Consider the following 57,671-nt stretch of genomic DNA (forward strand, 5'->3'; position numbering starts at 1 on the left):
GTAGAAGCCGCTGTTCCGAGTCTGCGGGATGGCAAATGTGACCTGCCCGGACCGCATATTAAGAGTCTTGGGTTTGAAACCGTTCGCGTAATCCAAACGATTTTTGGAGCGTTCGTAAGCCCCTGCATTTAGGAAGTTCTCCCGTTCCAATTTCATGGCCTCGTTCATGGCGAGTCTGAAAAGATCCATCAGAAAGTCGGGTCCCTGCTCGATTAGGGCTTTCAAAATTGTCGGGTCGAAACTATATTTGTTTTCGGAGTTTTCCATAATTGATTCCTTTTTGATTTGTCGCAAAACCAAAAATAGGATGTGGAAACTCCACTTTTTGTTTATAGGGCCCTAAACGGGCCTTTTTTCATGAATTATTGATTTTACAGAAAGAAAATTACATCTTCCCATGCAGACCTGACCGCCGATGTTCATCTCAAAAGACTTGGACTTGGAATCATAGAGTTTTTTCAACAACTCTTGCTTTTCGGACCCGCTGAATTCTTCGTCCAGGTAGTTCTTACCCTTCTCTGAGGTATCGGGGTGGGCCACCACAAGGCCGGAATGGTTAAACACCATCATGGAACCAATATTGCCATCCACATTGACATCGTTCACCATCTTCTGGGCGATATCCAGCATGATATCAAAGGACACCACGCTCTTCTTATCAGAAAGCATCTGACTTACGGAAATAATAATCTTGCGTTCCTTGGCATCAAAGTATGGAGGAACCAGGGCCACGTTACCGTTGGCTGCAATGGCGTCCTTATACCAGGGTCGACTTTCGGGAACATAGTCCGAGTCCGGAACCCAGCCGGAGCCATCCAGGTAGACCCCGTTGAACAAGCCATAGACGCCCGTAAAGCTACTGTCCAGGAATTGGATGTAACGGCGGTTTTCATCAACCAGCAGGCGTTCTAGTTCCTGGGAAGAGGTTCCGTTTTCCATCATGTAGTCCACAATCTGGGACGTAACGATGAGAACATCCATACTCTTCAACAGGAAGTTATTCAAGTTGGCAGCACTCTCGGATACGGAGTTTTCGCCAATGGTAACCACATTTTCCTTGGTCACCTTGAAGAAGGAGTTGAAGGTAAGATAAACAATCACTATGAGAGCAGTCAATGTCAGTAGCAGGGTCAGGATATACTGCCACAGATACTTGCTCTGCTGATTTGTGGATTCATTTTTCGGCATACGCCCTAAAGTAATAAAATTCTAACAATTATGAAAGCACGCTCTTTCGAACGTCCTTCATATTCGTTAAAATTCCCACTTTGCACCTATTTTCATTTTCGCCGTGGTGTTATACCGAGAATAAACCTTCTCATAAATTTCAGGAAGACTATAGAATCTAAAGACGTCTTCCAGCCCAAGGTAAAGTTCAGTACATCCCAGATTCCAGAGGAACGTTCCATTCCACACGCTGGTAAACTTGGAGATCTTTTCATATTGAGCATCCGCACCGTCCAGCACAAAACTGTAGAACAGGTTCAGCTTGGTCTCTAGGGAAATTCCATTCTTAAACTTGTACTGGGCTCTTGCCCTGATAGAAGGACCAAGCCACTTTGTCCAATAACGGGTGGGCTTTACGTTTATTTCGGACAGGAGCTTTTCATATTGGGCGACCCAGTTAAGAGAGTCCATGGTAGCGATTTCCCACTGGAAACATTCCTCACCATAAGTTGCTAGACATTGTTCGAAAGGATTTCCCTCGCTACTGTAATTGTTCATTTCTGCTTCCACCTGATCCAAGGCGGCATCGAAACGTTCCTTATAGCTAATGTAATCGAAAGTGGAATCCACTTCCAGCCTAGGGCCAGCCATGATGGAATAGCTGAAGCCATAGGTATTGCTCCGGCGCCAAATACCATAGAGCGCTAGAGACATCGGCCCCATTAAATCATCGTAGGCCCAAAGGGCTGCACCGAACTGATGTTTCCCCATTTTCGGGAAGTCGAATTCCATCCATGCATAAAAGGAGGGCGACACACTTTCCTGCTGATAAATATTCAGGTCCACCCCAACATCCAAGAGCAACGATCCCGTTACCAAGGTATATTCCAGCCCTACAACGCCTTTCCAGTCATTGGTATCCAGGGCGGGCATGTCTTCGTTATAGAAGTTGAAATCACCCAGAAGATTCAAGCCGAAGGAGTGAATCAAGTCTCCGGAGGAGTAGTCCAGAAACGCAGAAACGCCCCCCTGTAGGGAGGAGCCGTAATCAACGTCTTCACCGGACGCAGAGTAGTAAAGTCCCACCGCACTCAAGTCCACCAGAAAACGATAGGACAGGGAACGTTCTTCTTCGGGATCACCCAGGACTTTTTTTCGGAGAAGTTTATGGCGCTTACTTGCAGGGATTCCCAGGGCGTCATAATAGTCGTTTAGAATTTCCCTGATTTCGTCGGTGTATTCACCACTAATGGACAGGGCATCTTCAAACGCCTTGATGGCCGAAGGTATATCTCCGGCCTCTTCCGCCTGCATAGCACGGAAATATGCGGCTTCCTGAGTCTCAGCAAAGAGAGTCGCGGAAAGCAATAGAAGAACTATCGCAATCCGACGCATTAATGATAGTGATCGCCCCAGCCCGGATTAGGTACAGGTCCCGGATTCCACTGATGGGGAGGAGGGGGACCAAACTGTCCGTGAGGATCCTGCCATTCATTAACGGTAGTTTCACGATCGCGAGGCTGCATTTTTTCAGAGAATTCCCCTTGGACGCGAGCCTTTTCGTTACGAGTTTCCGCAACGTTCTGGCGAATGGACTGCTTTTCCGCAGCGGAACTGTTGCGCAGATCGGAAAGGATCTGGCGACGAGCTTCACGACGTTCAGCACGCATTTTCTGCCATTCTTCGCTATCCTTTGCACTCAAGTTCGGAGTTTCCCTGGAAACTTCGGACTTTTCAGCAGGGGTCGGGACAGAGGACTCCGGACGCAAAGAAGACTGGTCTGCAAAAGCCATTGCAGCTACCAGCATCACCAATGTGAAAATACTCTTCTTCATACAAAACCTAATTAACACCATGTGCTAAATCTTTTGCAATATCCGTGCCAAACTATCCTTTTAGGCCGTTTATCGTCTAAATTAGGCGATTACCTCATAAATATAACTAAAAGCCGGCCTTTTCCCTTGTAAAAAATCGGGAAGATATCTCCCACTTGAGGGAAAAATCCCGAAATTTCACTAACTCTTAAAATCTTCCTTCTTCATTCCCAGACGTTCCATAATTTCGCGGAGGACCTTACGGTCGATTCCCAAAATAGAGGAAGCTAGCGTCATGTTGGCGTTACTGTCCCTCATGGCTCTGGAAATCACATCACGATCCACCGCCTCACGAGCTTCCTTCAAGGTGCGTGGAGATTCCTTGGCCTGAGTCTGCATGTCGTCCAGTCCCAAGTCCTTGGGCTGAATCACGCCATGCACCGCCTGGACCAGAGCCTTCTGGATCTTGTTTTCCAGCTCGCGGACGTTGCCCGGCCAGTAATAGCCCAACAGGGCCTTTTCCGCATTGCGGCTCATGCGATACTTGCCACGTCCATACTCTGCACCATAACGCTTGATGAATTCTTCTGCCAGGAGCACCACGTCCTGACCGCGTTCACGGAGAGGGGGCATGTACAGAGGCATGACCTGAATTCTAAAGTACAAGTCCTCACGGAACTTCTTTTCCTTGACCGCGTCTTCCAGATTTACATGGGTTGCACTAATGACGCGAACATTCACGGGAATCTCGCGGTTGTCACCTACGCGGGTAATATGCTTTTCCTGAAGGACACGAAGGAGCTTCACCTGCATGTTCATGGGAAGTTCACCAATTTCGTCCAGGAATATGGTTCCGCCATCGGCTTCCTCGAAGAAGCCCTTGCGGTTTTCAATAGCGCCTGTAAAAGAACCCTTGGCATGACCAAACAGCAGGGACTCCATCAGGTGTTCGGGAATGGCACCGCAGTTCACCGCCACAAAGGGTTTATCGGCGCGGGGGCTATTCTTATGAATATACTTTGCCACCACTTCCTTGCCGGATCCCGTCTCGCCGCGGATAATCACGGGAAGAGGCAGAGGGGCAAGCTTGTCAGCCAGGGCGGTCAAGTCCGCCATGACCTTGCTGGAATAAACGATATTGTCCTTACGAACAACATTTTTCAGCACATCCAGAGATTCCTTGTCGCTCAAGCGATCGAATACGGCAAAAGCCACCTTTTCGCAAACAGCGACAAAGTTATCGAACAGACTGCTGTCTTCTTCCGTAAAGGGTTCCACTCGAGCGGCACGCTGAAGGTAGAGATAGCCCTCTTCGGATTCCTTCGTACGGAAGGGGGAAACCATAATGCTGGTCAGCTGATTTTGAACGATAGACTTGGACAAGTCGGCAGAATCATCATCCAGCTGATTCCACACCACAGCGCGCTTTTCGGACTTTGCCATACGAACTGCAGAGATGGAGATAGAAACGTTTTCGGGCTGGCTAAAATGCATGGGAGAATCGCCGCCAATATCCAGGACGGCAGCATCCGCATGAAGAACATCCTTGGCCACTTCCAGGATTTTCGTGAAAAGGGATTCCGGCTGGTCTTCATCCAGAAGGATCTTGACCACGTCCAACATTTTTTCTGTGGCGAGCATGGATTCCGATTTCATAATCACTCCTTTGACGGTGTTGGCAAATCATTAAGCAGATCGTGAACTGGGGCACTATCCTGATGGCCTACATTCGCAGGAACCGTTTCCTCGTAGTCCATATCCAGACTTCTGGAATTTTTCAGAATCATATTGCCAGTTTCGTCTACATCGGGAGTTTCCGTTCCAGCAGCAAAGACAAGCGCGATTACCAAAACCAAAATCCCTACAACACATAAAATTGCAATTTTTAAGGGATTTCGGCTCTTTTTTTGAGATATTTTTTTGAAGGGGAACTGAGGTTCCGAGACACTTTCCAGGTCCTTTGAGACATTTTGCCCCACTTTTCCAATCATCGGGACGAGAATACCCAGGTATTTGTTAATACCGCCGGAGAGAGCAACCTCTCCCCCGCCAATTTCATCAAGGGCGATTTCCAGAATTTCATCCAGTTCGTCAAAATCGTAGGCCCGATCCTCGGGAGAATTCTGGAGGGTAGCAGTCCAGATGGGATCCAACGCGGAAATGACTTCCGGGGAGACTTTTCCCGATAGGAATAGTTTTTCGGAAATCTTTGCGGGATCCAGCGTGGAGTTGTCCGCGGCGAATCCATCGAAGCTGGAGGCTTCCACCAGGTTTTCGCCGGTGATCCAGCGGAACAACAGCATTCCCAAACTGAAGAGGTCGCTCTTTTCGTCGGGAGCCTTACCCTGGAATCTTTCGGGGGCGGCGTAAGCTAGAGCGCCTGGGCCTGCAATCCCCCAGTCGATCAAAACCGTCTGAAACTGGGAACCGTCCTTCTGGTTGGCTGTAAAAATCACGTTGGCGGGATTTAAATCCCCGTGAGATACGCCCGCCTTGCTCGCCTTCTGCAAGGAGGAAACTACCTGACGCAAGGCGTACAGAGCGACAGTTACCGGCATGTCCGTTAAGCAATCGGAAGACACTCCTTCCACGAAATCATACAGCTGGTATGGAGTGTTTTCATAAATACCGACTTCTCGGATCCTGCAGATTCCATCGTCCTTGATTCTCAGGACGTTCTCTACCAGTTCTGTATTGAAAGCCTGGTGATACCACTTCAAGATAAGTCGTTCACCGTTGTCCAGGCAAAGTAGGTATACGTCGGCTTCGCCTCCCTGATGCAGGCGAATACAGTTCCTGGCAGAACTTAACAGCGAGGCTCTTTCGGGAGAACTCATAGCTTACCCGACTGGACCAAGACTTTCAGAGAATCTTCTGCCACCTGGGTCCAGTGAGCAAGAACCCGATCTTCGGGCAAGGCTTCGTGGCCCATGGACCAAATGTCCCAAGCGGATTCCACATCCCCTTCGTTCCAATAGGTGTTTCCCAGGTTCACGTATGCCGAGGAGAATTTCGGTTCCTTGGCCAGGATATAGACAAAGATTTTCCGAGCATCTTCCGTCTGTCCGCGATGGTCCAGCAGAAGGGCTTTCAAGTTCATGCTAAAGAAATTCAGGCTATCCAGCTGGATAGAACGATCCAACAAGGGGACGACATCGGTGCGACCATTCTTTGACAGGGTGGCGCGGGCTAAATAAAACAAGCTGTTGGAATAGTTGCCATTAAAGGAACCGCTTTCGTCCACTCGGGCGAGAATTTCAAATTCCTGAACGGCACGTTCCCAGAATTCCAAAGTGGGGCTTTTTAACTTTTCATGATTTTCCGCCACCGCATAATAGGCAAGAGCAAGTCCGTAGCGAGCATCCCTATGGCCAGGATCCTGGTCTAAAGCCTTGGAGTAGTTGGAAATAGCTCGATCGTAATCCCCGATGCGCAATGCCACATTACCTCTGCTGACGTCTTCGTCAACACAGGCACATAGGCAAAAGGCCATGCAAAGAAACAGAGCATTCCATACACTCTTCATGCCCCACAAAATAATTAAAAATTTGACATTTTTGCGATAAATTACGATAACAATATGGACTAACTTGTAGCTCATGCACATTTGAGCAAAACATTACTATATTTGCGCCCGATGAATTTTGGAAACTACGGTACTACCTGGTGGGGGAAAAAATGGCTGGAAAGTCTGCTGTCTGCAGTGGACCCCAAGGTCATATCCACCGCCCTGCGTTACGCCCAGAAAGGTCAACTGACCAAGCTCGACGTCATGGACAACAAGATCATGTCCGAAGTGTTGGGACCTGCCGGCGGAACCCACTCCAACTACCTGGTTTTCCCCAAGTTTGAAAGCGAAAAATCCGACCTTTTCGTAAGCCTCCTGAAGCAGCAGCCCTCTGACCTGCTGGCCCTTTCCAATGGAGCCATGAACCCGTCCATCGAACTCCTGCTGGACAAGAGTGGCCTGAGCCTGTTCCATGGCATCGAAAGCGTCAACCAGAATTGCGACTGTAAGGATCCCCTCCCCTGCAAGTACGTCGTTACCACCCTGCTGAAGCTTTCAGAAAAGATTGACGAGAATCCGTTCCAGATTTTTAAGATTCACGGTCTGGACATCGAGTACCTGAAGGACTATAAGCCGGAACAGATCGAGATTGAAGTTCCCAAGGAAAGCGCCTTGGTAAGGTGCAAGACGCCCGTGGTGAACAGCAACCTGAATGTTCCCCAGCGGACACCGGAGCTTGATTTCGAACACTGGAACGATTATTCCAGAATTTTACCCGCCATGTTGCAGAACTTCCCTAAGTTTTGCCCCACGGGAAACTTCCGCAAGAGTTTTGCCGACGAACTGGAACGCTGCCGTCAGTTCTATCTGGAATTCAAGGACTTTGACGAATTCTCCGACAACTTCAAGGTCTATAATGCCAATACCTTCCTAGTGGAAGGAGATATCCTGTGGGCCGTCCATAAGCGCAACTGGAACTGGACCATCGTTCAAGGCGATAAGAACGGCAATCCACAAAGCGAGCTGCCCATCCGCAGTGCCATGGGCGCCCTCTGTACCTTAAGTGCGGGGAACTTCTCCTGGCACCATCAGAACGTCCGCTACCTGCAGCGCCTCATGATGGCGGCCTTCTACATGATCCGCACCGGAGCCGTATATCCCCAGGTGTTCTGGCTTGGGCAGGAAACTGCACAAATGCGCTGGCTCCCGGCGGAGATGCTGCCGGATGTTCTGGCCATCGTTTCTGACTTGGAAAAGCAGGCTCCCAAGAATATTGTGCAGTCCGCTCGTGAAGAAGAATTCCTGGAAGTGCTGAATCCGGCAGAACACATTCTGTCCCTCTTTATCGGCCAGCTGTTGAACTTCTTCCGTAAGTATCATCCCGCCACAAAGCGTTCTCCCCACGAGAACTTGCTGGCCTTCTTCTTTGACTGCAAATCCGGACGTTTGGCCAACAATGCACGGACCATTCCTAGCAAGATCCAGCAATGGTTTTCCGTCTACAGCACCTTGGATTTCAAGACACCCCTGCTGTTCTCCTGCTCCGACTCCGGTGACGAAATTGCCCTGGAAATTTTTGTTCTGGAAAACAATGGACGGACTCCCCTGTCCAAGCTTTTCCAGGAAAATGACGCCCGTCTCCTTTCCGTCATTAGCATACTGAACGGAATCGGCGAGACGCTTAAGCCCATGAGCGCCTATATCGAGGCCAAGGCGGAACGTCCCATTCTGATGCACGGAAGCGACCTGCTGGACTTTTTGCAGGACAGCCTGAAGAAGTTGGAAATCTTCGGCATCAAGACGGAACTGCCCCAGTCCCTGCTGCATATTGAAAAACCCAAGGCCTTGATGCGCCTGCAGGGTTCCATCAGTTTCGGCGCCTTCAATGCGGAAGACCTGCTGGACTTTGACTGGGAAGTGGCTCTAGGCGACGACAAGATTTCTGCGGAAGAATTCCTGGAATTGGCGGAACAGGCCGACGGCCTCTTGAAGTACAAGGACACCTTTGTCCAGGTCGGTCCCGATGTGATTGAGGACCTGAAGAAAAAACTGGAGAATAAGAATCTGCAGGATGAAGACCTCCAGTTATTCAACGAGAAGCCCGAAACCGCAGGCGAAGGCAATGCAGAAAATCCGGATGGTTCCGAAGGTGAATCTGCGGAGGAAGTGGATCCTAGCATCGCCAAGCAGCAGGTATCCCGCGAGGCCATGGTTCAGCAGGCAAAGCTCATCCAGGCTTGCCTCACGGGACAGTGCGACAATATTCCCGTGGAGCTGAATGACGACGTGCGAAAGCAGGTGGAAAACTGGCGTAGCGAATCGGAAGTGGAGCTGCCCCAGGAATTGAACGCCACCCTCCGTCCCTATCAGCATCGCGGCTACTCCTGGATGTATAAGAACCTGCAGATGGGCTTTGGATGTATCCTTGCCGACGATATGGGCATGGGCAAGACATTGCAGGTCATTACCTTCCTTTTAAAGATGAAGCAGGAAGGAAAGTTTGAAACCAGCAAGGGTCTGGTGGTCATGCCCGCAGGCTTGCTGTGTAACTGGCAGGTGGAAATCAAGAAATTCGCTCCCCAGCTGGATTTCTTCGCCTATCACGGCGGCTCCCGCAAGCTGGAAAAGTTTGACGCAGATTTGCTGCTGACCACTTACGCCACCTTCCGTAAGGACTACAAGAAGCTGAAAGATCTGAAGTGGCAGGCCATTGTCATTGACGAAGCCCAGAACATCAAGAACGCCGATAGCGATCAAAGCAAGCTGTTGCGTTCCATGGAAGCACCCATCAAGATCGCCATGAGCGGTACTCCGGTGGAAAACCGCCTCATGGAATTCTGGACCATCATGGACTTCGCCAACCGCGGGCTATTCCCCAGCGCAGCGGAATTCAGAAACAGATTCGAAATTCCTATCCAGAAGAACAACGACATCCACCAGGCGGAAGTTTTCAAGACCATTACCGCCCCCTTCATGCTGCGCCGCCTCAAGACGGACAAGAACGTCATTAGCGATTTGCCCGACAAGATCATTCAGGACGAGTACGCCGAACTGACCCGCTCCCAGGCGGCTCTGTACCAGAAGACCCTCCAGAAGTTTATGGAACAGCTGGAAGAAGAACAAATGCTCAGTGAAATCGCCAAGGATTCCAAGGCACTGTTCAAGCGCAAGGGAATTATCCTCCAGATGATTCTAGCCCTCAAGCAAATCTGTAACCATCCCGCTACCTTCCTGAAGGGGCTGCCTACAGATGATGCAGAAAATTCTGCAGCAAAGAACACTGCGGAATCCGGCAAGATGGAAATGCTCATAGACCTGCTGGAATCCATCCAGGAAACCGGCGAGAAAACTTTGATCTTTACCCAGTTCGCCGAAATGGGTCACCTGCTGGAAACTTCCATCCAGGAAAAGCTGAATCTCCGTTGCCATTTCTATCACGGTGGCTGCACCCAGACACAGCGCTCCACCATGATCGAGGACTTCCAGCAGAATCCGGATTGCAAGGTGCTGATTCTGTCCCTGAAGGCTGGTGGTACAGGCTTAAATCTGACCGCAGCTTCCCAGGTCATTCATTATGACTTGTGGTGGAATCCCGCCATTGAAGCCCAGGCTACCGACCGCGCCTTCCGTATTGGCCAGACCAAGAACGTCCAGGTCCATCGCTTTATAACCAAGGGTACCTTCGAGGAAAAAATCAATGCCCTCCTGGAATCCAAGAAGGCAATTGCAAATATGACCGTCAGCGCCGGCGAAACCTGGCTTACGGATATGGATGACAAGCAGTTGACAGAGGTCTTCTCTCTGGACAACAAAATGCTTTAACGGGAATACTAGCCTTTATTCCGCCCAATGATTTCCGTTATAATTTCGGGCAGTATTGGCATCCATGCCAATCTGGCGAACCAGATCATCCAGGCTTCCGAATTTCTGCTCAGGACGTAAATAGCCCATCAGGTCAAGCACCAGGTGCTGGCCGTAAATATCTTCGCTAAAGTCCAGCAAGTAAGCTTCGATGGCCATATGGTGTGTACCCGGCGTAGAAGGCTGGATACCAATATTCAAGACGCAACGGAAAATGCGACCATCTGCCAGTCGGGCGTTGGCCACGTACACGCCTCCCTTGGGCAGGAACTTGTACTGTTCCACCTGGAGGTTTGCCGTAGGAAAGCCTAAGGTTCTTCCCAGGCGCTTGCCTTCCACCACCGTTCCCGTCAAGCGGTAAGGGCGGCCCAGATAAGTCTGCGCACGTTCCACGTCCCCATTTTCAAGGGCAGTACGTACCGCAGAAGAGCTCACTCGTTCACCCTTATGCAACACAATGGAAAGCATCTGGGTGGACAGTTCCGGGAAGGCGGCAGTAATGGTTTCGTAATTGCCTTTACCGCCGGCACCAAAGCAATGATCGTGTCCAAAAAACATGGAGCACACATCCAACTTTTCGATCAGCTCCGTGCGGATGAATTCATCGAAAGGCTGGTGCATCATTTCCTGGGTAAAGGGAAGGACCACAAAGTCCAAACCCAAGCTGGTGATGAAATCCCTTTTTTCTTCCGTGGTGGTCAAGAGCAAGGGATTCCCCGGACCGCGAAGGACGTAGTTGGAATGAGGTTCAAAGCTGATGACCGTGGGACAAAGACCGTTGACTTCCGCCACCGCTTTCAAGGAACGGAACAAGGCCTGATGACCTAAATGACAGCCATCGAAATTGCCCATGGTTACAGCACGTTTTACACTCATTCTCTATTCATCCTCAGCCAGGTATATCTTAGGTCTGATTCTGCCCGGTTCATAATGGCAGAAACTCAAAACCTCACCTTGCAGGTTTGCCACGAAGACATTTCCTTCCGCGTCCACACCTTCAATGGGAGTTTTCCAGGGAAGATAATTTCCCTGACGGATCACGGCCACCTGGGAATCATCCAGGCGAACTACGGGAAAATCCAGGACCTTGTCTACAGGCAGCAAATGTTCACGGGTCAGGTCATCCCCACGGACAGCCTTGTCCAGGGTCACTTCCCCAATACGGTGGCGACGAATTCCGGAAACGCAACCACAAGTTCCAAGAGCGCGGGCGATATCACGGCCCAATGCGCGGATATAAGTCCCCTTGGAACATTCACAAATCAAGTCGAAAGTCGCAATGGATTTTCCAGAGCAGCCTTCTGTAGCCTCATTAGAAACCACATCGGTCACCTTCAGGGACGCAATATGAATCTTGCGAGGTTTCAGTTCGATGTCGCGACCACGTTCCATCAAATCACTGGCGCGAACACCGTTAATCTTTACAGCACAATACTTAGGCGGAATCTGATCAATGTCGCCAGTGAACTGAGGCAGCACAGCTTCCAGGGCGACACGGTCAATCGTCGCGACGGAGCCAGCAGTTCCAACAGCGCGGCTATCCTGTTCCACCACTTCCCCGTCCCATTCCAGGGTATCGGTCTGGTAGCCCAGATGAAGTCTAAAGCTGTAGCACTTGTCCTTCGCTTCCACAAAGGGCAACAGGCGGGTGCATCGCCCGGTAGCGGCAATGATCAAGCCGGATGCGCGCAAGTCCAACGTACCGGCATGCCCCACACGCTTCGTAGAAAAGACCCTTTTCAGAGGGAAAAGGGCCTTAAAAGAAGTTTCACCAGCAATCTTGTCTAATAAGACGAAGCCAGAATTGGACAATTAAAGTTCCCCTTTCTGCTTGAGATCAGCAAGAATGCTTTCGATATGCATGGCATGTTCCAAGTTTTCGTCCAGCACGAAGTTCATTTCAGGAATCTTGCGGATCTTCAGGGCCTTGCCAAGAACGGTGCGGATAAAGCCAGCGGAGTTCTTAAGGCCAATGAGAGTGTCGCGCTTTTCCTTGTCGGAACCCATGACGGAAACCATGATCTTCGCATAGCTCAGGTCATCGGTGATTTCCACGCGGGTAATGCTGGTAAGAGAACTTACACGGGGATCCTTCAGGCCCTTCTGCAGGAGCTTGGAGATTTCCTCGCGGAACTGTTCATCCAGTCTGTCGGTTCTACGACTCATTTACTTTCCTTATAAAAGCGCCCTTTCAGAGAAGGGCGCGATATGCGCCGGAGACCTCCCGAAAGAAGTTCACGGCGCGGTTATTTATTCCTAGGAAGCAGATTCTTCGGACTGCTTCTTTGCCTTTTCTTCGGCTTCTTCGCGGGCAACGTCCTTCAAGGTACGTGCGACAGAAACTTCCTTGAAGAAGATCAAGCTATCGCCTTCCCTAATATCGTCGTAACCCTTAAGGCCGATACCGCATTCAAAGCCGCGAGCAACGGACTTCACGTCGTCCTTCACGCGCTTCAGGGACTGAACAACGGTGGTACCCAGTTCTACGCCATTGCGGTATACGCGGACGTGGCTTTCGCGGTCCACAGTACCGTCGGTAACCATACAGCCGGCGATGAGACCAACCTTGGGAACCTTGAACACCTGACGAATTTCTGCTTCGCCGCAGAGTTCTTCGCGGAGAGTAGGCTTCAGGAGGCCTTCCACAGCGTTGGTGATATCTTCGATACAGTCATAAATCACGCGGTAGTTGCGGATTTCGATGCCTTCCTTCTGGGCCATTTCACGAACTGCGAGAGACGGCATCAAGTGGAAGGAAACGATGATAGCCTGAGCGGTAGTAGCCAGCAAGATATCAGATTCAGTAATGGTGCCCACACCCTTACGGATGATGTTCACACGAACTTCCTTGTTGGTGAGCTTTTCCAGAGAAGCTGCAAGAGCTTCGGCAGAACCACCCACGTCAGCCTTGACGATGAGGTTGAGTTCAGAGAGCTTACCATCCTTCTTTTCATTGAAGGTGTTTTCAAGGGAGACAGTCTTACGAGCGCGGAGATCGCGTTCACGAGCAGCCATACGGCGCTTGGAAGCAATTTCACGAGCAGCCTTTTCGTCGTCCACCACGATAAGATCGTCACCAGCCTGGGGGGTACCATCGAAACCGAGGACCTGGCAAGGTGCGGAAGGCGGGACTTCCTTAAGCTGTTCGCCACGTTCATTAAACATTGCACGGACACGACCTGCGTAGATACCGCAGACGAACGGGTCACCCACATGGAGAGTACCGTTCTGCACGAGGATCGTAGCCATGGAACCCTTACCCACGTCAAGCTTGGATTCAACGACGGCGCCACGAGCGTGAGCATCCGGATTAGCCTTCAGTTCCAGAACTTCGGCTTCGAGAGCCAGAGTTTCCAGGAGTTCTTCCATACCCTGACCGGTACGGGCAGAAACTTCGATACAGCTGGTGTTACCACCCCACTGTTCCACTTCAACGCCGCGTTCGGCCAGCTGGGCACGAATCTTGTCCGGATTTGCAGTGGGAAGGTCAATCTTGGTAATTGCAACCACCATCGGAACCTTTTCGCGCTTGGCTAGTTCGATGGATTCAACAGTCTGGGGCATGACCATGGAGTCAGCAGCCACAACCAGCACGATAACGTCGGTCACCTGAGAACCGCGAGCACGCATTGCGGAGAATGCTTCATGGCCCGGGGTATCCAGGAAGGTAACCTTACCCTGGCTGGTGGTAACTTCGTATGCACCAATATGCTGAGTAATGCCGCCAGATTCGCCAGCCACAACGTGAGTCTTACGAATCCAGTCAAGCAGAGAAGTCTTACCGTGGTCAACGTGCCCCATAACGGTAACCACCGGATGACGGGGCTGCAGGTTTTCTTCCTGTTCCTCTTCAACACCCAGTGCTTCTTCTTCATATTCTTCCATCAGCTGGGCTTCGAAACCGAATTCGTCGGCCAGGAGCTGGATGGTTTCAAAGTCAAGGCGAGCATTGATGGTCACCATCATGCCCATTTCCATGCACTTTGCAATAACGCGAGCAGGCATCTGTTCCATCAGGCCGGCAAGTTCGCCGACGGTAATGAAGTCAGAAGTCTTCAGGATCTTCTTTTCGTCACCAGTTTCGCCTTCGGACTTTTCCTTACGGTAAACCTTCTTCACAGGCTTCTTGGAAAGGTCAGCCATCACGCGAGAAACGTTCTGACGTACGGCTTCCTGCTGTTGTTCCTTCTGCTGGTCGCGATCCTTACCGTTGTTGTTGCGACGGTTCTTGTCGTTCTGACCATGACGACCATTCTGCTGGCCACCCTTGCCGTTGCCCTTGCCGTTCTGACCACCGCCGAAACCACCCTGGCCACCAAAGCCCTGGTTGTTGTTGCTGGCGTTGAATGCATCCTGCATGGAGGAACCGGTGAAGCCACCAGTGCGACCGGTAAAGGTACGACCACCATTATTGTTGTTACGGTCACCACCCGGACCACCCTGCCCCGGACGGCGGTTACCGCCATTGCGGTTATCCTGACCGTTATTATTGTTCAGACGGCCAAAAGTGCCTGTATAGCCCTGGGCGTTACCATTGCCGCGAGGGCCACCGGGACCACGATGAGGGCCACGGTTCTGCTGAGCCATCTGACGAGACTTTTCGATTCGAGCAAGGATTGCTGCATCCGGCTTGAAGACCTGAGCCTTCATGGGAGGCTGTTTCAGTTCCATGCCCGGAGTAACCATGGACGGTGCGGTGTCTGCAGGAGCGGCAGGCTTGGCAGCAGCGGGAGCTTCTGCCTTGGGAGCAGGTGCTGCAGGCTTGGCAGCGGGAGCTTCAGCCTTAGCCACAGCGGGAGCCTCAACCTTGGAAGCAGCAGGTGCTTCGGCCTTAGGAGCTGCAGGAGCTGCGGGCTTAACAGTTTCAGCCTTAGGTGCTTCCGCCTTGGGAGCAGCAGGCTTAACCTCAGCCTTAGCGACTGCGGGAGCTTCAACCTTGGGTGCTGCGACAGGAGTTTCTGCCTTAGGTGCTGCGGGAGCATCCACCTTGGCGGGAGCAGCCGGCTTGACAGCTTCAACCTTAGGTGCTTCAGCCTTAGGAGCTTCAACAGGAGTTTCAGCCTTCGGAGCGGCAGGAGCAGCGGCAGCCTTTGCGGCGCCCTTCTTGACGGTAACAGTAGCACCCTTGATGAGGGTAGCCTTCAAGGTACGGCCACCAGCAGCGGGAGCTGCCTTTGCCTTGCTTGCTGTCGCACTAGGAGCAGGGTCAGAAGGGGCCTTCTTCAGGTTCTTGTTGCGGGCTTCGGCCTTAGCACGTTCAGCTTCAGCAGCAGCTTCGATCTTAGCATAGTCCGCGGCATCTACCTTGGACATGTGGGTACGCACGGTCACACCGGCGTCACGAAGCAGCTTCATCACCAAATCGACTTTTACGCCGTGAGATTCAGCCCAATCTGTAGGTTTAATTTGATTTTCAATTGCCATGAATTAGCCTATTCCAATATCCTTGTCTAAAACCGCTTTTGCTTAGTGAGCCCTACGAGCGTTGTTAGCGTGACCGAGGTCTGCTGCAGAGGGAGCCATCACCTTAGCCTTGGCTTCGTCATCCTTTTCGGACCATTCCTTTTCACCGAAGACGTCCAGGTTGCGCTTAACGAGTTCAGCAGCAAGCTTCACGTTCTGGCCATTCTTACCGATGGCAAGAGCCAGGTTTTCGTCGCTGATGATCACAACAGTACGCAGGGTTTCGGGAACGTGCATGAGCTTCACCACATTTGCCGGAGCGAGAGCACGCTGGATGAACACATCCAGATCCGGATTCCACTGAACGATATCAATACGTTCGTTGCCCAGTTCGCGGACGATGGTCTGAACACGAGCACCCTTCATACCGACGCATGCGCCAACGGGGTCGATCTTTTCGTCACGAGAGTAAACGGCAATCTTAGCGCGGAAGCCGGGTTCGCGAGCGACGCCCTTGATTTCCACGGTGTTTTCATAAATTTCGGGAACTTCCTGACGGAACAGTTCCTTGAGGAAGTCGCCATTAGCACGAGACAGGATCACCTGAGCGCCATTCTTGGAAGATTCTTCCACGCGGGCAATCACAGCCTTGATGGAGTTGCCCTGAGCCCAACGTTCACGGCTAATCTGTTCACGGGGCGGAATCATGGCTTCGGTCTTGCCGAGGCGAACGATAATGTTACGTTGTTCCAAACGAATCACTTCGCCGCTCACCATAGAACCGATACGGCTGCGGTAAGTGTCCATAATCTTCTGACGTTCTGCGTCGCGGATCTGCTGGTTCAGCAGCTGCTTTGCAGTCTGGATTGCCTGACGGCCGAATGCTGCAATAGGAATTTCCATTTCCAGCTGGTCACCGGGCTGAGCATCTTCGTTGAATTCGCGAGCTTCATCAACCAGCATGTAACCCTTGTCCAGTTCTTCCACTTCGTCAGCGGTCATGTTCAGATCGTAATCCGGATAATCATCCACGACAGCCACACGCAGATAGACGTGGACTTCGTTGGATTCCATATCGAAATCAACTTCGATCTTCTTTTCGATGTGCAGGTACTTGCGAGCAGCGGTAATCAGCGCTTCCTTGAGAGCGTCGATCACTGCGGAGTCTTCCATATCCTTAGCTTCGACAACGCCCTTCAGCACTTCGAGCAAATTAACTTTCGGTTCGTTTTTCATACCATGACCTTCTTTTAGATTTGTACATCCACTTTCGCTACCAGCACTTCAGCACGAGGAACAACGGTGTCCTCCTTAGCGCCCTTTACGGTAAGCGTCAAATTTTCTTCATCTGCACTAACCAGCTTACCAACCACGGGCTTACCGGTGCTGCGGGTCACGCGAATAAAACGACCCACATTGCGAGTAAAATCGGCAACCGACTTCAGGGGGCGGTCCAACCCCGGGGAAGACACTTCCAGAGTGTAAGCCCCTTCAATAATTTCAGGATCCAGGTCCAAGGCGTCAGACAAATGGCGGCTCACGGCGGAGCAGTCATCGATAGATACACCTTCGGGCTTGTCGATGTAGAGACGGAGCGTCTTACGCTTTCCAGCGCGGAACATGTCCTGTTCCACCAAGGTGACGCCCACAGCTTCGCAAGCCTGAGCAATCAGCGAATCCAACTTTTCGTTAGCCAAATAGACCTCTTATATAAAAATTGCCGTCCGCTAACGGATGCCGCTAGCCAGGTTCTTGGCGGAGCGATATCCACGGACAGTCTTAAACCGGGTACAAATAGAGAAAAAAAAAGGAGCGCGGGCAACACACTCCAGTATTTTTGAGACCATTTAGAGGGTAAAAATCCTATTTGTTCACGGGATTCACCCTGTTGTGGACGAGAATCCAGTCATTCAAAGCGGTCAAGGTGTCAGCCAAAGCCTTCATGGACCAAGCCTTCTGAAGGATTTCTTTATGGGACATGGCGAACTGTTCACGAACATAGCTATCATCCTTCTGAGTCAAGTCCTCCAATTCCTCAAAATCAAATCCAGAAAAAAGCATGGGGGAAGATTCACCGGAAGCGTCCCCGATGACCCTGAAGAAAAAATCATTCATGGCCACCTTTCCCGAGTGAGCGCCAATAGCAAAACAACCATGCCATGGATCTAAATCACCAGGCTCAAACATTTCCGGGGGATTGTCAAAACCTATTCTGAACAAGTTATGACCAAGGAACGAATTAGGCCCATTGACCCGAGCAAGAGAAAGGATGGTGGGAGCCACATCAGATTGGCTAGCCGAAGCCCAGAAAGAAAATGGTTCAATACCCGGACCATTTATCACAAGGGGAATCCTGGTCACATTGGAATAGGCATCGCTACCGATGGCGGAAACCCCATGTTCCCCCTGAGGGAAACCATGATCTCCAAGAACAATCACGTAAGTATTCTTGAACCAGGGCTCACTAGATACTTTGTTCAAAAAACGTCCCAGCTGGGCGTCTGCCCAATGCATGGTCCAGCGCATACGTTCCGCCTGAGGCAAAGCTTTTGCAGAATCAGGCATTCCCGGAACAAGGTTGAAAGGATAATGATTGCTACGGGTAATCATGGAAGCAATGAAAGGTTTATTCTCGCTAGCAGCAACGGGAGCAAGACTATCCTTGATGAAGGCTGCAGTAGCATCAAAGAACGTGGAATCGTCTTCGTACTGACGGTCATAATGAGTACGGTCGTACCACTTCTGGAACCACACGGAAAGATTATCCCAGGCAGGGTCCGCAGCCGCAAAGAACTGAGCCTTGTAACCCGCATCTCGCAAAATGGACGCGAAGCTGGGAACGTCCACATAAGTCAATTCCGATGCCGTAGATTTAAAACGATGGGGCGGGAAACCGAAGTGAGTAGAAAGAACGCCTCCTACCGTAGGTATTCCGCTGGCGAAAAAATTAGTCCAGGCAGAACCTGCTCGAGCAAGGGAATCTAGCACAGGTGTTGCGCTGGGGCGACCCTTACGCCCCATGAAGTCATCCAATCGAGCTTTGCTGTCCATGTAGCCAACGTCCAGACCCCGCTGGGATTCCATAAAGATCACCAGGAAGTTAGGACGTATCGTATCTCCACTGGCAGAATCCACAATGGCAGGAATATAAATTCGGTAAGGATCTTCAGCCGAAGATTTCCGCACGCGGTACAACGGATATTTTTCGTCGGGATATTCATACTGATCGGCATTATCCCCTTCCACTTCCGCCCAGACTCTGCGGGCGGTTGCCGTAGCCGCCTTCAAATACGTGGGGTCCATCTCCCCCTCGCCCACGATAATATTCTTGATATCGCGAGTAAAAATGCTTACCACAGGTTCCAGCTTACGCATGCGGTTTCCGCCCGTCCAGATGACCTTCAGGAATAATTCGGAGGCGCCAAAAAATACAAGACAGCCAATCAGGACGGCCTTCAAAAGGGAGCCTCTATAATTGCATTTCTTAAAGCGGCTCAGAATAAACTTCCCCAAGAATATAGCCGCAGGCACCATGGTCAAAAGTACGAACCACTGCAGGTAAGGTACGGACTGGTCCGCCGCCACGTAGTCAAACAGCATGGTGATGGAGGATGCATCCTTGTAAGTGTCCAACAGGGATATGGAAAAGTGGGTTCCCAGGAATCTGCAGAATTCATGGTCCAGCAAGGTAAAGGGAAGTAGGATTCCCTGAAGGGTCGTAAATACAGGACTTAAGAACCTGCGGGCCTTTGAATCCGGCGAAAGCAAAAAAGCCAGGAGAACAAAGGGCAGGGCCATTTCCACAAGCCAGATAAAGTCAATGCAGATGGCATGGAAAATGTACCAGTCCGGCTTGGACACAAAGGGAATGCCGTAAGGATTATTCCTGAAAAGCAGCAACACTCGGAGGATGGCATGAACTCCCCAGAAGGCAAATACCGTAGAGAGGATCCTAAAAACATCCTTAAACCGCTTTTGTGACGCAAACAAGTTTTCCATGGAGCGAAAAATAGTTATCTTATGGGTCGATATGACATACGTACTTCTAATTCTCGCAACTTTAATCGGTCTCGCTGCCTGCGCCTACTTCTGCCGCAAGAATGTTCTTGCCATCCGCGAAAAGAACAAGAACGAGCCCAAGGCCTATAAGAGAGGATTAAACTACGTCCTGACGGGAATCTGGTATGGATACCTGGCCGTCTTTTTCGTCGGCCTTACCGTCAACAACATCTGGGGCTAAACAGTCCCCTTTTCTTTTTAGAGGGAACGTCCCTGAGCCTTGAGCCAGCGTTCATAGAGGAACATGGCAATCAAGTTCTTTCCATCGACAAACTGGTGTCCCGCTTCTTCGTAAGGAAGAACTTCCGTACGAATCCATTCGATTTCTTCGGTGTACTGCTGGTCCTTACCATCCATGGCCTTCAGCTGTTCGGGAGTCACCTCACGTTCAATGGCGTAAAGACGGATGCGTTCATCCAGCAAGCCACAGCTTGCGGCAAAGCCCGGAGTGGAACCGTTATACCAGAAGTCCATCAAGTCGATCAGTTCAGAATCTTCAGCCTTGATCTGGGCTTCTTCTTCCAGTTCAGAAAGAGCCACCTTGCGGTAGTCTCCGGTCCAGTCCAGAATACCTGCGGGAATTTCCAGAGAAGACTGTTCCGTAATGGCAAAGCGGGGCTGGCGCACCAGCAGTAAGTAAGGCTTGCCTTCACAGCGCAACACCACCAGAATACCTACGGCGTTACCGCGAACAAGAACAATCCCGTGAACAGGACGACCATCGGGAAGATTTGCAGTAGCCTGCAGCTTGATAAACAAGGGCTGGCGGCCCTTCATCAAAAAATCTGCTGAAGCGAAATGAACCTTGGAGACCTTAAACTTCTTTTCGGCGGCGGCAAGCCATTCCGTATAAATTCGAGAGTTCAGAAGGATTTCACGATCTGCTTCAGCAATTTCCGCAGCGTAGGTATATTCAATCATGACTACTCCTTTACAATCAAGGATTCCGGCGCCACTTCCGCATTTTCCCAATGAGCAAAAATGGTATCCACGGGAACGGTAGAATCTGTATCCACCACCAATTTGTTGGTGGACAAATCATAAATAATCCAATCCTCTGTTGAAGAGGGTCCGCAATGACTTTCATTTTCTGCAGGAACTAAAAGTTCACGTTCCACACGAAGCTTGGAACCAATGGAATAGCTTCTGACGGAGAATTCGTTATAAGTACCACACTTCACCACCTTTTCCATGTAGTAAGTGCTGTAATGCCAAATGGTATCCGGACGTTCCTGCAATTTACCTAGAGCGGTGGAATCATTCTCCCACTTGGAATTGATGCAGTAAACAGAATCGGAATCGGCGCAGGCATAATGGACAGGAACTAAGGTGGTATCGTTAACGTTCCAGCTGGTGGGATACAGCGTATCGGGAACCACAGACTTGCACATATCCACTCGATGGGTGCAGGAGGATTCCATGGTCTTCCAGTAGAACACTCGAGGCGTGAGAGAATCCAGCATGCGAAGAACCGTAGGCTTCTCTACGGAACCGCTTTTATCGCTTGTCCGAACAGGATAAAGATGGGCATCCGCAAAAATGGAGTCCAGATAGATTTCAAACGTATCCCTCTGGAACTTTCCTCGACGCACCAAAATGGAATCCAGGATGGAATCCTGATCGTTCTTGATCTTGATTTGAGAAACCTCATCCTTCAGACGATTTTCCAGATTGAGTTTCAACAGCGTGTCCGGCCTGTAATAGGGAGCAGCGCAGTCTTCCCCATCGGACTGAATATCAATTACAGGAGCAATCCACAGAACGGAGTCTTCCTGGGTGTAGTTCAGTTCAATATCGCGGAGAGCGCAATTGGAAAAGGACCAGATTTTCCCCATATTGAGATAGAGGGTATCCCCAGCAAGATGGATGGTCGATCCAGAATCTAGACTGGCAGAAAGAAAAAATCCTTTCCCTTCAAACTTGGCGTTTTCATCGGAAACAGAAAGTGGACCATCGGAACTTTTCTCGCAACCAAGGAACAGAGTTGCCAGCATAAAGCAGGCAACCGCCGCGAAAGCCATTCTAAATCCAATCACTTTCTGAAACATCTTACGGCTTCCTTTCCACGGTCTTTGAGAGTGCGCCTTCAAAGGCTGCAATCTCCTTGTCGGTAAAAGGATATGCTTCCGCATAAAAATCCTTCCAGCGGACAAAGTGACCATTCTCCCGAACGGAGAGATAGAATACAGAGCTGTCCATAGGGGCTAGTCTGCCGATGGGCATGTCCACCTTAACCACATCCCCAACCTTCAGGGAATCATTTCCAAGTCCCATCCCGGAAGTCTTGCTGGAGATATTATTTCCGTGATCCAATTCCACGAAGTATCCCAGGGAATCCTTCCCCAGGTCAAGAACGCGACCCGGCAGGACAGCATAAATGGGAGCCTCCCCTGCACCGCGGAAAACATCCATAGCGATCAGGGATTCCTGGCCTTCAAAGTCAAAGCCCTCGGTAATAGCCAAGGCGGACCATTCCAAAGGCATATGCGGACAAACCCCAGGGAAACGGCAACCATCACTGGGAGAGTTCCCCTTGCGGATCCAGACATAGCTGGAATCCTGTTTCATCACATGATAGAAGTATTCCCTTTGGGCATCCTGGAAAAGAACAACGAGAGGATTGGAAAAATCCTTGACCTTGGCTACCCAGAAAATTTCGGGAGACTGGACCTTCCTGATGGAGGAAAGATAACGAAGGAAGGGGTCCGGAAGAATCAGGGAATCAGGATCCTGCAACAACCAGTGACACTGGCCCAGGCTGTCGTTAACCGCGGTGGGAGTTCCGCCAGTAGCTACACAGCGACTATCCCAGGTTTCTACGACCACTTCAGGTTCGTTTCCCGGCAGTGGAAGCGCATTGGCAATTTTAGTAGGAAGACCAGACCAATATACGGCAAAAGCGGCTATGGCAACAATCAGCAGCCTAAGCAAAGGGAACTTATGTTGAGGATTAATGGGCTTACGCTTGCCCTTATATTCCTTAAATTCAACAGCCATCGATTACTTGATGTAGAAGAAGGCCAGCGTTGCACCTACAGCAATCAACAGGAGAAGAACAACCACAATGACCGTTTTTGCCGAAGAAGGTTCTTCGTCGAACGGGACGTCCAGGCCCTTCTTCTGCTGCTTATCCTCTTCCTTGGGGATTGCGTTAAAGCTCTTGGTAAATCTGCGGTGACTACCGGTGGGGCGAGATGTGGGCGGAACGATTCTGGTTTCTTCCAGGGAACCTGCGGCATTCTGAGAAGAGACGCTTTGGGTCGGTTCGTTCTGAATGGAAACGTTCTGAGAGGCAACCGCGGCTACAGGAGCAGCATCTTCCTCTGCTACAGCAGGCTGTTCGGAAGGATTCTGGACCTGGAGAGAGTAAGACATCATGTCTTCTTCGGAGGCGAGAATCTGGAAGCGCTTATCCAAGCCCGCTTTCTTGAGGCCATCGATAATAATCTTGTTGCTGGTAAGAAGAGCGAACTGACCGCCACGGCTTTCCATTTCTTCCTGGAACTGGATGAAGGCGTTATAGGCGTCGCTGTAGACGAAATCCAGGCCAGAAAGATCTACGGCGAGGAACTTTTCGTCAGATTTTTCGCTGAGAAGTTCTAGAACATCCTTTTTGAATTGTTCAGCATCAAAGGCCCCAATCGGATTCAACGGGGCACACAACAAGTCAAAAATTCCAACTTCTCTATAATTCTTAACAGCCATACGTCAAATATAACTTAAAAAAGGGTCAAACGAAACGGACTTACTCCAAAACCTCGTCATCAGACTCGATGATTACCGGCTTATTTACCGATTCTTCCGGTTCTTCTAGAACAACCCCCTGACTTGCATCCGATTCAGAAGCCATTTCCTGAACTGACTCCGTTTCCTGGATTTCCACCCCAGATTCCTCCATAGAATCATTTTCTTCCGGTTCTTCCGTCAGGCGAGTGCGCTTGGGAACGTAAGCCTCGGGAGTACCAGCCTTGGGCTTGTTGGAGAACAAGTAGGGACTGATACTTACGCTAACGCGATGTACGGGAGAAAGGGTGGGATGAGACTCGAATGCATAATCAATCTTCAGGAACTTAGCAATGGTAAGACCTGCACCTGCAGTCACGCTCTGGAAGGTAGTAAAGCTGCTCAAGCCCGCACGAAGGGAGAGCCCGAAGTCAAAATTGAATTCAATACCGCCCTTACCGCCGGAAAGCCAGTCCAGAGGATCTTCCCAAAGTCTGGCACCCACGTCTTCATCCGTCTCGAAAGTCATTGCTCTGGATTCTTCGTGGAACAATCCCGCACCTTGCCAATAAAACGCTAGCTTACCGTACAGGTAGGGTACCGGAACAGAATAAGTGGCAGCCAGGTAAACTTCGGGAGAAGTGTATTCAAACTCGCCAGATTCCCAGGTGGTGGCAGAAGAGGTCCACCCCTTCAGAAGTCCGGACACATAAAGGCGTTCAATGACCTTGTAACGGAGGCCAGCGTCACCACGGAAGCCCCAGCCACTCTGGTCCATATCACGATAAATACCGTGGAAGGAAACGCCCAAATCGATACGGTCCGTCAGGCGGCGGCCCCAGGAAACGGAGAATACATAATCCGCAATGGACAGCGTGTTATAGATATCGCCTTCGGGAAGAGGCTCCCCTTCCTTGATGTAGGGAATGTCATTTGCGCCATAGCGGCCGAAGGACACGCCCAGGCCCTGACCTTCACCCAGAGGCATAACCCCGGAAGCGAAATCATAGCGAGTATCTTCGTAGTATTCCGTATGGGACAGGCTAGCCCAGCCATAATTCACGTTGGCCAGCTGGTAGGGATTGGACAAAAGCCCCAGGTAATCCCCGTCAATTGCCATAGTGGCAGAGCCAAGAGCCGCAGAACGTGCACCCGGTTCAATATTGAAAGTTTCGTTGGCACCAGACACTCTGTCCAAGGCAAAAGCATGGGCAACAACAAGCAGTACGCTAGAAAAAATAACGCTGGAAAGTCTAGATGTCATATCTTGGCAAACAAGATAGATTATTTTTGTTTTTAAAACCTGGGGATGGCCCTGTAAAATGATTCTTTCAGAATATATCCAGCAATTTCTTACGTATTTGACGTCCCAACGTCGTTTTTCCGTACGTACGGAAGATACTTACAGAAAGTCCCTGACGAAGTTCATGGAACATCTGGGAGATGAAAACGCCCCGCTGGAAAGCTTTACGGAAGCAAACGTAAAAGGCTTCGTGTGGGACTTGAAAATCAAGCAGCAGCTTGCTCCCACCAGCATTTGCGAACACCTGGCCGCCTTAAAAAGTTTCGGCAAGTACCTGGTACGAAGCCTGGTCCTGAAGAGTAATCCCGCGGGAAACGTTCCCATGCCCAAGCGCCCCAAAAGGTTGGTATCCTTCTTGAGCCAGAAGGACTTAGGCGAAGAGAAGTTCCCCGAAATCGAGAACCCCACGTTGCCGCAAGCCCGCGCTCGCCTTCTGCTGGAGCTGATTTATGGTTCCGGCCTGCGAATTTCCGAATGCCAGAGCTTGCACTGGAACCAGATTCAGGCCAGCCAGCACCTAGTGCGAGTGATTGGTAAAGGCAACAAGGAACGAATCGTCCCCGTTACAGACGCACTCCTGAACCGCATTGAAGAATTCAGGCAGTTGCAGACAAAAGCGGGACACCCCATGACAGCTACAGGACTTGTGTTCTTGAGCGGGGACGGAAAGCCCTTCGGCCTCCGGACTTTACGGGACGACATCCACAATCTCCTGCGGGAAATCGGCTGGGAAGGAAAGGCAAGCCCCCACGTACTCCGCCATAGTTTCGCCACCCACCTGCTGGAAAACGGCGCAGAAATCATGAGCGTCAAGGAAATGCTGGGCCACGAAAATATTTCCACCACCCAAGTCTACACCCACGTCAGCGCAGAACGCCTGCGGGAAGCCTTCAAGAAGACGCACCCAAGAGCTTAGTATGAGTTATGAGTTATGAGTTACGAGTTTTGAATTATGAGGATGATGGACGAAGGGTGAACATATTTCTACATTCGCATTATGGCTGAAAAAACCTTACTTTTGCTTGACTCCTACGCATTAGCGTTCCGCATGTTCTATGCCTACTCCCAGAACCCGCTGAAAAACAGCGCGGGCGAAGACGTGTCCATGATGCACGGCTACTGGGGCGCCGTCCTGAGGATTCTCGCCAAGCATCAGCCTACTCATTTTGCAATCGCCCGAGACGTGGCCCACACCAAGACTTTCCGCCACGAATTGTATCCGGATTACAAGGCCAATCGCGGCCCCATGCCCGAAGAAATGGCAGCCCAGATGCCTCTCCTTGGCGAATCCCTTGCCGCCAGCGGAATCCCGCTCTTGTCGGAACCGGGATACGAAGCAGACGACGTCATGGCAAGTACTGCCGTAGCCGCCGCAGAAGCAGGCTTCGACCGCATTCTGATTATCAGTAAAGACAAGGACATGAGCCAGATCGTGAACGACAAGATTCACCTGTTCCATCTGGAAAAAGGCGCCGACGGCATTGACTTCGGCCCGGATCAGGTTCTTGAAAAGTACGGCTTGCCGCCGGAAAAAATCCGTGACTATTTGGCCCTGATGGGAGACGCCAGCGATAACGTTCCTGGCGTACCGAAGGTTGGTCCCAAGACCGCCATTACGCTGTTGGAAGAATACGGCGACATGGACAACATCTACGCCAACATCGATAACATCAAGAAGAAAGGCCTTCACGACAATCTGGCCAACAATAAGGAACAGGCATTCCTCAGCCGCGAACTGGTCACCCTCCAGACCAAGCGTGCCTTCAACGGCAGCCTGGACGCCCTGGAATACACAGGCATTCATGTAGACACCTTGGCCGACATGTTCAAGGAACACGAGATCAACAGCCTGCTGAGACTATTGGAAAAGATACCCAGCAAGACCGGTTTCGTTAAGGGTTCTGAAAATGAATCTGGCACAGAGAGCGCAGGCGAATCCGGTTCGGAAAGCGTCCAAGGCGCAGGCGTGACCCGTGCAGATTTTGACATGCCCAAGGACGTCTTGCCCACCTACATTTGCGTGGATTCCGCTGAAGTCTTTGAACAGATGAAAGCAGAGTTTGCAGCGGCTCCCCTCATTGGAGTGGACACGGAAACCGACGGATTGGATCCTATGCAGTGCGGCCTTGTGGGACTGTGCATTGCCGCCGTTGACGCAAGCGAGAGCGTCGTCGACGCTGAAAGCAAGCGCACCGACTATACGGTTAGCAAGGGTTATTACATTCCCCTGAACCATCGGGATGAAATCGGATTCCCGCAGCCCGTAGCAAAGGGCGGAAACTTCGATATCAACCTGGTGAAGGAATGGTTCGTTGATTTTTTCAGCAAGGTCCCCGAGCCTGCCGAGGGTCCGACGCGCGCCTTCGTTTTCCATAACGCAAAGTTCGACTTGCACGTTCTGGCTCGAGCATTCGGTCTGACACAGCAGCAGATTGATAACGCCAACATCATCGACACCCTCATTGCCGCATGGATGTTAAGCCCCGGCGAAAACGGCCTCGGTTTGGACAATCAAGTGATGCAAAAGCTGCAGCACGAAATGATTCCCATCGAGAATCTTATTGGCCGCGGCAAGAGCCAGATTACTTTCGACCGCACACCGATTGCAGCCGCCACCGAGTATGGTGCAGAAGATGCAGTTTATACCTTACGCCTGTGGGCACCCCTACAGAAGCAGTTACAGAAATACGACTACGAGAAGTATTTCTACCAGCAGGAAATGCCTTTGCTGAAGGTGCTATACCAGATGGAATCCGTAGGCATCGCGGTCAACGTTCCCAGCTTGAAAACTCTGGAATTTGAACTGCAGCGTCGCATTGAAAATCTTGAAAAAGACATTTGTGACATGGCGGGAACGGAATTCAACATCGGAAGCCCCAAGCAATTGGCCGAGGTCATGTTCGACACCCTAGGTTTGCGTGAAGTGAAAAAACGTAGTACCGACGCAACCGTCCTGGAAGAACTGTTCTATGAGACTGCAAGTCCCTTCGTAGCCTCCGTCATTGAATATCGCGAATTGAAGAAGATGCAGAGTACCTACGTGAGCGTTTTGCCCACTCTGGTCAATCCCGAGACCAAGCGTATTCATACCAGCTTTATCCAGTGGGGTACAGCAACAGGCCGCCTCTCCAGCCGTGATCCCAACCTGCAGAACATTCCCGTTCGTAGCGACTTGGGCAAGAAAATTCGCGCAGCCTTCGTCCCGCAGAATCCGGACAACGTGATTCTCGCCGTAGACTACTCTCAGATTGAATTGAGAATGCTGGCTCACTTGAGTGGTGACGAAGCCCTCATCGATTCTTACCGCAACAACATTGATATTCATGCCCGTACCGCGGCGGCTATTTACGGTGTACCGCTGGAAAACGTCACCAGCGATATGCGTCGCGACGCCAAGGTAGTGAACTTCGGCGTTCTTTACGGTATGACCGCCTTCCGCCTCTCTCGCGACTTGAAAATTCCCATGGGTCAGGCCAAGGATTTTATTACGGGCTACTTCGATATGTTCCAGGGCGTTCAGATGTTCATCGAAAGCACCAAGGCCAACGCCCATCGCGACGGTTACGTGGAGACCCTCTCAGGACGCCGCCGCTACATCGCAGGTATCGACAGCTCCGACCGCATGGAATCCCAGATGGCAGAACGTATGGCAGTAAACACTCCCGTGCAGGGCAGTGCCGCGGACCTCATCAAGATTGCCATGATCCGCATCCAGAAGAGAATCAACGACGAAGCCCTGCCTCTGAAGATGATGCTCCAGGTTCACGACGAACTGGTCTTCGAATGTCCCCGCGACCGCGTTGAAGAACTCTCCGCCATGGTAAAGTCCGAAATGGAAAACGCCATGAAGTTGCAAGTTCCTTTAGTAGCCAGCGTCGGCTTCGGCGAAAACTGGCTGATTGCCCATTAAACCATCCAAATGATTTTTTAAACACAAGAGGAAACCTATGGCAGATCAAAATCCTAAGAAAATGTCTCCCAAAGTGGCAATTGCATTGATTATCGGCATAATCATCGTTTGCAACGCCATTGTGATTATCGGTAGCCAGCTGAGCCACTAACAAGTCCCGTTTCAGCACAAATCATTGTAATTTCTTCAAATCTTTTTTCAAGAGCAGACGTTTCATAAGAACGTTTGCTCCATTTTTTATATAGATTACACATCGGTGATTTGGTCCTTCGTATTGGTGGTACGAGGGGTGTTTAGGAAAAATTTAGAGGACCATTATGAAAAAACTGCTTTTGGGCGCAGCTTTCGCATGCGCATTCGGCTTGTTAAACGCAGCCACACTCCCCAAGGCAACTGAAATTTACCCCAACATGGGTCTGGGCTGGAACCTGGGCAACACCATGGAAGTTCCCAAGGATCCTACCGCCTGGGGTAACGTTGTTCCGTCTGCAGACGTCATCAAGGCGGTGAAGCTGGCGGGTTTCAATACCATCCGCATTCCCTGCGCCTGGAATTCCCACGCAAGCAACGGCACCATTGACGCAACCTGGCTCGCAACCGTAAAGGGAGTGGTGGACGCCGCCATTTCTTACGGTATGTATGTCTTGCTAAACAGCCATTGGGACGAAGGCTGGCTGGAAGACCACGTATTCGATGGCCAGGGCTACGACAAGACGGGCCTCGTCAGCAATTCCGCCACACAGTTGGCCGCTAAACAGAGCAGCTACTGGAAGCAGATTGCAGACTACTTCAAGGACTACGACGAACACCTGATTTTCGCCAGCGCCAACGAGCCCGGCGTCAACGATCCCTGGCAAGCAAACGGACAGTGGGCTTTTACCAATGAAAGAATGCAGGTTCTCAAGTCCTATCACGAAGCCTGCATCAAGGCGGTCCGTAACAGCGGCGGAAACAACGCCACCCGCACCATCATCGTACAGATGCCCCGCACCGAAATTGAAAACAGCGACATGCTGGCTAACAGCTACCCCACGGACCCGGCAGGCTCTGGATACACCATGGCCGAGGCTCACTTTTACCCCTACCAGTTCGCCTTTATGGAAAAAGACGAAAGCTGGGGCAAGGTTTACTATTACTGGGAAAGCGAAACCACTGGCGATGCAAACCGCACCTGCAGCGGCAACGCCACTGGTTCCAAGAACTTTATCGAATCCCAGTTCAGCAAGCTGGAAAACACCTTCGTGAAGAAGGGCATTCCCGTGGTCATCGGTGAAATGGGCATCAACAAGCGCTACAGCCGCGTAGGTCAATCCGACTTCAATCTGGATAAGCACCTGAGGGCAGTTGCCGCCTGGTACGGCTATACCGTGGGTTCCGCGAAAAAGCACGGCCTGGTACCCTGCGTGTGGGACACGGGCTACGAACGTAAAACCGGTGGCGACGGCGATGGGGACATGACCATTATCCGTCGCCAGGCAAAGTACGGTAGCGACCTGGGTGCCATCGTGGACACCGCCACCATGAACGCCATGAAGCGCAGTTTTGGTGTAGGCGAAGTAGTGTTACCCCCCATCGTGCAGACCACCGTTTCCAGCAGCTCCGTGCAGCCGGCAGCCTCTAGCTCCAGCAACCAACAGGTTCCACCGATGGTCCTCGACGCCACAACGCAATCCCCCAGGGCCTCCCTCACCCGTCAGGGCAACCTGCTGGTGGCACAGGGTAACCGCGCTGAAATCCGCCTCTTCGACATGAACGGCAACCTGATTCGCGCAGTTCGCTCCACCTCCAATGCAACCCTCAGCCTCACCGGCCTGAGCAACGGAATGTATATCGCCAAGAGCGGTTCCACCACTCTAAAGGTCAAAATCAAGTAAATTCGCCATTTTTTAAAAGAAACCGCAAATTTACATCTGTTGAAAGTTCCGCACCACTTATCCGTGGGGCGGACTTTTTTTGTGAACGTTCCACATTCCACGCCTTTATATTTATGTTCGGTGATTTGGAAAAACATAAGGGATGATATGAAAAAATTGATGTTTGGCGCCGCACTGGCTTGCGCATTCGGCCTCGCTCAGGCAGAACTCCCCTCCGCAGCAAGTATTCAAAAGAATATGGGCATGGGTTACAATATCGGAAACTCCATGGAAGTGCCCAACGATCCCACCGGATGGGGCAATCCCTATCCCACCCAGGCCCTGCTGGATTCCATCAAGGCAGCTGGTTTCAACACCGTCCGTATCCCCTGCGCCTGGGATTCCCATACACAGAACGGCAAGATTACCGAAACTTGGCTGGACTCCGTGAAGACGGTGGTGGATTACGCCATGCGTAATGGCCTCTACACCATCCTGAACATCCATCACGAAGGTCAAGGCGGTTGGTTCCAGACCCATATGTCCACCTACAAGGACAACACTCTTGACACCAAGATGAAGAACTATTGGACCCAGATTGCAGACAAGTTCAAGAATTACGACGAACATCTGATTTTTGCAGGCGCCAACGAACCGGGCGAAGGCCAGGAAGGTCTTACCTGGACAAGCCAGCACGCCCAGGTTTTGATGGGCTACTATCAGACATTTATTGATGCCGTCCGCGCTACAGGCGGAAATAACGGCACCCGCACCTTGATTATTCAGGGTCTCCAGACCGATATCGACAAGTCCGACAGCCTCGCACCCGTCAGCATTTTCCCCAAGGACAAGGTATCCGGCCGCCTCATGTTCGAGGTACATTTTTACGGTCCCTATCAGTATGTGCTCATGACTAGTAAACAGACCTGGGGAGACAAGGAAATCTTGCCCCAATATTACTACGGAGACTACCAGAAGGCTAGCGAGCCCAAGCGCAACTGCGGTTACAACGCTTGGGCAAACGCCGTCGATTCTGAACAGGCAGGGATCGGCTTTCCTAACAAGCAATTCGCAAAAATGAAAGCCCATTATGTGGACAAGGGCTACCCCGTCATTATCGGCGAATTCGGCTCCCTGTACCGTTCTCCGGAATTGAGTGGTTCCGACCTGGAACTCCATAAGAAAGGACGAATCCAGTGGCATAAGGATGTGGTTACCGCCGCCAAGAACAATGGTGTCACCCCCATTCTCTGGGACATGGGCAACGAGGCTGCCGAATACGACAACATGGCCTACATCCGCCGCCAGACAAACAAGTTCGGCGGCCAGATGGGCAACGTAATCGAACCGGAAATCATCAACGCCATGCGCGGCGTTTACGGTATGGGAACCTACAATAATACCGGCGTTACCCATACGGAAGCCTTTATTCCCGGCAGCGGCGTGCCGGTTATTGGCGGTTCAGCAACACCGGATATTTCCAGCAGTTCCGTCACCATATCCTCTAGCTCCGTGCAGCCAGTCGTTTCAAGTTCTAGCATCGCTGTTTCCAGCAGTTCTGTGCAGCCGGTTGTTTCTAGCAGTTCTGTTGCACCCGTGGTTACCAGTTCCAGCAGCGAGGCTATCCTGGGAATCCTTGCCCCGCAGGTGGCAAACGCAACCCTTACCCGCCAGGGCAATATGCTGGTAGCACAGGACAATCGCGCTTCCATCCGTCTCTTCGACATGAACGGCAATCTGATTCGTGAAGTTCGCGCCCTCTCCAACAAGGCAATCTTGAGCCTTGCAGGTCTCCGCAAGGGATCCTACATCGCCAAGAGCGGAAATCAGGTCCTGAAGGTTTCCGTGAAGTAAATTTTCAACGCGCTAAAAAAAAGATACTCTCATCCAGACAAACCAGAAATCCGGGCGGCAACGTCCGGATTTCTTCTTTTTCGTCAAAAAACACAAGTTTTATTATCTCAGCGGGGTATCAAAAGCCTCCTCTTTCGATGTAAATTTTCATTAACATCCGTTGAACATATTGCACCGCTATTTTACAACATCACGTTTAATTTGATCCTAAACAAGGCTTTCCTATTTAACTTTATTAACGGTTGTTTGGTTCCTTTGGGTTGGAAACGGGAATTTTCCCGTCAAAGGAGCAATATGAATTATTCTAGACTTTTGGGCCTTACTGCAGGTCTCAGCCTCATGGCTGGCGTTTCCGCCTTTGCCGCTTTCCCCAAATCCGCCGATCTCGTCACAAAGATGGGTTTTGGTTTTAACATCGGCAACTCCATGGAAGTGCCTAATGACCCCACCGGTTGGGGCAACCCCTTCCCCACCAAGGATTTGATGGATTCCATCAAGGCAGCAGGTTTCTCCACCGTTCGTATTCCCTGCGCATGGGATTCCCACGCACCGGGCGGCGTCATTACCGAAACCTGGCTGGACTCCGTAAAGACCGTTGTGGATTACGCCATCGCTAACCAGCTTTATGTCGTTTTGAACATCCATCACGAAGGTGAAGGCGGCTGGTTCCAGACTCACATCGACGAAACCGTGGACAACACCGTCGATACCAAGATGAAGAATTACTGGACCCAGATTGCAACGAAGTTCGCTGCTTACGACGAACACCTGATTTTCGCAGGCGCCAACGAACCGGGTTCCAACCTGGGCGACAAGTGGACCGCAAACCATGTGTCCACCTTGATGCACTACTACCAGACTTTCATCAACGCAGTTCGTGCCGTTCCCGGTAACGAAACCCGCACCTTGATCATTCAGGGTTTGAACACAGACATCGACAAGTCCGTAAAGAGCGCTCCGGTGACCGTATTCCCCACCGACACCCAGACCGGCTACCTGATGTTCGAAGTGCATTACTATGATCCGTACCAGTACACCCTCATGTACGAAGAACAGGATTGGGGCGCACCGAACAACGAAAAGATTATTCCCCAGTACTTCTATGGTGCAGACTTCCTGAGCACCACCGAACCCAAGCGCAACGCTGGTTATAACGCCTGGGCAGGTTCTGTGGACGCTGCCTACTACACCGAAAAGCATGTGAATACCCAGTTCGCCAAGATGAAGAGCAACTATGCCGACAAGGGCTATCCTGTTCTCATCGGTGAATTCGGCGCCAACATCCGTACTCCGGATCTGGACGGTGCTGATCTGGAAAAGCACCTGAAGGGTCGTGTCCAGTGGCACAAGGACGTTGCCGCTGCCGCCAAGAAGTACGGTGTGGTCCCTGTTCTTTGGGACATGGGTAACGAAAGCACCGATGGTTACGACAACATGGCCTATATCCGCCGTCAGTCCGCTCCTGTGGGCAAGATTGTGGACGCAGACGCCATCAACGCCATCCGCGAAGCATTCAATATGACCGCTGTGATCGGCGGCGGCACCACTCCTGTAATTCAGGCTGGTGACAAGGCTCTCCACGTCACTTACAAGACTGTTCAATCCGACTCTTCCGAAGCAGGTACGGTACGTATTGACCTGGGCGGTAAGGACTGGTCTCAGTATGTTGCAATCTCCTTCGACATGCGTGTAGCCGGCGAATCTGCAGGTCCTTGCCTGGATCAGACCCGCGACGGTTGTGCTGAATACGGCTGGGCAAGCGTTTCCCTGTTCAACATGTCCGGCGAATGGGACTGGAAGGAAGTGAGCCTGGGTAACGTTGAAGACCTTGGCCTCCTGGACAACTACAAGATTGCTTTCGGTGCTACCGGCATGGCCATTACCGATCCTACCGACATGAAGGCCATCGGCATTAACCTTTACGGCACTCAGTTCACCGGCGACATGTATCTGGACAACATGCTCCTGTGGAAGGCCGACGGTACTGCAGACACCCTGAACAACTTCAACAAGAAGGGCGCAAGCTACGGTGGTATTGCAAAGGGATCTCTCATCCAGGCAAACGCAACCGGCGACTGGGGCGTCACCACTACTCCGAGCACCGCCATCAAGCCCACTGCAACCGCATCTCGCAAGATGCAGGTTTCCATCCAGCAGGGTCTGGTGAACACCACCTTCCACTCTCCCAGAGCTTCTCAGGCTAGCGTCATGCTGCTGAACACCCTGGGTCAGGAAGTGGCCGCAAAGCACTTTACCGCTATGCCGGGCTCCAACAGCGTGCAGCTCTCCACCAACTACCGCGGTGCAGCAGTGCTGATCGTGAAGCAGGGTAAGGTCGCCTACTCCAAGCGAGTCATCCTGAAGTAAAATTCTTCAAGATTAACCGTTTTGTTGAGAAATCCGTCCCATTTTGGGATGGATTTCTTCGTTTTTAAGCAAAAAACGCCACCACACCCGTTGAGATTTTTACACCACATATTACAACGTGGAATACGTTTTTCGAAACATATCTCCATCCGGAGTATAAATTCATTAGTGCAATAATCTTAACGAGGTGTTTATGGTTTTGAAAAATTTCTTCGGTCTTGCCTGTGGTTTTGGCCTCATGGCTGCCACTAGCGCATTCGCACTTCCCAAGTCCGCAGATCTCGTAGCAGACATGGGCATGGGTTACAACATCGGTAATACCATGGAAGCCCCCGGTAATCCCACCATCTGGGGTAACGATTTCCCCACAGCCGAATACGTCAAGGCTATCAAGGCTGCAGGCTTTAACTCCGTCCGCATTCCCTGCGCCTGGGATTCTCACGCATCCAATGGCGTGATCAATGCCGGCTGGCTGGATTCCGTCAAGACCGTCGTGGACATGGTCGTTGGCGAAGGCATGTACGCCGTGCTGAACTCCCACTGGGATGGCGGCTGGCTGGAAGACCACGTCTTTGATGGCGCAGGCTACGACAAGAATGGCGCAACCACCAACAGTGCAGCCACCGTGGCAGCAACGCAAGAAGCCTACTGGGGCCAGATTGCGGCCAAGTTCGCCGAATACGATGAACATCTGATTTTTGCATCTGCCAACGAACCGGGCGTTAACGACCCGTGGATGGATGGCGGTACCGACAACGGCCAGTGGGGTTTTGATGCCGCCCGTATGAAGGTTCTGCGTCAGTACCACGAAGCCTGCCTGAAGGCAGTCCGTAACGCCGGCGGCAACAACGCCACCCGTACCGTGGTGGTGCAGATGCCCCGTACCGAAATTGACAAGTATGAACTTTTGGCAAGTGATTATCCTACCGACCCCGCTGGCGAAGGCTACACCATGGCCGAAGCCCACTACTATCCGTATCAGTTCTCCCTCATGACTGAAGACGCTACCTGGGGTAAGTGCTTCTACTATTTCGACGGAATGGGTTCTACCACCGACACACCTCATAACATGGGTTCCAGCGCAACCACCTTGGGCACCAAGCTCTATACCGAAGCTCAGTTCACAAAGCTTGAAACCGCCTTCGGTAGCAAGGGTATTCCCGTAATCATCGGCGAATTCGGTGCAGTCAAGCGCCTCGAAGAAATCACCGGCGATAACCTGGGCCTCCACCTGAAGGGTCGTGCAGCCTGGTACGGTTCCGTGGCAAAGTCCGCCAAGGCTCACAACATCGTGACCTTCGCATGGGATACTGGCGATGAAGGCAATGGCAACATGACCATCATCCGTCGCCAGACCAAGAAATACGGCGGAAAGGTCGGTGACATCGTCGACATCGAAACTCTGAATGCCCTGCGTGCCGAATATAGCTTGGCAGCTCTTGAAGGACATTCCGTTATCGATTCCCTGGTCGCAGCAAGCAAGGACGATTCCAACAAGATGTTGTCCATTACCTACACCACTACCGGTCGCACCGACTCCAGCGAAGTGGGCACCATGCGTATTGACCTGGGCGGCAAGAATTGGAGCAAGTATATAGGCATTCAGTTTGATGCAGAAATCGACATTGCCAACGGCGGCCCCCTGGACGGCGAAACCTATGGTTGGGAAAGCGCATCCGTTTTCGCAATGACAGGTTCCTCCTGGACATGGCATGACTACAACCTGGATATCGAAGCAGGCAAGGCAACCTATAAGGTGATGTTCGAAGACATGTCCAACGATTTCAACGCATCTTCCGTGAACGCCATCGGCCTGAACATCTACGGCACCCTGGTTACTGGAACCGTCAAGATGGACAACCTGATGCTTATCAAGAAGGACGGCACCCTTGAAGTCCTCAACGACTTCAACAAGAAGACCCCCACTCTGGAAGGCATTGCAGAAGGCAAGCTGGTTGCATCCACCTTTGCAGCCCCCATCACCGCCATCAAGCCTGCAGCCATCGCAGCAAGCAAGATGTTCGTGAACGTCCAGCAGGGCTTCGTGAACGCCACCTTCCCCGCACAGGCAAACGTTCAGGGCAAGGCCATGATCATGAACACCATGGGTCAGGTCATTGCTAGCGAAAGCTTCGTGACCCGCTCCGGCAACAACACCGTTCAGCTGAAGGCCAACTACCGCGGCGCCGCCATGCTCATCATCAAGCAGGGCAGCCAGGTATACAGCCAGAAGGTGATTCTGAAGTAAAGACCGCAGGCCCTAAGGATTTGTAAATCCCCAAAGTCCTAAGTCCAATTGACCGCGCGAAAATTTGGGATGTGTTTAAGCCCGGCCCCTTGTGGGTCGGGCTTTCTGTATGTTCTAAAGAACCCCAGCAGGAACAGCCCGCTTGGATAAAAAAAGATCTACAAAAAAGAGCTGTACCTTGTTCAGATACAACTCTTTTCCTAAATACCCGCAGTAAAATCTTGCGGGGATTTATAATCCATTACTTCACGGGACGAGCCTTGTCGATACGTTCCTGAACGATTGCGTCGATGACGGCAGCAACGGTCAGGTTGAAGATATCGTGGACAGAAGCGTCGGCATCGGTGAAGTGAACCGGCTTCTTCAAGCCCATCTGTACAGGACCGATGGATTCGCCAACACCCATTTCCAGAAGCATCTTGCATGCAGTGTTTGCAGAAGAGAGGCAGGGGAAGATGAGGGTGTTAACGTCCTGACCCTTGATGGTGTTGAAGGGATACTTCTTGTCGCGAAGATCCTTGTTCAGGGCAACGTTAGCCTGCATTTCGCCGTCGATAGCGTAGTCCGGATACTGTTCGTGAAGGATGTTAACTGCTTCCTGAACGGTGTTTGCAGTACCGCGGGCAGCATTGTTGTCAGAACCGAAGTTAGCGTAGCTAAGCATAGCCATCACCGGTTCGTGTGCAAAGAACTTCACGGCGTCGTGAGTGAGCTTGACAATATCAACGAGGGTTTCTGCATCGGGATCGCGGTTCACCAGGGTATCAGCCAGGAAGAAGGTGCCCTTCTTGGTAGAAAGGATATGCATAGCACCGAAGTGCTTGTATTCCGGACGGATACCGATAATGTCCTTAGCCAGTTCGATGGAGGTAGTGATTCTGGAGTTTGCACCAGAGACGAATGCGTCTGCATCACCGGTCTTCACCATCATCATACCGAAGTGGTTGCGTTCGAACATTTCGTCGCGAGCCTTTTCGAAGGTCACACCGTTACGGCCGTTTTCTTCGGCATAGATGCCAGCATACTTGAAGCGGCGATCAGCTTCGGCAGTAGAACGGGGATTAACCACATCGAGACCGGAGATATCCAGCTTTTCCTTGTCAGCAACTTCCTTGATGCGTTCCGGATTACCCAGAAGGATCGGGAATGCAATGCCTTCTTCCTTAGCCTGGATAGCAGCCTTGATCATGTTGACGCTAGCACCTTCAGCGAATACAACGCGCTTGGGGTTGGAGCGAGCCATGTTTTCGAAACCGCGGATCAGCTTGTTGTCGTAGCCCATCATGTCGCGGAGGCTATCAGCATAAGCGTCCCAGTCGGTAATGGGCTTGCGAGCCACGCCACTTTCAATAGCAGCCTTAGCAACTGCAATAGACACGTCGGTCAGCAGGCGCGGATCCAGCGGCTTGGGGATGATGTACTTGGGACCGAAGCTGAAGCGTTCGGAGTTGTAAGCAATGTTCACTACATCAGGCACCGGCTTGCGAGCGAGAGCTGCAATAGCACGTACAGCGGCGTGCTTCATGTGTTCGTTAATAGCAGTAGCGCGAACGTCCAGAGCACCGCGGAAGATGTAGGGGAAGCCGATAACGTTGTTCACCTGGTTGGGATAGTCGCTACGGCCGGTTGCGAAGATAACGTCTTCACGAGCGGAGGTTGCTACATCATAGGAAACTTCCGGTGTGGGGTTTGCAAGAGCAAACACGATAGGCTTTGCAGCCATGGACTGGATCATTTCCTTGGTGAGGATGTTGGGCTTGGAAAGGCCAAGGAACATGTCTGCACCCTTGATGGCTTCTTCCAGAGTCTTCACGTCTTCACGTTCGGTAGCGAAGAATTCCTTTTCCGGAGTGAGCTTGCCGCGACCCTTGTAGATCACGCCCTTGGAGTCCAGCATCACCACGTTTTCCTTCTTGACGCCCAGGGACAGGTACAGCTTGGTGCAAGCCACAGCAGCAGCACCGGCACCGTTCACCACCAGCTTGATCTTGTCGATGTCCTTGCCGGCAATTTCCAGAGCGTTCACGAGAGCAGCACTGGAGATAATTGCAGTACCATGCTGGTCATCGTGCATCACGGGAATATCCAATTCCTTCTTCAGGGTTTCTTCGATTTCGAAGCATTCCGGAGCCTTGATGTCTTCCAGGTTGATGCCGCCGAAAGTAGGAGCGATACCCTTAACGATTTCGATGAACTTCTTGGGATCCTTTTCGTTCACTTCGATATCGAAAACGTCCACACCTGCGTAGATCTTGAACAGAAGGCCCTTACCTTCCATCACAGGCTTACCAGCCATGGCGCCAATGTCACCCAGGCCCAGAACTGCAGTACCGTTAGAAATCACTGCAACCAGGTTGCCCTTGCCGGTATAGTCGTAAGCAGTTTCCGGATTCTTTTCAATTTCCAAGCAGGGAACTGCTACACCCGGGGTGTATGCCAGGCCGAGATCGGTCTGAGTGCTGTGCGGCTTGGTAGGAACAACTTCGATCTTACCCGGTTTGCCGTTAGCGTGGTATGCAAGTGCCTTTTCTTCGAAGGTCATCTTATTTCTCCTTGTGTGTTTCCGTCGCGGTACAATTCAGCAAATCCGCCAGGGAAACGTGTTTTTCGGCGCGCAAGATAGCAATTTCTACAGGACTTGTAAAGATTTTAAAACTGTTACATTTCGCCAAAATCACGTAAAATAAGCAATAAATCAAGTTTTCCCATAACCCGCCATTATTTTTTCCAATATGTGAAAATCTCTCCCTTTTTTTCTAATTTTCAAGTCACTATGAGTGAAAACTGTCTTTTCTGCAAAATTATCAAGGGTGAAATTCCCTCCAAGAAGATCTACGAAGACGACGATGTATTCGCCTTCTACGATATCGCCCCTCAGGCTCCGGTCCACTTCCTGGTCGTTCCCAAGAAGCACATTTCCAGCATCATGGAAATGCAGGCCGAAGATTGCGAACTGGTCGGTAAGCTTTTGTTCCAGGCACAGCGTATTGCTAAGGAACTGGGCCTGGAAGAATCAGGCGCACGATTTGTTTTTAACTGCAAGGAAGACGCAGGTCAGACCGTATTCCACATCCACCTCCATGTGGTAGGCGGACAGAAGCTGGGTTGGCCCCCGTTCCCCGTCCAGCAGTAAAGATTATCCCGCAAGATGATCAAGACTCGCGCCATCGTTCTTCATCGGTTTTCTTATAGCGATTCAAGCTTAATCGTTAAGGCCCTCACCGAAGAGAGCGGTATCGTGAGTTTTATCCTGAAAGGGGCCAAGCGCAAGGATTCCCCCTTCAAGGGAGCCCTGGACCCTCTGGCCCTTTCGGAAGTGGTTTTCCGCGAAAGCCCGCAAAAGGCAAATTCTGCCGACGGTGGGCTTATTTTCGTGAAGGAAGCGTCCCTCCTGAACTGGCGTGAGGATTTACGTAACGATCTCATGAGTCAGGCGGTCGCCCAAGTCATGGCGGAAATCGTCCTGAAATACGCACCCCAAGGCGTTCCCCTCCAGGATGAATTCGTCCTGCTCAACTCCGCGCTGGATGAACTGAACCAGAAAACGCCCCGCCAGGACATTTTCGCCCGGTGGCTTCTGGATACAAGCGACCTGTGGGGCTACCATCTGGACCTTACGTCCTGCAGCAGGTGCGAAAAGCCCCTCCAGCAGGCTGCCGCAGACTTCCATCCGGAAACAGGCGGTCTCATCTGTAAGGATTGCCTCGGGATCGACACGCCCCGAGCAAAGTCCCAAACCCTCCAGGGCCTATGGGCGTTACGCGCCCCCTCTCCCCAGGTTTTCGCGACGAGCCATCCCGACGAAAATCAAAACATCACAGGCGAACAGCGCCCCTTTGTGGAAAACGCCCTCCTCGCCTACCTTCGAAACCATATCGGCTTCCTCAAGGAACTTCATTCTATTCAATGGTTACAGGAGATTAGAAAACTATGCTCACCGCAAATGACATAATGCAAAAAAAAGTCAGAGGCGAAAAAGTATCCATGATTACCGCTTACGATTTCGCCTTCGCCCAAATGGCAGAAGCAGCCGGCATCGACCAGATTCTGGTAGGTGACAGTCTTGCCAATACCATGCTAGGCTACAAGAGCACCCGCGAAGTGGGAATGACAGAAATGCTGATCTTTGTTTCTGCCGTATGTCGCGGCGCCCCCAACACCCATGTGGTCGCAGACATGCCCTACCTCAGTGACGAAAATCCCCAGCTGGCCTATGACAACGCCCGCCGTTTCATGGACGCAGGCGCCTCCTCCGTCAAGCTGGAAGGCATCAAGGAAGGTGTATTCGAAAAGCTCATCGCCAACAACATCCCCGTTTGCGGCCACTTCGGACTCCTCCCCCAGACTGCGGAAAACTTCAAGCAGAAAGGCCGCACCGAAGAGGAGGCCAAGCTGGTCATGGATTCTGCGAAGTACGCCGATGAAGTAGGCTGTTTCGAATTCGTCCTGGAGCACATCCCCGAAGAACTGGGAACCCACATTACCAACCAGGTAAAGGCAGTAACCATCGGCATTGGCGGCGGAAAGTTCACCGACGGCCAGGTGCTGGTGATGCACGACGCCCTGGGACTTCACAACCGTAAGATTCCTCCCTTCGCCACGAAGTTTGCAGATATCTACAGCGCCGGCGTGGAAGGAATGAAGAAGTACATCGCAAGCGTCAACGAAAAAATCTAGCGCTTGAAAACTCGCTGCGACATAAAATCCAGAAGGTTCCATCACGGAACCTTTTTTTTGTTTTCTTTGACCAGTCAAGACAAAATAAGCAAGAGTTTGAGACAAAGAATTTGGGAGTGATACAAACAAACTATCACCAGCATGTAATGAAAATCACTTATAACAAAATTTTTCATAAAAATTTTCATTTTACGAAAAAAAGTTGTTGATTATTTGTTGAATTAAAGTTATTTTATAGACAATAAATTCACAACAACCATAAGGAAGAAGAAAAATGGCTACTGCAAAGAAGACTGTTGCTAAGAAGGCTGCCCCCGCTAAGGCTAAGGCTGCTGCAAAACCCGCTGCTAAGAAGGCTCCTGCTAAGGCTGCCGCTAAGCCGGCTGCTAAGAAGGCTGCCCCCAAGGCTGCTGCTAAGCCCGCTGCTAAGAAGGCTGCTCCCGCTAAGGCTGCTGCTAAGCCCGTAGCAAAGAAGGCTGCTCCTAAGGCCGCTGCTAAGCCGGTTGCTAAGAAGGCTGCTCCTAAGGCTGCCGCTAAGCCGGTTGCTAAGAAGGCTGCTCCTAAGGCTGCCGCTAAGAAGGCACCTGCAAAGAAGAAGTAATCCTTCTAGCACAAGATTCTCTCTTGTAAAAGGTCCCCCGCATTGCGGAGGACTTTTTGTTTTTCTACCTTTACGTCATGATTTCTGAAAAAGACCTTGCTGAACTTGAAAGCGTCCCCTACGAGGAACGCATTACCCGCGTCGAAAAACTTCTGGAAGGAAAGTCCGAGCCCCGCGCCTTCGAACTTGGCCTCCTGCTGGCCCTCAAGATGGGTCAGGAACTGCGTCAGGGCAAGGAACTGGGCAGCGAATCTGGCGACCTGGTGGCAAGCTGGGTAGGCAAGCATCCCGATTCTATCGTGGAAGAAGCAATTGCACTCGCCAAGGAATTTCTGACCAATCCCGCAAAGCTTGCGGAAAAGATCAAGGCCGGCTTCCAGAAGAAAGCCGAAGAAACCAAGGCCGCCGAATCCTCCCAGGACAAGTCCGAAGATGAACAATAAGCTCATCGCCACGGTCGATATCGGAAGCCATAGCTGCATCATGCTGATTGCAGCTTTCGAAGACGCACCCGCCGCCCCCCAGGTCGCTGAGCCAACCGATGGTTCGACAAGCTCTCCAACCGAAGAAACTCAAGCCCCCGAACAAAGCCAAGGGGCCGAAGAGACCGAAGTGTCCAAAGTGCCCCGCAAGATTTTGGTCCCCAAACTGCAGAAGGTTGAAGTCTGCCGTCTGGGCGAAGACATTTACGAGACCGGCTCCATCAGCGAAAAGCGCATCGAGGAACTGACCCGCATCATGACCAAGTTCCGTATGGACCTTCACGCTCTGGGCGCCGACCTGAAGGCCGCTGCCGCAACGGAAGCCATGCGCAAGGCCGAGAATTCCGAACAGGTTCTGGACGCTGTAGAAAAAGCCCTATGGGTACGTCCCCAGATTATCTCTGGCGAACAGGAAGGCAAGCTGACCTTCCGTTCCGTCCGCGAATGGCACGGCAAGGACATTGTCACCCTGGACATTGGCGGTGGCTCTACGGAACTTTCCAACGGGGAAACTACCTTCTCCATTCCCGTGGGCGCTCTCAAGATGTTCAAGGAAATGGGCCCCATTCCTGGCCCCGAATACAAGAAGTTTGTGAAGGAAGCCTTCAAGGACGTATCCTTCAAGGGTATGACCAAGAAACAGGTCCACCTGATAGGCGGTACAGGAACCGCCCTAGCCATGGTCTACCTCAACAAGCAGGTCTTTGACTACAAGGCTATCGAAGGTCTGGAACTGACCATCCGCGATCTGGATGCCGTCACCACCCGCATTACCAACCTTTCCAAGGAACTGCGTGCCATGCTGCCCGGCCTGGAAAACGGCCGTCACGACGTGATTATCTGCGGTCTGTTCTGGCTCAAGTCCCTTCTGGAAAAACTCCGCGTAGAAAGTTTCAAAATAAGTACTGCCGGTTTACGTTTCGGTTTGCTATATCCGCCGGAAGCTGAACCCGAAGAAAAGCCCAAGGCCAAGCGCACCCCACCCTGGCTCAAGAAAAATGATTAGTGAAAATTAGGCGACGATGCCGCTCATTAAACAAAAGACGAAGGAAAAGAACATTCTAGAGAATAGAAACTAGAAATTAGAGACTAGGGTACAGGGTATAGATGTCAAAAAGATGAAACATCCCGAACAGCCTACACTTGCCTCCCGCAGCCCTAACCCCTAGACCCTAGCCCCTAACCCCTAATATTATGAGAATCAATAAATTCATCTCCCTCTGTGGAATCGCAAGCCGTCGTGCAGCAGAAGCACTCATCGAAGACGGCAAGGTCATGGTCAACGGCGAAGTCATTCGAGACTTGGGCCATCAGGTGGACGAAGACAAGGACCAGGTGGTTGTAGATGGCAAGAAAGCCCGCCTTCCCAAGAAGACCACCACCATCATGTTCCACAAGCCTGCTGGCTGCGTCTGCACCAAGGACGACCCTCAGGGCCGTCAGACCGTCTATGACTTTTTGCCTCCCGGATACCATAGCTTGAAATATGTGGGCCGTCTGGACTTGCAGAGCCGCGGTCTGTTGCTGTTCACTGACGACGGGGAACTACTCCACCGCCTCACCCACCCCAGCTTTGAAATTCCTCGTAGCTATTACGTCTGGACAGACCGCCCCTTGAGCGAACACGCCTGCCAGCGCCTGGTAGACGGCGTAGACATCCGCGATGAAGATTCCGACCAGGAAGAAATCGCATTCGCTACCGACATCTATCTGGAAAACGGCTTTGCAGAACTAGTCCTGATCGAAGGAAAGAACCGCGAAATCCGCCGTATGATGCGAGCCGTCGGTTATGAAATTCGCGACCTGAAGCGAGTCAGCTATTGCCGCATGACCTTGGGCGATTTGCCCGCAGGTGAATTCCGCGAACTGACCGCCGACGAAATGAACAAGCTCCGTCAGGCCGTCCACATCTAAGGTCCATCATGAAGCGCACTCTCTACATCGGAGACGTTCACGGCTGCGCCGATGAACTGGAACGAATTGTTGAAGCCTTCGGTTTCGTCCGAGGTACAGACACTCTGTACCAGACGGGAGACATCATCAATAAAGGCCCCGACATGCTTCGCGCCCTAAAGTTCATTCAGGACAACGGCATCCTGACCGTCCGAGGCAATCATGAGGAACACTTGATCCGCATGATGAATACTGACGCCAGTGAGTGGACGGAAAAGCAGAGAGCCAGGTTCTCCCGCCTCCCCCTTGAGGATTGGAACTACATTCTTAACGAAGTCAAGACCTGGCCCCTCTGGCGAGATACGCCCCACGCCCTGCTGGTTCACGCAGGCCTTGAACCAGGCAAGACCCGCATGGAAGACATGGACCCCAAGGTCATTCTATCCATTCGCTACTGGGATGATAAGCCCTGGTTTGAACAGGTACAGTGGGAAAAGACCGTGGTATTTGGACATTGGGCTAAAATGGGTTTCGTAGATAAGCGCCCTGGCTTTATCGGGCTGGACTCCGGTTGCGTCTACGGCAAGAGGCTTACCGCCTGGTGCCCGGAAGAAGACAAGTTCTATACCGTTCCAGCCGCAAGAGAATACACCCCCGTCAAGGACAAGGCAAAGACCGCAATCGACGCCCCCTGTATGGTTCCCGGCGACAAGCTCCCCGAAGGAGAACGTCCTAAGGACTTCGCCGACATCAAGGCAAGAATCGCAAGCGGTGACATTGCCCTGGCAGACGACTCTCCCGAAGCAGAAAAGATTCGCAAGGCAAGCCCCAGCATTACCGCCGAGTGGAGCGGGTATTAGAGTTGCAAAGGGGCTCCCGCCCCTCTGGACTCCCCGAAAAAACGACTGCGCTGCTCAGGCCCTTTGGGCCTGTTGGCATCCCCCTCAATGATTTCAGTCTTTACTCCAGCTTGCTGTACAGGTTGCGGGCGCAGAGAGGGTAATTTCAAGAGGTCCCTTGCATCCTTCCACATCAATTAGCCCAAGAACAACGTAGTTGCTAATCAGCGTATCGCCTGTTCCAAGAGATATGGTTAATAATTCTTGTGCCGTACACTCGATTTGGCACATAGACAAGTCCCCAGAACCACCCATCATAACAACAGAAAGACCCGCAGGCAAATCAACATGATCCAAAGGTTCCGCAATCGCATAATCCGGAGATGAAGAATCATAAGACATCACTTCGTCACATTCAACCACGTCAACAGATTTATCATCATTTGCAACAGTTACGCCAGGCTTAACCGTCATGCCCTTTTCAGAAAAGGTATAACTAGCGGATTCACCATCACCAGAAATCCCAGTCCATGAGTAAGAAGCTATTGCCTCCTCCGAGGAGCAACCCGTTACACTCCAGGTAGCGACACCGCCTTTAGCAACATCAACCGTCGCTGCGGATGAAGTACACTTACAGCCGGTAATTGGAGAGCCATTTACCTGAAGCGGGGCACACTGTTTTTTCCAAAGTTTTCCGTTCAGAAAGAATTCCACGGAGGCGTTTTCAACACCAGACATTACATAAGTAACCGCAGAAGTATTCAGCTTTCCCACAGCAGATTCCTTAGAAGGAATCGCTTCAACCCCAAAATTCCAGAAGAATTTCGATTTAAGAATATCCTTAGACCCGATTCCAGCTGTATTCGCAGTATTGAAAGAGAACTTCCAAGAAGTCGAGTCACCTCTGGATATAGGATTCTCCACCGGAGCGCAAGTACCTAAATCAGCCATATCTTCAGCATCGTTTGAATCCGAGCTTGATGACATGGGAGCAGAAGTTTCACTACTGCTTGAAGACTGCGGTCTCAATAGGGTGGAATCAATTTTGACTCCACTCGAAAGCATGGGAACGCCTAAGGAATCAGAGTTTGACTATTCCTCTTTACTAGAACTGCTTGTATGATTATCAGTGCTGGAGCTTGAAGCAGCAGACTCATCACGGTCGTCCTCAACAGAACTAGCGGAATCACTACAGGACACCACCAAGGACACAAGCAGCAAGGAAATTACAAATAATCTCATATTGCCAATAATAATAAAAGATTCAATAATGACAAAAAAAAAGACCGACTCAAACGAGCCGGTCTTTTTACACGTCCGTCAGACCTGAATTATTTGGTACCAAGACCGCAGGTTGCAACATCTGCACCAGTCAAAGCTATGCAGACATTCTGATAAGAAACTGCGCCGGCATCCAGAGAACCCAGAGGGATAGCAATGTTATTCACTCCATATTCGCCACTGCCCTTAGCAGATTCGGAGCCGTAGGTGATGACGAGATTTACATTGGAGCCCTTAGCATCGCAGGAAACGGTCAATGTTGGATGATAATAAGCGTTTGACCAGGTGCCGGAAATGGTAATGCAGCCTTCATTAGCAACATCAATCTTGTCCTGAGGAACCTGATCACCAGCAACTTCTAGCAAATAATCCGGAGAAGATGCGTCCGTAGACTTCACTTCGTCACAGACTACGGCCTGAACAGTGTTGTCGTCGTTGGCAACATTCACAGTAGGAGCAAGAGTCTGGTTCTTTTCTGTAAATGTATGAGTTGCAGAAGCGCCTTCGCCTGTTACACCAACCCAGGTATAACCCGTAATGTTTGCACCAGCGGAAGTACAGCCGGTCACGGTCCAGGCAGCAGGTTCAGTGATGTCCACAGAGGCAGCGGCAGCAGAGCACTTACAACCGGTAATGGCAGCACCATTCACCTGAAGATCGGAACACTGAACGCTATAAGCAGCAGCACCCTTGGTAATGGAGACGGAAGCCTTAGCTACACCGGAATTTGCATAAGAAATTGCAGAGGTCGCACTAAGACCAGTAATGGTTTCGGAAGCCTTGGAACCGCTTGTGCCAAAGTTCCATTCAAAGTCGTAAACGGTAATACCCTTAGCGGTCAAGCCGATGGAATTCTTACCATTGAAGGTAAACTTCCAACTGGTAGATTCACCCTTAGTGATCGGATTAGTCACAGGAGCGCAGGTACCGATGTCGCCAGTACCACCTTCAACAACTTTCTGAGAACTGGAAGATACAGCACCCTGGGAATCAGAGGACGCAAATTGCACCTTGCTACTGGAAGATCTGAAGGTAGGAACCGTTGCAGAAGAAGAGGATACTGTAGGCAGCTGATTCTGATTTGCAGCGGAACTTGTTGCTACGGGAACCGTAGTAGAGGTACCGTCCCCACCAACCAAGTGCTTACAATTTGCGTCTTTCTTACAGTCTTCAATTGCATTCTTATAAATGGTAGAGTCATTTTCTTCAATAACGGAATGTCGAACGCCTTCATCCCATCCGTCCAAAGTAAGAATTTCACCTTCACCACAGGCGAGGAACGTACCGGCCAGAGCTAATGAAGATAAACCAACAATAAACTTCTTATTCATATTAACCTCTTTGGGGCAAATCTAAATAATTCTTTTCTAAAACGAACACTCTTTAAACTTTTTCGTGAACCAAAACACGCAAAATTCGCATTTGCAAACTTTTGTTTACTCGTCTACTGAGATTTTACGCTGTCCTGTAATAAACTGATGCACGTAAGGATTACTTGTATTCTTGATTTCATCCACCGTACCCACCTCAATAATGCGTCCATTATAGAGCATGGCAATACGGTCTGCAACCTTAAAGGCGCTCACCATGTCGTGAGTCACCACCACAGACGTCACTCCCAGCTTGCTCTGCATATCCAGGATTAAGTCGTTAATCACGTCACTGGTAATGGGATCCAGACCAGTGGTCGGTTCATCGTACAGCAAAATTTCGGGATTTAAGGCGATGGCACGAGCAAGAGCCACACGCTTACGCATACCACCAGACAGTTCGGACGGCATCTTGGTACGGAACTCCGGCACCAGGTTGATCATCTGGAGCTTTTCCGTCACCACATCCTGGATTTGCTTTTCGGACAATTCCGGGTGATGTTCACGGAGAGCGAATGCAATATTTTCGCCGGTGTTCATGGAGTCAAACAGAGCGCCCATCTGAAACAACATACCCATCTTGCGACGGATGGTATGAGTGTCAAAGAACTTCGGGGTACTGATGGTCACACCGTCCACAGCCACTTCGCCACCATCGGGCTGAAGAAGACCGATCATATGCTTCAGGATAACGGACTTACCGCCACCAGACTTACCGATAATCACCATGGTCTCACCGCGGCGAATATCCAAGTTCACATCGCAAAGAACATCCTGGGGACCGAAGGATTTCTTCAGGCCCTTCAGACGGATGGCAATATCGTTTGGGTCAATCTTTACGTTTGGCATAAGTCACCTAGAAGAATAGAACAGCGTCTACGATAAAGTCAGAAATCAAAATCATCAAACAGCAGGACACCACCACGCTCATGGTAGCAAGCCCCACACCCTTGGCACCAGGTTTTGCATTTACCCCATGGTAATATCCCAACAGGAAAATCAACGTACCGAACACGAAGGATTTCAAAACACCAGACCACAGATCCATCGGATCAAAAAGGTACTGCATACCGGTAGTATAAGTATAGGTGGTAATATCAAGTCCAAGGACGCAAACGATCCAACCACCGATAATGGCAAGAGCGTTTGAAATAATGGTCAAGCAGGGAATCATGGTCACGAATGCAACGAAACGGGGCAAGGCCAAGTAACGATAAGGCTCCAGGCCCAGCACGGTGTAAGCAGCCAGTTCTTCCTTTTCCTTCATGGAGCCAAGTTCAGCCGCAATGGCGCTGCCCACTCGACCCGAAAGCACGATGGCCGTAAGCAAGGGGCCAAGCTCGATGAGCACCATCTTACAGGCGGCGGTTCCCACAAATTTATCTGCAACCAGGTTGTGGAATTCGAACTCGGCGCAAACCGTTGCCACCATGCCCGTGAAGATGGAGGTAACAAACAGAAGCGGCAAGGAGGATACACCCACAGAAATCATCTGCTTCACAATGAGGTTGGGATTCTTATGGATATAGCGGAGCTGCTTCAAGGTGTTCAGCAAAATGCAGATGACCTCGCCCACACCGGAAATACCGGTGAAGATAATTTCACCAATCCAGGAAATAGGGCGTAATAAAGCAGACATCTTATAAACCTCTAAAATTAACCAAAGTCAGCGCCACCGGGACCATCATCGGCAAAGCTGTAATCGCCACCTTCGCCACCGTCACCGTATCCTTCCTCGGGAGTAAAGTCGTAGAACGTGGTGTATTCCGGAATGAAGGTCATGGGAATGTCCTTCACGGAACCGTTACGGTGCTTGGCCACAATCAGTTCTGCAGAATGTTTGTCTTCTTCCCTATGGGTCTGGACAAACTTACGTTCCACGAACCACACCATGTCAGCATCCTGTTCGATAGAACCGGATTCACGAAGGTCAGAAAGCTGGGGACGTTCACGACCCTTTTCTTCCACCTTTCGAGAAAGCTGAGCCAGAGCGATCACAGGGATCTGCATTTCCTTGGCAAGAATCTTAAGACCACGAGAAATGGCACCGATAGCCACAGCTCGATTTTCTTCCTTACCGGTCTTCATCAGCTGGAGGTAGTCAATAATCAAAAGGTCCAGCTTTCCCTTACGTTTGAGCTGACGAGCCTTACTCATCAGTTCCATAATACCCAGGTCCGCATTGTCGTCCACGTACAAGGGGGCCTGGTTGATAGGGGTGACCGCGGCAATCAGTCGGCGCTTTTCTTCGGCGTTAAGGAAGCCGTTACGGAGCTTACTCTGGTCGATCTGAGCCTGGGAGCAAAGAAGACGTTGTGCCAGCTGCACGCCGTCCATTTCCAAGCTAAAGAAAGCCACGTTCTGATTAAAGTTGATGGCTGCATTTGCAGCAATAGTCAAGGCGAAAGACGTCTTACCCACACCAGGACGAGCAGCAAGAATAATCAAGTCCGATTTCTGGAGACCGTTGGTCAGTTCATCCAGTTCCGTAATACCGGTGCGGATACCCGTAATGCCATCCTTTCGATCGTTCAGACGGGCAAGGAGCGGAGACACGAACTGGTCAATGGGCTTCAGGGAGTCTCGGACCTGATCGTCCGCAATGGCAAACATGACCTTTTCTGCATCCTGAAGAACTTCGTCGGGTGCAGCAGCCGGGTCCATGGCACTCTTGATGATGCCCGAGGACATCTTGATCAGCTTACGGAGTGTGGTCTTCTTTCGCAGAAGCTCGATATGCCAGGTGACATTGGCGGAAGATGCCACTGTTTCCATCAAGGTAAACAAGTACTCACGACCGCCAACCAGGGACAGCTTGCCCATGGTTTCCAACTCGGAAGCCAAGGTAACCAGGTCAATGGGTGTCACCGCCTTATTCAAGTTACAGAGAGCGGTCCAAATAATCTGATGGGCTTCCAGATAGAAGAAAGTCTCATCCTTAATAATCATGATGGCTTCGCCCATCACTTCGGGATCACGGAGAATACCGCCCAAGAGGCAGCGTTCCGCGTCCAGATCCATCGGGACCTGACGACCTTCGAACTGGTTTTGCTGGTTATCAAAATCTGACATAATATATTCCCTCGAAATATAAATTATTGAAACGGGGCCTTATGAAGATCCCATCGTATAATCGCCTGATTCAAGGGCTTTGTAAAAATAAGGGTTATTTAGCGGTAAAGTAAGCGCTACGAGGAATGTGAACCTTCCAAGTAAGCCACTTTAACTGTTTGTCGTTCACCATCTGGTAGAAGTCCACCAGGGCGCAAGTCTTGGTTCCGGAGAAATCCTGATCGGAGCCAGCCAGGTCGTCAAAGCTCTTGGCGCGACCAAAGAGCTGGTGGAACAAGGGCTGGCCGCAGCTGACCATCATTTCCGGCTGGATGAAAGAAAGTTCCTTAACCAGCATCTTCTTGAGGGCGGTTTCCAGCAAGGGAGACAAGGCACGTTCAGTAGACTTGAAGAAATAAGTCACACCCATGGATTCCGGCCCGATGTTCAAGTTGGCGAACAGACGGATGAGCATTTCCCCTACAGGAGACTGGAAAAATACTGCGGGATCCATACCTGGCTTTACGCCGGGAAGCAGAAACAGAACCTTGGGACGTTCCGGCCCCATATAGCGAACCAGGTTCGGTTCCTTGCTATAGAGAGCTTCAGCCTTAATTTGTGTGTAGAACTCGTCCAGAGAATTGGCGGATTCAAAAGCGGATGCAGAACGTTTTGCCACACGGGGAGCCGGGGCATTGGCAGCAGGAGCGCCACCAAACATGGAGCCCTGATTTCCACTGAAGGATGCGGGCTGAGGCGGCTGGGGAGCAGGCGCAGCAGAATTCTGATGCAAGGGTGCAGGACGCTGAGGTATGGGAGCCGGACGGCTTGCCGGAGTAGGCGGAATAAAAGGACGTCCAGCAGGCGCCACCTGTTTTTTCTCCAGAGCCCAAGGTTCATCCAGATAAAATTCATCCAGGCCGGCACCTAAGTCAACCTGACCCTGGAGGTAATTACGAAGTTCACTAAAGTCAAATTCGTCTGCCATAAAAACCTCTAGATGGACTCTCTTTGAGCATCAATCTTTTCGGAACAAAAACGGAGAATAGTCTCGGCCAGAGATACCTTGCTCCCCATTTCCATAGGGGGAATGGGCTTGCCATGTTCTACCAGGGCAAAGCGAACACTATCATGACCAAAACCGCTATCGGCGGCAACAGGCGCATTGAGCAACAGAGCGTCTGCGCCGGACTTTTCAAATTTTTCCCGAGCATGCTCCTCGAAATGATCCGTTTCCAGAGCAAATCCAATGAGGGTCTGTCCCTCCTTGGCGCGACCTTCACGGCGGGCAGCCGCACAGCCTCTCAGGATATTGGGATTGGGAACCAGCTCGATGGTCAACTGGCTACGGCTATCCTTAATCTTCTCGTTAGCGGGATTTGCCGGACGGTAATCCGCAACAGCCGCACAGTGGATGACCACATCAGCATCTGCCAGACGTTCCATGACCGCATCGTGCATATCACAAGCGCTACGAACCTTGGTCACTTGAACTCCACCCGGGAACTGAGCTTCCATCGGTCCAGCCACCACTTCCACGTCATAACCATTTGCTAAAAAAACTGCAGATAAGGCAACCGCCGTCTTTCCGCTACTGCGATTGGAAATATAGCGGACAGGATCAATAGCCTCTTCCGTACGCCCCGCAGTAATCAGAACTTTGCGACCGTTCTTTTCAATTACATCGTCAGCGATTTCACCAACCTGATAGCCACTCGTAACTCGTAACTCGTCATTCGTATCTCGTAACTCGTAACTCGTATCTTCAAGATATTCCACAATCTGCGCAGGTTCCAAAAGCCTTCCCTGCCCCACTTCGCCACAGGCCAAGAACCCAGCAGGGCTTTCCATGACGTGAGTTTTTTCGAAGCCTCGAAGCATCTCAAGATTACGCTTCACCGCGGGGGAATTGTACATAGCAACGTTCATGGCCGGAGCAATGAAGCGTTCACAGTTGCAGCTCATAAAACACAGGCTTACAGGATCATCGGCAATACCGAAGGCAAACTTCCCTATCACATTGGCAGTCGCAGGAACCACCAGATAAATATCGGCCCAGCGGGGAAAATCAATATGCTGGAAAGGACGAGCTTCTGCAGCACCATTCTTCAGGTACACCGGACACTTGGAAAGGGAAGCAAAAGTCAGAGGCGCCACAAACTGGGTGGCCGCTTCCGTCATGCAAACACGAACTTCAGCCCCCCTCTTTTGCAGCAACCGCAAAAGTTCGCAGGACTTGTAGGCGGCAATTCCGCCCGATACGCCAAGAAGGATGTGCTTTCCGGAAAGATTCATACGAGGCTCAAGATAGAAATTTGCTCTCTACGATTTTTACAGCCTTGCCCGAAACAAAGTTCAATAGGAAGGCCACCACCAGAATGACAGCGAAGGACACCGCCAGAAGTCCAAGGCACAGCCAGGGAGTAAACCCTGTTACAGGTCCCAGCACTTTCACAAAGGCAATCTGCAGCCAGTTGATGCAAATATGCTGCACCAAGAATACGCAATAAGTTACGGGAGCTAACTTCTGGATCGCCGTCCCAACAAAAGACGATTCCCTTACTACGCCGCCAAAATTCAGTACCGCAAGGAAGGCAGCAATGCCGGCAACAGAGCCGAGCAAGTCGTTCTTATAAAATCCATTGGGAATCACAAGCAGGCACAGCGCGACGAACACAGCAAGCGCACCCCACTTAACCGCAGCGCAGCGAAGCTTGGGCAACAAATCCATCAGCAAAAAACCGAGAACGAACTTTAGCAACAAGGTTGCAGGGAAAGCACTAATGATCCACTCCCCGCTATTAGGCCACACAAACTGCAATCCATAGCCTATTCCAAGAATCACTAGCAGCACCACCCTGCATTTCCCATAGGCCCAGGAAAGGAAAGGGAACAGCAAGTACAGTAGCACGATGGCACCTACAAACCATTCCCCGCAGAAATAATAACTCTTGTATCCAAACAAGTTCAGGTAGCCATCAAAGCCCGTTACCGTCAGGAGTAACTTTAGCGGATTGCCCGCAAAGAAAGGATTGCCATCGCTCATCCAGTGGCGTACCATGGTCAGGAGCACATAAAGATTCAAGATCCAGAAAGCAGGATAAATAGCCTTGGCCCGCTTAAGGTAAAAGCAGGGCAAACTTCCCACATTGCCATTTCCGTACTTGCGGTAAAGCAACGCACCGGAAAGCACCAGGAACATGGTCACCGCCACATTGCCAAAGTCAAAGTTGGGTGTAATGCAGAAGAAGTTCACAATGGGAACGTTCAAGAAACCCGTTCCATACTCGCAGCCAAAGTGGTAAGTGACCACCCAGAACATGGCAAGAACTCGAACGATGTCGAATTCACGAATACGAGATATCATTGCAGTCTGTCCCATGGAATCAAAGTTAGAAAATGAAAAAAAAGAAACCCCGCGGCACAAGCCACGGGATTCCTCAGAACTTAAAGAAGTTTACTAATTGCACTACTTCGTAGTGCTTTACTCTTCGGCTCAGTCATACCCAAGCAAGCTTGGGTGCGACACTCGCCTTACGAGCAATTAAGCTTCCTTCTTAGCGGACTTCTTAGCCTTGGGAGCTGCGTCACCGATGGTGGTGCCGTTTTCGCCGGGCTTATGAGAGTCCATCCAAGCCTTCAGTTCTGCGGATTCGCGATTCTTGAAGTAATCGACCACAGAGAGGAAGATCTTGCGGTTGTTCTGATCGATTTCGGTAACAACGGCCGGAACCTCGTCGCCAACCTTGAATGCATCGGCAGGAACCTTGATGTATTCAGCGGTGAGCTTGGAAACGGGCACGAAGCCTTCGATACCTTCAGCCAGTTCAACAACTACGCCACGGTCAAGCATACGAACGATCTTGCCCTTGACTTCGGAGTTTGCCGGGTAGGTGGAATCGATGGAATCCCACGGATCTTCGGTGAGGTGCTTCATGGACAGAGAAATGCGACGCTTTTCCTTATCGACAGCGAGAACGACGCATTCAACCTTGTCACCCTTCTTGACCATTTCGTTCGGATGGGTGATCTTCTTGGTCCAAGACATGTCGGAAACGTGGATGAGGCCATCAACACCTTCCTTGATTTCGACGAATGCGCCGAAGGAAGCGATGTTGCGGATTTCACCAACCACGCGTGCGCCCGGGGGAAGTTCGGTTTCGATAGAATCCCACGGATCAGATTCCAGCTGCTTCATGCCGAGAGAGATGCGTTCTGCTTCTTCTTCAACCTTGAGAACGACAGCTTCAACTTCCTGACCAACGGTGAGGATCTTGGACGGGTGCTTAACGTGCTGAGTCCAGGACATTTCGGAAACGTGGATGAGGCCTTCAACGCCGGAATCCAGTTCGATGAATGCACCGTAATCGGTGATGGAAACAACCTTACCCTTAACGATTGCGCCTTCGGGGTAACGTTCAGCGATGTCCTTCCAGGGATGCGGCTTAAGCTGCTTCATGCCCAGAGAGATACGTTCCTTCTTGTCGTTGAAGTCGAGAACCATAACTTCGACTTCCTGACCCAGCTGGACCATTTCGGTGGGGTGGTTGATGCGCTTGTAGCTCATGTCGGTGATGTGGAGGAGGCCATCTACGCCGCCCAGGTCAATGAATGCACCGAAGTCGGTGATGTTCTTGACGATACCCTTGCGAACCTGATTCTTTTCGAGGGTTTCGAGAACGTCGCCACGCTGCTTGTTGCGTTCTTCTTCGAGAACAACACGGCGAGAAACGACGATGTTGCGACGAGCCTTGTTGACCTTGATAACCTTGAGGTCGAAATCCTGGCCGATGAGAGCGTTGATGTCGGGGATCTGACGGAGGTCGATCTGAGAACCCGGCAGGAAGGCGTCGATACCAAACAGGTCGACAACTACGCCGCCCTTGATGCGCTTGGTGAGGGTGCCCTTGACAACTTCGTTGTTTTCGAATGCAGCATGGATGCGATCCCATACGCGAACAAAGTCAGCCTTCTGCTTGGAGAGGATGAGACGGCCGTCTTCATCTTCGAGCTTTTCAACAAAAACTTCGATTTCGGAGCCAAGTTCCAGGGAGTCGGTGTCCTTGAATTCTGCGCGATCGATCACGCCTTCGGACTTGTAGTTCACGTCAACGAGAACTTCCTGTTCGTTCACCTGAGAGATCTTACCGGTGACGAGCTTGCCCTGTTCGAGGCAACCCATGCCAGCATAGACGTCTGCGTTAGCCTTGCGGAAGTCTGCGCCGCATTCTGCTTCAGCAGCGAGGATTTCTTCGAGGTCAGCCTGGGTACCGAATTTGATTGTATTTGCCATATTAGTTTGTTTTGGTTGCGGTTTAAAAAATTCAGGCTACGCCACTACACCTACGTAGTCGAGAATTTTTTGAACCTGTTGTTCAATTGAGGTTTGTGTAGTGTCAATTTCAATAGCGTCATCGGCCTTCTTGAGGGGGGCCGTTGCTCGAGAGGAGTCCAGACGGTCACGTTCGACCAGGTTCTGCAGTACGTCCTCCAGAGTAACCTTTTCACCGCGTTCCAGCAGTTCCTTATAGCGGCGTTCCGCACGGACCTTCACATCGGTGACCAGGAAAAACTTGTACTTGGCGTTGGGGAAAACCACGGTACCGATATCGCGACCATCCAGAATGCAGCTGGAAACGGCACCGATCTGGCGCTGCTTGTCGGTCATGGCACGACGGACAGACGGCAAGGCGCAGTAGATGCTCACATTGCTGGAGACACGCATACCGCGAATGTCAGACTCGTAGGAAACACCGTCGATGAGGATGTGGTTTTCAGAATCAAAGCTAAGATTGAGATTCTTGAGCAATTCGTCCATGGCAGGACCTTCTTCTGCAGGAATGCCCTTTTCGAGAGCTGCGAAGGTAACCGCACGGTACATGGAACCAGTGTCCAGGTAGGTGATGCCCAACTTCTTGGCAATAATCTTTGCCGTTGTGCTCTTACCGGTACCGCTACCGCCGTCCAGGGCGATTACAAAATTTTCAGAATTACTCATAAGTGCGGGCAAATATAGAAACTCCCGCAAAAACAGTCACTACATTTCGTAGGAATAAATGGTCGCAAAGCCACTTTCCAGGTCCCAGATGATCATTTCGGAACCATCTTTATATAGAGTCAGCTCGCTATCATCCTCGTAAAAGTGAAAATAGCCACCAAAACGATCCCGACCTTCCGCAAATGCACCTTCCTCGAAAACGAATTCCGTTCCATCCAGATTGAGAGTCGCATTCCCAAACCCGTCAACCCGAATACGAACAACGTAAGCAGGACTTAATGTCGTAATCCTGGCGCAGTCGTACATGCCATCATCGTCAAAACGGCATTCCTCTTCATAATAGTAACGGAAGGTTCTGCTGAAATGGGCATCACTAAGAACAGGGTCCTCCCCCAGATCCCCGCAGCCG

General features: G+C 51.1%; 48 protein-coding genes (1 of these 48 running past the window's edge). 16 read left to right on the plus strand and 32 right to left on the minus strand.

Annotation, left to right across the window (positions count from 1 at the left end):
* From BUB59_RS10610 to BUB59_RS10640, 7 genes are all read right to left on the minus strand, one after another.
* A partial coding sequence (locus tag BUB59_RS10610; protein WP_200778795.1) for a transposase occupies positions 1-267 on the minus strand: 267 nt, incomplete at its 3' end.
* Between the two features lie 72 nt (positions 268-339).
* Positions 340-1,188 (minus strand): PDC sensor domain-containing protein, encoded by an 849-nt coding sequence (locus tag BUB59_RS10615; RefSeq protein WP_073229727.1) that lies wholly within the window; start codon positions 1,186-1,188, stop codon positions 340-342.
* A gap of 66 nt (positions 1,189-1,254) precedes the next feature.
* Entirely contained in the window at positions 1,255-2,535 is a 1,281-nt protein-coding gene (locus tag BUB59_RS10620) for a hypothetical protein (RefSeq protein WP_143160350.1), read from the minus strand.
* A 26-nt stretch (positions 2,536-2,561) separates the two neighbouring features.
* Entirely contained in the window at positions 2,562-3,002 is a 441-nt protein-coding gene (locus BUB59_RS10625; protein WP_073229732.1) for a hypothetical protein, read from the minus strand.
* Positions 3,003-3,182: 180 nt separating this feature from the next.
* Complete coding sequence (locus tag BUB59_RS10630) at positions 3,183-4,637, minus strand: sigma-54 interaction domain-containing protein (RefSeq protein WP_073229734.1); 1,455 nt, start codon at positions 4,635-4,637, stop codon at positions 3,183-3,185.
* Between the two features lie 2 nt (positions 4,638-4,639).
* The gene (locus tag BUB59_RS10635; protein ID WP_073229736.1) at positions 4,640-5,818 is read right to left on the minus strand and encodes a serine/threonine protein kinase; all 1,179 of its coding nucleotides are present in this window, start codon (positions 5,816-5,818) and stop codon (positions 4,640-4,642) included.
* The gene (locus tag BUB59_RS10640; protein WP_073229738.1) at positions 5,815-6,507 is read right to left on the minus strand and encodes a tetratricopeptide repeat protein; all 693 of its coding nucleotides are present in this window, start codon (positions 6,505-6,507) and stop codon (positions 5,815-5,817) included. The genes BUB59_RS10635 and BUB59_RS10640 overlap by 4 nt, the downstream gene beginning before the upstream one ends.
* Positions 6,508-6,618: 111 nt before the next feature.
* On the opposite strand from BUB59_RS10640, the gene BUB59_RS10645 reads away from it, so the two are divergent.
* Positions 6,619-10,311, plus strand: coding sequence for a DEAD/DEAH box helicase (locus BUB59_RS10645; protein ID WP_073229740.1), 3,693 nt, complete (start codon positions 6,619-6,621; stop codon positions 10,309-10,311).
* A gap of 15 nt (positions 10,312-10,326) precedes the next feature.
* Here the strand turns inward: BUB59_RS10645 and ribF are convergent, their stop codons facing one another.
* The 7 genes from ribF to BUB59_RS10680 all read right to left on the minus strand — a co-directional run bounded on the left by ribF (position 10,327) and on the right by BUB59_RS10680 (position 19,752).
* Positions 10,327-11,226, minus strand: a complete 900-nt coding sequence (gene ribF / locus BUB59_RS10650; protein WP_073229742.1) for a riboflavin biosynthesis protein RibF — start codon at positions 11,224-11,226, stop codon at positions 10,327-10,329.
* A gap of 3 nt (positions 11,227-11,229) precedes the next feature.
* Positions 11,230-12,162 carry a tRNA pseudouridine(55) synthase TruB gene (gene truB / locus BUB59_RS10655; RefSeq protein WP_073229744.1) on the minus strand — a complete coding sequence of 311 codons (933 nt, stop codon included), beginning with the start codon at positions 12,160-12,162 and terminating at the stop codon, positions 11,230-11,232.
* Positions 12,163-12,516, minus strand: a complete 354-nt coding sequence (rbfA, locus tag BUB59_RS10660) for a 30S ribosome-binding factor RbfA (protein ID WP_073229746.1) — start codon at positions 12,514-12,516, stop codon at positions 12,163-12,165.
* A gap of 90 nt (positions 12,517-12,606) precedes the next feature.
* Positions 12,607-15,774, minus strand: a complete 3,168-nt coding sequence (gene infB, locus BUB59_RS10665) for a translation initiation factor IF-2 (RefSeq protein WP_073229748.1) — start codon at positions 15,772-15,774, stop codon at positions 12,607-12,609.
* A gap of 42 nt (positions 15,775-15,816) precedes the next feature.
* Positions 15,817-16,989, minus strand: coding sequence for a transcription termination factor NusA (gene nusA / locus BUB59_RS10670; protein WP_073229750.1), 1,173 nt, complete (start codon positions 16,987-16,989; stop codon positions 15,817-15,819).
* 14 nt (positions 16,990-17,003) lie between these two features.
* Entirely contained in the window at positions 17,004-17,450 is a 447-nt protein-coding gene (gene rimP / locus BUB59_RS10675; protein ID WP_073229753.1) for a ribosome maturation factor RimP, read from the minus strand.
* Positions 17,451-17,616: 166 nt separating this feature from the next.
* The gene (locus BUB59_RS10680; protein WP_073229755.1) at positions 17,617-19,752 is read right to left on the minus strand and encodes an LTA synthase family protein; all 2,136 of its coding nucleotides are present in this window, start codon (positions 19,750-19,752) and stop codon (positions 17,617-17,619) included.
* 31 nt (positions 19,753-19,783) lie between these two features.
* Between BUB59_RS10680 and BUB59_RS10685 the strand changes: the two genes are divergently transcribed.
* Positions 19,784-19,993 carry a hypothetical protein gene (locus BUB59_RS10685; RefSeq protein ID WP_073229757.1) on the plus strand — a complete coding sequence of 70 codons (210 nt, stop codon included), beginning with the start codon at positions 19,784-19,786 and terminating at the stop codon, positions 19,991-19,993.
* 17 nt (positions 19,994-20,010) lie between these two features.
* On the opposite strand, the gene BUB59_RS10690 is transcribed toward BUB59_RS10685, so the two are convergent.
* Genes BUB59_RS10690 through BUB59_RS10710 form a run of 5 tightly spaced genes read right to left on the minus strand, consistent with a single transcriptional unit; the run spans position 20,011 to position 24,799 of the window.
* Positions 20,011-20,733, minus strand: a complete 723-nt coding sequence (locus BUB59_RS10690; RefSeq protein WP_073229759.1) for an NUDIX domain-containing protein — start codon at positions 20,731-20,733, stop codon at positions 20,011-20,013.
* Positions 20,734-20,735: 2 nt separating this feature from the next.
* Positions 20,736-21,860 (minus strand): hypothetical protein, encoded by a 1,125-nt coding sequence (locus BUB59_RS10695; RefSeq protein WP_073229761.1) that lies wholly within the window; start codon positions 21,858-21,860, stop codon positions 20,736-20,738.
* Position 21,861: 1 nt separating this feature from the next.
* Positions 21,862-22,809, minus strand: coding sequence for a M23 family metallopeptidase (locus tag BUB59_RS10700; protein WP_073229763.1), 948 nt, complete (start codon positions 22,807-22,809; stop codon positions 21,862-21,864).
* 3 nt (positions 22,810-22,812) lie between these two features.
* Positions 22,813-23,517 (minus strand): STAS domain-containing protein, encoded by a 705-nt coding sequence (locus BUB59_RS10705; protein ID WP_083540289.1) that lies wholly within the window; start codon positions 23,515-23,517, stop codon positions 22,813-22,815.
* 40 nt (positions 23,518-23,557) lie between these two features.
* Positions 23,558-24,799: a PorV/PorQ family protein gene (locus BUB59_RS10710; RefSeq protein WP_073229767.1), complete on the minus strand. Its 1,242-nt coding sequence runs from the start codon at positions 24,797-24,799 to the stop codon at positions 23,558-23,560.
* A gap of 58 nt (positions 24,800-24,857) precedes the next feature.
* On the opposite strand from BUB59_RS10710, the gene BUB59_RS10715 reads away from it, so the two are divergent.
* The 6 genes from BUB59_RS10715 to BUB59_RS10740 all read left to right on the plus strand — a co-directional run bounded on the left by BUB59_RS10715 (position 24,858) and on the right by BUB59_RS10740 (position 37,070).
* Positions 24,858-25,754 (plus strand): tyrosine-type recombinase/integrase, encoded by an 897-nt coding sequence (locus tag BUB59_RS10715; RefSeq protein WP_073229770.1) that lies wholly within the window; start codon positions 24,858-24,860, stop codon positions 25,752-25,754.
* Positions 25,755-25,835: 81 nt separating this feature from the next.
* Positions 25,836-28,748 carry a DNA polymerase I gene (gene polA, locus BUB59_RS10720; RefSeq protein WP_073229772.1) on the plus strand — a complete coding sequence of 971 codons (2,913 nt, stop codon included), beginning with the start codon at positions 25,836-25,838 and terminating at the stop codon, positions 28,746-28,748.
* A gap of 317 nt (positions 28,749-29,065) precedes the next feature.
* Positions 29,066-30,622 (plus strand): cellulase family glycosylhydrolase, encoded by a 1,557-nt coding sequence (locus BUB59_RS10725; RefSeq protein ID WP_073229774.1) that lies wholly within the window; start codon positions 29,066-29,068, stop codon positions 30,620-30,622.
* A gap of 147 nt (positions 30,623-30,769) precedes the next feature.
* The gene (locus tag BUB59_RS10730; protein ID WP_083540290.1) at positions 30,770-32,455 is read left to right on the plus strand and encodes a cellulase family glycosylhydrolase; all 1,686 of its coding nucleotides are present in this window, start codon (positions 30,770-30,772) and stop codon (positions 32,453-32,455) included.
* Between the two features lie 294 nt (positions 32,456-32,749).
* On the plus strand, positions 32,750-34,822 hold the full coding sequence (locus tag BUB59_RS10735; RefSeq protein WP_073229778.1) for a glycoside hydrolase family 5 protein: 2,073 nt from the start codon (positions 32,750-32,752) through the stop codon (positions 34,820-34,822).
* A gap of 193 nt (positions 34,823-35,015) precedes the next feature.
* Positions 35,016-37,070: a glycoside hydrolase family 5 protein gene (locus BUB59_RS10740; protein ID WP_073229780.1), complete on the plus strand. Its 2,055-nt coding sequence runs from the start codon at positions 35,016-35,018 to the stop codon at positions 37,068-37,070.
* Between the two features lie 241 nt (positions 37,071-37,311).
* On the opposite strand, the gene BUB59_RS10745 is transcribed toward BUB59_RS10740, so the two are convergent.
* A complete protein-coding gene (locus BUB59_RS10745; RefSeq protein WP_073229783.1) occupies positions 37,312-39,612 on the minus strand; it encodes an NADP-dependent malic enzyme in 2,301 nt (766 codons plus the stop codon).
* Positions 39,613-39,843: 231 nt separating this feature from the next.
* Here BUB59_RS10745 and BUB59_RS10750 point away from each other — a divergent pair, with 231 nt between their 5' ends.
* The 8 genes from BUB59_RS10750 (at position 39,844) to BUB59_RS10785 (ending at position 45,583) form a co-directional block, all read left to right on the plus strand.
* Complete coding sequence (locus BUB59_RS10750; protein ID WP_073229785.1) at positions 39,844-40,203, plus strand: histidine triad nucleotide-binding protein; 360 nt, start codon at positions 39,844-39,846, stop codon at positions 40,201-40,203.
* 15 nt (positions 40,204-40,218) lie between these two features.
* Positions 40,219-41,022, plus strand: coding sequence for a DNA repair protein RecO (gene recO / locus BUB59_RS10755; protein WP_073229846.1), 804 nt, complete (start codon positions 40,219-40,221; stop codon positions 41,020-41,022).
* A 32-nt stretch (positions 41,023-41,054) separates the two neighbouring features.
* On the plus strand, positions 41,055-41,747 hold the full coding sequence (gene panB, locus BUB59_RS10760) for a 3-methyl-2-oxobutanoate hydroxymethyltransferase (protein WP_234980026.1): 693 nt from the start codon (positions 41,055-41,057) through the stop codon (positions 41,745-41,747).
* Positions 41,748-42,021: 274 nt separating this feature from the next.
* Positions 42,022-42,348 carry a hypothetical protein gene (locus BUB59_RS15220; RefSeq protein WP_200778831.1) on the plus strand — a complete coding sequence of 109 codons (327 nt, stop codon included), beginning with the start codon at positions 42,022-42,024 and terminating at the stop codon, positions 42,346-42,348.
* 77 nt (positions 42,349-42,425) lie between these two features.
* Complete coding sequence (locus BUB59_RS10770) at positions 42,426-42,791, plus strand: hypothetical protein (protein ID WP_073229848.1); 366 nt, start codon at positions 42,426-42,428, stop codon at positions 42,789-42,791.
* A complete protein-coding gene (locus BUB59_RS10775) occupies positions 42,781-43,836 on the plus strand; it encodes a Ppx/GppA phosphatase family protein (RefSeq protein WP_073229789.1) in 1,056 nt (351 codons plus the stop codon). Before BUB59_RS10770 ends, BUB59_RS10775 begins: the two co-directional genes overlap by 11 nt.
* Positions 43,837-44,024: 188 nt before the next feature.
* The gene (locus BUB59_RS10780; RefSeq protein WP_073229791.1) at positions 44,025-44,744 is read left to right on the plus strand and encodes a pseudouridine synthase; all 720 of its coding nucleotides are present in this window, start codon (positions 44,025-44,027) and stop codon (positions 44,742-44,744) included.
* A gap of 8 nt (positions 44,745-44,752) precedes the next feature.
* Entirely contained in the window at positions 44,753-45,583 is an 831-nt protein-coding gene (locus tag BUB59_RS10785; protein ID WP_073229794.1) for a metallophosphoesterase, read from the plus strand.
* Positions 45,584-45,676: 93 nt separating this feature from the next.
* Here BUB59_RS10785 and BUB59_RS10790 read toward each other — a convergent pair whose 3' ends face one another.
* From BUB59_RS10790 to BUB59_RS10840, 12 genes are all read right to left on the minus strand, one after another.
* Positions 45,677-46,513, minus strand: coding sequence for a hypothetical protein (locus tag BUB59_RS10790; protein WP_143160351.1), 837 nt, complete (start codon positions 46,511-46,513; stop codon positions 45,677-45,679).
* A 141-nt stretch (positions 46,514-46,654) separates the two neighbouring features.
* Positions 46,655-46,804 carry a hypothetical protein gene (locus BUB59_RS15380; RefSeq protein ID WP_159433362.1) on the minus strand — a complete coding sequence of 50 codons (150 nt, stop codon included), beginning with the start codon at positions 46,802-46,804 and terminating at the stop codon, positions 46,655-46,657.
* An 89-nt stretch (positions 46,805-46,893) separates the two neighbouring features.
* Positions 46,894-48,174, minus strand: coding sequence for a hypothetical protein (locus BUB59_RS10795; protein WP_073229798.1), 1,281 nt, complete (start codon positions 48,172-48,174; stop codon positions 46,894-46,896).
* Positions 48,175-48,279: 105 nt separating this feature from the next.
* Positions 48,280-49,062 (minus strand): ABC transporter ATP-binding protein, encoded by a 783-nt coding sequence (locus BUB59_RS10800; RefSeq protein WP_073229800.1) that lies wholly within the window; start codon positions 49,060-49,062, stop codon positions 48,280-48,282.
* Positions 49,063-49,069: 7 nt separating this feature from the next.
* On the minus strand, positions 49,070-49,852 hold the full coding sequence (locus tag BUB59_RS10805; protein WP_073229802.1) for an MlaE family ABC transporter permease: 783 nt from the start codon (positions 49,850-49,852) through the stop codon (positions 49,070-49,072).
* A 17-nt stretch (positions 49,853-49,869) separates the two neighbouring features.
* Complete coding sequence (gene dnaB / locus BUB59_RS10810) at positions 49,870-51,285, minus strand: replicative DNA helicase (protein ID WP_073229805.1); 1,416 nt, start codon at positions 51,283-51,285, stop codon at positions 49,870-49,872.
* Between the two features lie 94 nt (positions 51,286-51,379).
* On the minus strand, positions 51,380-52,252 hold the full coding sequence (locus BUB59_RS10815) for a hypothetical protein (protein WP_073229807.1): 873 nt from the start codon (positions 52,250-52,252) through the stop codon (positions 51,380-51,382).
* An 8-nt stretch (positions 52,253-52,260) separates the two neighbouring features.
* Entirely contained in the window at positions 52,261-53,559 is a 1,299-nt protein-coding gene (coaBC, locus tag BUB59_RS10820; protein WP_073229810.1) for a bifunctional phosphopantothenoylcysteine decarboxylase/phosphopantothenate--cysteine ligase CoaBC, read from the minus strand.
* Between the two features lie 7 nt (positions 53,560-53,566).
* Positions 53,567-54,646, minus strand: coding sequence for an acyltransferase family protein (locus BUB59_RS10825; RefSeq protein ID WP_143160352.1), 1,080 nt, complete (start codon positions 54,644-54,646; stop codon positions 53,567-53,569).
* A gap of 162 nt (positions 54,647-54,808) precedes the next feature.
* On the minus strand, positions 54,809-56,557 hold the full coding sequence (rpsA, locus tag BUB59_RS10830; RefSeq protein WP_073229814.1) for a 30S ribosomal protein S1: 1,749 nt from the start codon (positions 56,555-56,557) through the stop codon (positions 54,809-54,811).
* A gap of 36 nt (positions 56,558-56,593) precedes the next feature.
* A complete protein-coding gene (cmk, locus tag BUB59_RS10835) occupies positions 56,594-57,262 on the minus strand; it encodes a (d)CMP kinase (RefSeq protein WP_073229817.1) in 669 nt (222 codons plus the stop codon).
* Between the two features lie 39 nt (positions 57,263-57,301).
* Positions 57,302-57,671, minus strand: the 3' portion of a protein-coding gene (locus tag BUB59_RS10840; RefSeq protein ID WP_073229819.1) for a hypothetical protein. Its footprint extends 35 nt past the window's final position; 370 of the gene's 405 nt are visible here — the last part of the coding sequence; its start codon lies beyond the right edge, outside the window; the stop codon is at positions 57,302-57,304.

It is taken from the genome of Fibrobacter sp. UWEL, assembly GCF_900142535.1.
Lineage (GTDB): Bacteria > Fibrobacterota > Fibrobacteria > Fibrobacterales > Fibrobacteraceae > Fibrobacter.

Excerpts from the sequence above, each read along its gene's own strand:
- BUB59_RS10615 (WP_073229727.1), bottom strand. The coding sequence starts at position 1,188 with ATGCCGAAAAATGAATCCACAAATCAGCAGAGCAAGTATCTGTGGCAG.
- BUB59_RS10625 (WP_073229732.1), bottom strand. The coding sequence starts at position 3,002 with ATGAAGAAGAGTATTTTCACATTGGTGATGCTGGTAGCTGCAATGGCT.
- BUB59_RS10630 (WP_073229734.1), bottom strand. The coding sequence starts at position 4,637 with ATGAAATCGGAATCCATGCTCGCCACAGAAAAAATGTTGGACGTGGTC.
- BUB59_RS10635 (WP_073229736.1), bottom strand. The coding sequence starts at position 5,818 with ATGAGTTCTCCCGAAAGAGCCTCGCTGTTAAGTTCTGCCAGGAACTGT.
- BUB59_RS10640 (WP_073229738.1), bottom strand. The coding sequence starts at position 6,507 with ATGAAGAGTGTATGGAATGCTCTGTTTCTTTGCATGGCCTTTTGCCTA.
- BUB59_RS10645 (WP_073229740.1), top strand. The coding sequence starts at position 6,619 with ATGAATTTTGGAAACTACGGTACTACCTGGTGGGGGAAAAAATGGCTG.
- ribF (WP_073229742.1), bottom strand. The coding sequence starts at position 11,226 with ATGAGTGTAAAACGTGCTGTAACCATGGGCAATTTCGATGGCTGTCAT.
- rbfA (WP_073229746.1), bottom strand. The coding sequence starts at position 12,516 with ATGAGTCGTAGAACCGACAGACTGGATGAACAGTTCCGCGAGGAAATC.
- infB (WP_073229748.1), bottom strand. The coding sequence starts at position 15,774 with ATGGCAATTGAAAATCAAATTAAACCTACAGATTGGGCTGAATCTCAC.
- nusA (WP_073229750.1), bottom strand. The coding sequence starts at position 16,989 with ATGAAAAACGAACCGAAAGTTAATTTGCTCGAAGTGCTGAAGGGCGTT.
- BUB59_RS10680 (WP_073229755.1), bottom strand. The coding sequence starts at position 19,752 with ATGGAAAACTTGTTTGCGTCACAAAAGCGGTTTAAGGATGTTTTTAGG.
- BUB59_RS10685 (WP_073229757.1), top strand. The coding sequence starts at position 19,784 with ATGACATACGTACTTCTAATTCTCGCAACTTTAATCGGTCTCGCTGCC.
- BUB59_RS10690 (WP_073229759.1), bottom strand. The coding sequence starts at position 20,733 with ATGATTGAATATACCTACGCTGCGGAAATTGCTGAAGCAGATCGTGAA.
- BUB59_RS10695 (WP_073229761.1), bottom strand. The coding sequence starts at position 21,860 with ATGTTTCAGAAAGTGATTGGATTTAGAATGGCTTTCGCGGCGGTTGCC.
- BUB59_RS10700 (WP_073229763.1), bottom strand. The coding sequence starts at position 22,809 with ATGGCTGTTGAATTTAAGGAATATAAGGGCAAGCGTAAGCCCATTAAT.
- BUB59_RS10705 (WP_083540289.1), bottom strand. The coding sequence starts at position 23,517 with ATGGCTGTTAAGAATTATAGAGAAGTTGGAATTTTTGACTTGTTGTGT.
- BUB59_RS10710 (WP_073229767.1), bottom strand. The coding sequence starts at position 24,799 with ATGACATCTAGACTTTCCAGCGTTATTTTTTCTAGCGTACTGCTTGTT.
- BUB59_RS10715 (WP_073229770.1), top strand. The coding sequence starts at position 24,858 with ATGATTCTTTCAGAATATATCCAGCAATTTCTTACGTATTTGACGTCC.
- polA (WP_073229772.1), top strand. The coding sequence starts at position 25,836 with ATGGCTGAAAAAACCTTACTTTTGCTTGACTCCTACGCATTAGCGTTC.
- BUB59_RS10725 (WP_073229774.1), top strand. The coding sequence starts at position 29,066 with ATGAAAAAACTGCTTTTGGGCGCAGCTTTCGCATGCGCATTCGGCTTG.
- BUB59_RS10730 (WP_083540290.1), top strand. The coding sequence starts at position 30,770 with ATGAAAAAATTGATGTTTGGCGCCGCACTGGCTTGCGCATTCGGCCTC.
- BUB59_RS10735 (WP_073229778.1), top strand. The coding sequence starts at position 32,750 with ATGAATTATTCTAGACTTTTGGGCCTTACTGCAGGTCTCAGCCTCATG.
- BUB59_RS10740 (WP_073229780.1), top strand. The coding sequence starts at position 35,016 with ATGGTTTTGAAAAATTTCTTCGGTCTTGCCTGTGGTTTTGGCCTCATG.
- BUB59_RS10745 (WP_073229783.1), bottom strand. The coding sequence starts at position 39,612 with ATGACCTTCGAAGAAAAGGCACTTGCATACCACGCTAACGGCAAACCG.
- BUB59_RS10750 (WP_073229785.1), top strand. The coding sequence starts at position 39,844 with ATGAGTGAAAACTGTCTTTTCTGCAAAATTATCAAGGGTGAAATTCCC.
- recO (WP_073229846.1), top strand. The coding sequence starts at position 40,219 with ATGATCAAGACTCGCGCCATCGTTCTTCATCGGTTTTCTTATAGCGAT.
- panB (WP_234980026.1), top strand. The coding sequence starts at position 41,055 with ATGATTACCGCTTACGATTTCGCCTTCGCCCAAATGGCAGAAGCAGCC.
- BUB59_RS15220 (WP_200778831.1), top strand. The coding sequence starts at position 42,022 with ATGGCTACTGCAAAGAAGACTGTTGCTAAGAAGGCTGCCCCCGCTAAG.
- BUB59_RS10770 (WP_073229848.1), top strand. The coding sequence starts at position 42,426 with ATGATTTCTGAAAAAGACCTTGCTGAACTTGAAAGCGTCCCCTACGAG.
- BUB59_RS10775 (WP_073229789.1), top strand. The coding sequence starts at position 42,781 with ATGAACAATAAGCTCATCGCCACGGTCGATATCGGAAGCCATAGCTGC.
- BUB59_RS10780 (WP_073229791.1), top strand. The coding sequence starts at position 44,025 with ATGAGAATCAATAAATTCATCTCCCTCTGTGGAATCGCAAGCCGTCGT.
- BUB59_RS10785 (WP_073229794.1), top strand. The coding sequence starts at position 44,753 with ATGAAGCGCACTCTCTACATCGGAGACGTTCACGGCTGCGCCGATGAA.
- BUB59_RS10790 (WP_143160351.1), bottom strand. The coding sequence starts at position 46,513 with ATGGCTGATTTAGGTACTTGCGCTCCGGTGGAGAATCCTATATCCAGA.
- BUB59_RS15380 (WP_159433362.1), bottom strand. The coding sequence starts at position 46,804 with ATGAGATTATTTGTAATTTCCTTGCTGCTTGTGTCCTTGGTGGTGTCC.
- BUB59_RS10795 (WP_073229798.1), bottom strand. The coding sequence starts at position 48,174 with ATGAATAAGAAGTTTATTGTTGGTTTATCTTCATTAGCTCTGGCCGGT.
- BUB59_RS10800 (WP_073229800.1), bottom strand. The coding sequence starts at position 49,062 with ATGCCAAACGTAAAGATTGACCCAAACGATATTGCCATCCGTCTGAAG.
- BUB59_RS10805 (WP_073229802.1), bottom strand. The coding sequence starts at position 49,852 with ATGTCTGCTTTATTACGCCCTATTTCCTGGATTGGTGAAATTATCTTC.
- dnaB (WP_073229805.1), bottom strand. The coding sequence starts at position 51,285 with ATGTCAGATTTTGATAACCAGCAAAACCAGTTCGAAGGTCGTCAGGTC.
- BUB59_RS10815 (WP_073229807.1), bottom strand. The coding sequence starts at position 52,252 with ATGGCAGACGAATTTGACTTTAGTGAACTTCGTAATTACCTCCAGGGT.
- coaBC (WP_073229810.1), bottom strand. The coding sequence starts at position 53,559 with ATGAATCTTTCCGGAAAGCACATCCTTCTTGGCGTATCGGGCGGAATT.
- BUB59_RS10825 (WP_143160352.1), bottom strand. The coding sequence starts at position 54,646 with ATGGGACAGACTGCAATGATATCTCGTATTCGTGAATTCGACATCGTT.
- rpsA (WP_073229814.1), bottom strand. The coding sequence starts at position 56,557 with ATGGCAAATACAATCAAATTCGGTACCCAGGCTGACCTCGAAGAAATC.
- cmk (WP_073229817.1), bottom strand. The coding sequence starts at position 57,262 with ATGAGTAATTCTGAAAATTTTGTAATCGCCCTGGACGGCGGTAGCGGT.